This is a genomic window from Hymenobacter sp. IS2118 (assembly GCF_000715495.1).
Lineage (GTDB): Bacteria > Bacteroidota > Bacteroidia > Cytophagales > Hymenobacteraceae > Hymenobacter.
In genome coordinates this window covers 1-56,891 of sequence record NZ_JNLX01000127.1, presented here as the reverse complement: position 1 = coordinate 56,891, position 56,891 = coordinate 1, and the positions used below count along the sequence as shown (strand labels likewise).

The 56,891-nt window shown below is 62.1% G+C and carries 49 protein-coding genes (1 of these 49 running past the window's edge); 22 read left to right on the top strand and 27 right to left on the bottom strand.

Annotated features, from left to right (window positions below):
• Window positions 1–148, bottom strand: the 5' end (the start) of a protein-coding gene (locus GM79_RS11040) for a hypothetical protein (RefSeq protein WP_035563638.1). Its footprint begins 803 nt before the window's first position; 148 of the gene's 951 nt are visible here — the first part of the coding sequence; its start codon is at window positions 146–148; the stop codon falls past the left edge of the window.
• A 127-nt stretch (window positions 149–275) separates the two neighbouring features.
• On the opposite strand from GM79_RS11040, the gene GM79_RS11035 reads away from it, so the two are divergent.
• Window positions 276–884, top strand: coding sequence for a methyltransferase domain-containing protein (locus tag GM79_RS11035; protein WP_035563635.1), 609 nt, complete (start codon window positions 276–278; stop codon window positions 882–884).
• Between the two features lie 89 nt (window positions 885–973).
• Complete coding sequence (gene kdsA, locus GM79_RS11030) at window positions 974–1,798, top strand: 3-deoxy-8-phosphooctulonate synthase (protein WP_035563680.1); 825 nt, start codon at window positions 974–976, stop codon at window positions 1,796–1,798.
• A 128-nt stretch (window positions 1,799–1,926) separates the two neighbouring features.
• On the opposite strand, the gene GM79_RS11025 is transcribed toward kdsA, so the two are convergent.
• Both GM79_RS11025 and apaG read right to left on the bottom strand, forming a co-directional pair.
• Window positions 1,927–2,706 (bottom strand): O-methyltransferase, encoded by a 780-nt coding sequence (locus GM79_RS11025; RefSeq protein WP_035563632.1) that lies wholly within the window; start codon window positions 2,704–2,706, stop codon window positions 1,927–1,929.
• A 94-nt stretch (window positions 2,707–2,800) separates the two neighbouring features.
• Window positions 2,801–3,187 (bottom strand): Co2+/Mg2+ efflux protein ApaG, encoded by a 387-nt coding sequence (gene apaG / locus GM79_RS11020; RefSeq protein ID WP_035563629.1) that lies wholly within the window; start codon window positions 3,185–3,187, stop codon window positions 2,801–2,803.
• 115 nt (window positions 3,188–3,302) lie between these two features.
• On the opposite strand from apaG, the gene GM79_RS11015 reads away from it, so the two are divergent.
• Window positions 3,303–3,965 carry a uracil-DNA glycosylase gene (locus GM79_RS11015; protein WP_035563626.1) on the top strand — a complete coding sequence of 221 codons (663 nt, stop codon included), beginning with the start codon at window positions 3,303–3,305 and terminating at the stop codon, window positions 3,963–3,965.
• Between the two features lie 104 nt (window positions 3,966–4,069).
• On the opposite strand, the gene lepB is transcribed toward GM79_RS11015, so the two are convergent.
• From lepB to GM79_RS10985, 6 genes are all read right to left on the bottom strand, one after another.
• The gene (lepB, locus tag GM79_RS11010) at window positions 4,070–5,218 is read right to left on the bottom strand and encodes a signal peptidase I (RefSeq protein ID WP_035563624.1); all 1,149 of its coding nucleotides are present in this window, start codon (window positions 5,216–5,218) and stop codon (window positions 4,070–4,072) included.
• Between the two features lie 93 nt (window positions 5,219–5,311).
• The gene (gene dapB, locus GM79_RS11005) at window positions 5,312–6,031 is read right to left on the bottom strand and encodes a 4-hydroxy-tetrahydrodipicolinate reductase (RefSeq protein WP_035563621.1); all 720 of its coding nucleotides are present in this window, start codon (window positions 6,029–6,031) and stop codon (window positions 5,312–5,314) included.
• A gap of 118 nt (window positions 6,032–6,149) precedes the next feature.
• Window positions 6,150–6,923, bottom strand: a complete 774-nt coding sequence (locus tag GM79_RS22995; protein WP_051718779.1) for a DUF5683 domain-containing protein — start codon at window positions 6,921–6,923, stop codon at window positions 6,150–6,152.
• 116 nt (window positions 6,924–7,039) lie between these two features.
• A complete protein-coding gene (locus GM79_RS10995; RefSeq protein ID WP_081867692.1) occupies window positions 7,040–8,026 on the bottom strand; it encodes a ParB/RepB/Spo0J family partition protein in 987 nt (328 codons plus the stop codon).
• Window positions 8,027–8,310: 284 nt separating this feature from the next.
• On the bottom strand, window positions 8,311–8,670 hold the full coding sequence (locus GM79_RS10990; RefSeq protein WP_035563618.1) for a hypothetical protein: 360 nt from the start codon (window positions 8,668–8,670) through the stop codon (window positions 8,311–8,313).
• A 21-nt stretch (window positions 8,671–8,691) separates the two neighbouring features.
• Window positions 8,692–9,501 carry a ParA family protein gene (locus GM79_RS10985; protein WP_035563616.1) on the bottom strand — a complete coding sequence of 270 codons (810 nt, stop codon included), beginning with the start codon at window positions 9,499–9,501 and terminating at the stop codon, window positions 8,692–8,694.
• A gap of 180 nt (window positions 9,502–9,681) precedes the next feature.
• Here GM79_RS10985 and GM79_RS10980 point away from each other — a divergent pair, with 180 nt between their 5' ends.
• Both GM79_RS10980 and GM79_RS10975 read left to right on the top strand, forming a co-directional pair.
• Entirely contained in the window at window positions 9,682–11,376 is a 1,695-nt protein-coding gene (locus GM79_RS10980; protein ID WP_072008598.1) for an ABC transporter substrate-binding protein, read from the top strand.
• An 85-nt stretch (window positions 11,377–11,461) separates the two neighbouring features.
• Window positions 11,462–12,322: an alpha/beta hydrolase gene (locus GM79_RS10975; RefSeq protein WP_152559950.1), complete on the top strand. Its 861-nt coding sequence runs from the start codon at window positions 11,462–11,464 to the stop codon at window positions 12,320–12,322.
• 35 nt (window positions 12,323–12,357) lie between these two features.
• On the opposite strand, the gene GM79_RS10970 is transcribed toward GM79_RS10975, so the two are convergent.
• The 3 genes from GM79_RS10970 to GM79_RS10960 form a co-directional block, all read right to left on the bottom strand.
• Window positions 12,358–12,867 (bottom strand): DUF6438 domain-containing protein, encoded by a 510-nt coding sequence (locus tag GM79_RS10970; RefSeq protein ID WP_035563613.1) that lies wholly within the window; start codon window positions 12,865–12,867, stop codon window positions 12,358–12,360.
• A gap of 155 nt (window positions 12,868–13,022) precedes the next feature.
• The gene (gene yidC, locus GM79_RS10965; protein ID WP_035563610.1) at window positions 13,023–14,822 is read right to left on the bottom strand and encodes a membrane protein insertase YidC; all 1,800 of its coding nucleotides are present in this window, start codon (window positions 14,820–14,822) and stop codon (window positions 13,023–13,025) included.
• Window positions 14,823–15,007: 185 nt separating this feature from the next.
• A complete protein-coding gene (locus tag GM79_RS10960; protein WP_035563607.1) occupies window positions 15,008–16,651 on the bottom strand; it encodes a CTP synthase in 1,644 nt (547 codons plus the stop codon).
• Between the two features lie 249 nt (window positions 16,652–16,900).
• Here GM79_RS10960 and GM79_RS10955 point away from each other — a divergent pair, with 249 nt between their 5' ends.
• Both GM79_RS10955 and GM79_RS10950 read left to right on the top strand, forming a co-directional pair.
• Complete coding sequence (locus GM79_RS10955) at window positions 16,901–18,514, top strand: Na+/H+ antiporter (protein ID WP_051718778.1); 1,614 nt, start codon at window positions 16,901–16,903, stop codon at window positions 18,512–18,514.
• Between the two features lie 101 nt (window positions 18,515–18,615).
• Complete coding sequence (locus GM79_RS10950; RefSeq protein WP_152559949.1) at window positions 18,616–20,043, top strand: D-alanyl-D-alanine carboxypeptidase/D-alanyl-D-alanine-endopeptidase; 1,428 nt, start codon at window positions 18,616–18,618, stop codon at window positions 20,041–20,043.
• A 169-nt stretch (window positions 20,044–20,212) separates the two neighbouring features.
• On the opposite strand, the gene GM79_RS10945 is transcribed toward GM79_RS10950, so the two are convergent.
• Together GM79_RS10945 and serA are read right to left on the bottom strand one after the other, a co-directional pair.
• Window positions 20,213–20,758, bottom strand: a complete 546-nt coding sequence (locus GM79_RS10945; RefSeq protein WP_035563604.1) for an REP-associated tyrosine transposase — start codon at window positions 20,756–20,758, stop codon at window positions 20,213–20,215.
• Window positions 20,759–20,900: 142 nt separating this feature from the next.
• Entirely contained in the window at window positions 20,901–22,802 is a 1,902-nt protein-coding gene (gene serA / locus GM79_RS10940) for a phosphoglycerate dehydrogenase (RefSeq protein WP_035563600.1), read from the bottom strand.
• 57 nt (window positions 22,803–22,859) lie between these two features.
• Here serA and GM79_RS10935 point away from each other — a divergent pair, with 57 nt between their 5' ends.
• From GM79_RS10935 to GM79_RS10925, 3 genes are all read left to right on the top strand, one after another.
• Window positions 22,860–24,041, top strand: coding sequence for a serine hydrolase domain-containing protein (locus GM79_RS10935; RefSeq protein WP_035563597.1), 1,182 nt, complete (start codon window positions 22,860–22,862; stop codon window positions 24,039–24,041).
• 191 nt (window positions 24,042–24,232) lie between these two features.
• On the top strand, window positions 24,233–24,598 hold the full coding sequence (locus tag GM79_RS10930; protein WP_035563594.1) for a hypothetical protein: 366 nt from the start codon (window positions 24,233–24,235) through the stop codon (window positions 24,596–24,598).
• Between the two features lie 158 nt (window positions 24,599–24,756).
• Window positions 24,757–26,739: a M1 family metallopeptidase gene (locus tag GM79_RS10925; RefSeq protein ID WP_035563592.1), complete on the top strand. Its 1,983-nt coding sequence runs from the start codon at window positions 24,757–24,759 to the stop codon at window positions 26,737–26,739.
• A gap of 74 nt (window positions 26,740–26,813) precedes the next feature.
• Here GM79_RS10925 and GM79_RS10920 read toward each other — a convergent pair whose 3' ends face one another.
• Complete coding sequence (locus tag GM79_RS10920; RefSeq protein ID WP_035563590.1) at window positions 26,814–27,236, bottom strand: DUF983 domain-containing protein; 423 nt, start codon at window positions 27,234–27,236, stop codon at window positions 26,814–26,816.
• 161 nt (window positions 27,237–27,397) lie between these two features.
• A complete protein-coding gene (locus GM79_RS10915) occupies window positions 27,398–28,258 on the bottom strand; it encodes a helix-turn-helix domain-containing protein (RefSeq protein ID WP_035563589.1) in 861 nt (286 codons plus the stop codon).
• 209 nt (window positions 28,259–28,467) lie between these two features.
• Here GM79_RS10915 and GM79_RS10910 point away from each other — a divergent pair, with 209 nt between their 5' ends.
• On the top strand, window positions 28,468–29,487 hold the full coding sequence (locus GM79_RS10910) for a transglutaminase-like domain-containing protein (RefSeq protein ID WP_235184042.1): 1,020 nt from the start codon (window positions 28,468–28,470) through the stop codon (window positions 29,485–29,487).
• Between the two features lie 80 nt (window positions 29,488–29,567).
• Here the strand turns inward: GM79_RS10910 and GM79_RS10905 are convergent, their stop codons facing one another.
• From GM79_RS10905 to GM79_RS10895, 3 genes are all read right to left on the bottom strand, one after another.
• Window positions 29,568–31,199, bottom strand: coding sequence for a GMC family oxidoreductase (locus GM79_RS10905; RefSeq protein WP_035563586.1), 1,632 nt, complete (start codon window positions 31,197–31,199; stop codon window positions 29,568–29,570).
• Window positions 31,200–31,322: 123 nt separating this feature from the next.
• Entirely contained in the window at window positions 31,323–32,351 is a 1,029-nt protein-coding gene (locus GM79_RS10900; RefSeq protein WP_035563583.1) for an NADP-dependent oxidoreductase, read from the bottom strand.
• An 83-nt stretch (window positions 32,352–32,434) separates the two neighbouring features.
• Window positions 32,435–33,382, bottom strand: a complete 948-nt coding sequence (locus tag GM79_RS10895; protein ID WP_035563580.1) for an aldo/keto reductase — start codon at window positions 33,380–33,382, stop codon at window positions 32,435–32,437.
• Between the two features lie 121 nt (window positions 33,383–33,503).
• Between GM79_RS10895 and GM79_RS10890 the strand changes: the two genes are divergently transcribed.
• On the top strand, window positions 33,504–33,875 hold the full coding sequence (locus GM79_RS10890) for a fluoride efflux transporter FluC (protein ID WP_035563656.1): 372 nt from the start codon (window positions 33,504–33,506) through the stop codon (window positions 33,873–33,875).
• A gap of 250 nt (window positions 33,876–34,125) precedes the next feature.
• Here the strand turns inward: GM79_RS10890 and GM79_RS10885 are convergent, their stop codons facing one another.
• Window positions 34,126–34,845: a DUF421 domain-containing protein gene (locus GM79_RS10885; RefSeq protein ID WP_035563579.1), complete on the bottom strand. Its 720-nt coding sequence runs from the start codon at window positions 34,843–34,845 to the stop codon at window positions 34,126–34,128.
• A 126-nt stretch (window positions 34,846–34,971) separates the two neighbouring features.
• Here GM79_RS10885 and GM79_RS10880 point away from each other — a divergent pair, with 126 nt between their 5' ends.
• Window positions 34,972–36,213, top strand: a complete 1,242-nt coding sequence (locus GM79_RS10880; protein WP_081867691.1) for a helix-turn-helix domain-containing protein — start codon at window positions 34,972–34,974, stop codon at window positions 36,211–36,213.
• 113 nt (window positions 36,214–36,326) lie between these two features.
• Entirely contained in the window at window positions 36,327–37,388 is a 1,062-nt protein-coding gene (locus GM79_RS10875; protein WP_035563572.1) for an aldo/keto reductase, read from the top strand.
• A gap of 193 nt (window positions 37,389–37,581) precedes the next feature.
• On the opposite strand, the gene GM79_RS10870 is transcribed toward GM79_RS10875, so the two are convergent.
• Entirely contained in the window at window positions 37,582–38,496 is a 915-nt protein-coding gene (locus GM79_RS10870) for a helix-turn-helix domain-containing protein (RefSeq protein WP_035563569.1), read from the bottom strand.
• A 224-nt stretch (window positions 38,497–38,720) separates the two neighbouring features.
• Window positions 38,721–39,716 carry an aldo/keto reductase gene (locus GM79_RS10865; protein WP_035563566.1) on the bottom strand — a complete coding sequence of 332 codons (996 nt, stop codon included), beginning with the start codon at window positions 39,714–39,716 and terminating at the stop codon, window positions 38,721–38,723.
• Between the two features lie 220 nt (window positions 39,717–39,936).
• Here GM79_RS10865 and GM79_RS10860 point away from each other — a divergent pair, with 220 nt between their 5' ends.
• A complete protein-coding gene (locus GM79_RS10860; RefSeq protein ID WP_035563563.1) occupies window positions 39,937–40,485 on the top strand; it encodes a hypothetical protein in 549 nt (182 codons plus the stop codon).
• 33 nt (window positions 40,486–40,518) lie between these two features.
• The gene (locus GM79_RS22990) at window positions 40,519–41,070 is read left to right on the top strand and encodes a YceI family protein (RefSeq protein WP_051718775.1); all 552 of its coding nucleotides are present in this window, start codon (window positions 40,519–40,521) and stop codon (window positions 41,068–41,070) included.
• An 8-nt stretch (window positions 41,071–41,078) separates the two neighbouring features.
• On the opposite strand, the gene GM79_RS10850 is transcribed toward GM79_RS22990, so the two are convergent.
• Window positions 41,079–41,615: a GNAT family N-acetyltransferase gene (locus GM79_RS10850; protein ID WP_035563560.1), complete on the bottom strand. Its 537-nt coding sequence runs from the start codon at window positions 41,613–41,615 to the stop codon at window positions 41,079–41,081.
• Window positions 41,616–42,031: 416 nt separating this feature from the next.
• On the opposite strand from GM79_RS10850, the gene GM79_RS10845 reads away from it, so the two are divergent.
• From GM79_RS10845 to GM79_RS10825, 5 genes are all read left to right on the top strand, one after another.
• Window positions 42,032–42,853 carry a DUF6503 family protein gene (locus GM79_RS10845; RefSeq protein ID WP_152559947.1) on the top strand — a complete coding sequence of 274 codons (822 nt, stop codon included), beginning with the start codon at window positions 42,032–42,034 and terminating at the stop codon, window positions 42,851–42,853.
• Window positions 42,854–43,084: 231 nt separating this feature from the next.
• Window positions 43,085–44,122: an NYN domain-containing protein gene (locus tag GM79_RS10840; protein ID WP_035563557.1), complete on the top strand. Its 1,038-nt coding sequence runs from the start codon at window positions 43,085–43,087 to the stop codon at window positions 44,120–44,122.
• An 82-nt stretch (window positions 44,123–44,204) separates the two neighbouring features.
• Window positions 44,205–46,436 (top strand): M3 family metallopeptidase, encoded by a 2,232-nt coding sequence (locus GM79_RS10835; RefSeq protein ID WP_081867689.1) that lies wholly within the window; start codon window positions 44,205–44,207, stop codon window positions 46,434–46,436.
• A 155-nt stretch (window positions 46,437–46,591) separates the two neighbouring features.
• On the top strand, window positions 46,592–46,930 hold the full coding sequence (locus tag GM79_RS10830; RefSeq protein WP_035563554.1) for a hypothetical protein: 339 nt from the start codon (window positions 46,592–46,594) through the stop codon (window positions 46,928–46,930).
• Between the two features lie 247 nt (window positions 46,931–47,177).
• Window positions 47,178–47,543 carry a hypothetical protein gene (locus GM79_RS10825; RefSeq protein WP_035563551.1) on the top strand — a complete coding sequence of 122 codons (366 nt, stop codon included), beginning with the start codon at window positions 47,178–47,180 and terminating at the stop codon, window positions 47,541–47,543.
• Between the two features lie 100 nt (window positions 47,544–47,643).
• On the opposite strand, the gene GM79_RS10820 is transcribed toward GM79_RS10825, so the two are convergent.
• From GM79_RS10820 to ggt, 3 genes are all read right to left on the bottom strand, one after another.
• On the bottom strand, window positions 47,644–48,219 hold the full coding sequence (locus GM79_RS10820) for a DUF4269 domain-containing protein (protein ID WP_035563548.1): 576 nt from the start codon (window positions 48,217–48,219) through the stop codon (window positions 47,644–47,646).
• Window positions 48,220–48,562: 343 nt separating this feature from the next.
• Window positions 48,563–51,784 (bottom strand): carboxypeptidase regulatory-like domain-containing protein, encoded by a 3,222-nt coding sequence (locus tag GM79_RS10815; protein ID WP_035563545.1) that lies wholly within the window; start codon window positions 51,782–51,784, stop codon window positions 48,563–48,565.
• A 351-nt stretch (window positions 51,785–52,135) separates the two neighbouring features.
• Window positions 52,136–53,890, bottom strand: coding sequence for a gamma-glutamyltransferase (gene ggt, locus GM79_RS10810; protein ID WP_235184041.1), 1,755 nt, complete (start codon window positions 53,888–53,890; stop codon window positions 52,136–52,138).
• Between the two features lie 143 nt (window positions 53,891–54,033).
• Here ggt and GM79_RS10805 point away from each other — a divergent pair, with 143 nt between their 5' ends.
• On the top strand, window positions 54,034–56,085 hold the full coding sequence (locus GM79_RS10805; protein WP_051718773.1) for an alpha amylase C-terminal domain-containing protein: 2,052 nt from the start codon (window positions 54,034–54,036) through the stop codon (window positions 56,083–56,085).
• Between the two features lie 110 nt (window positions 56,086–56,195).
• On the opposite strand, the gene GM79_RS10800 is transcribed toward GM79_RS10805, so the two are convergent.
• The coding region (locus GM79_RS10800) for an IS5 family transposase (RefSeq protein WP_035561153.1) at window positions 56,196–56,891 on the bottom strand (696 nt) is incomplete at its 5' end.

Below are 56,891 nucleotides of genomic sequence, written 5' to 3'. Positions count from 1 at the left end.
CGGTCGTCAGCTCCTCATTCAGCTGGCCTTTCTGCTGGTTGAGGTAAAACAGAACGCCGTTGATGCCAAGCAGCACCAGAACCAGGGCTACCCAGAGCAGCACGCGGCTATTGTTGGAACGGGGTTCGGGGGTTTCGTTAGGGTCCATGCGGGAATAGTTAATTCAGAAAAAGCGAACAGTTTTTTGGGGTGCCCGCCGCGGTGCGACGCTTACCTTTGGGTGTAAAAATAGGGGACTTCCGGGCCCTGGCAAGTTTTTGATATACTTTGACGCGATGGAAACGGTTTTACCTGACTTCGATGCCGCCTACTGGCAAGCACGTTACGTGGCCGGACGCGACGGCTGGGACACCCGCGAAGTAACCCCGCCGCTCCGTGCCTACTTCGACCAAATGGCCGTAAGCCGGCAGCCGCGCATCCTCATTCCTGGTGCCGGCCGGGCCTACGAAGCCGAATACCTCCACCACCTCGGCTTCCGGCAAGTATTCGTGGTCGATGTGGCGCCCGAAGCCCTGGCTGCCTTAGCTGCCCGCGTGCCCGACTTTCCGGCGGCCCACCTCCTGCAAGCCGACTTTTTTAAATTGTCCAACGCCCCGCCCTACGATTTAATTGTGGAGCAAACGTTCTTCTGCGCCCTCAACCCGACGCTGCGGCCCGCCTACGCGCAGCAGTGCGGCCGGCTATTGGTCCCCGGCGGCACGCTCATGGGCCTGCTGTTCGATACGGATTTCGGACCGGTGCAGGAGCCGCCGTTTGGCGGCAGCAAAGAGGAGTACCGGAGCTACTTCGCGCCCTACTTCGATTTCCGGCACTTCGCAACGGCCACCAATTCGCTCCGCCCCCGGCAGGACCGGGAGCTGTTCATCTGTTTGAAGAAAAAATAAACCTTCCGTACTCACGGGCGGTAATGCCGGCCGTTGTGTCGCCAAAAGGCGGCCAATGGCCACGCCGCCGCTTTCTAAAAATCAATCCCGTGCTCACTGCCCTCGCCAACACCCTTCCGCATTTCCGCAACACCAATTCCGGTCAGTTTTTCCTCATGGCCGGTCCCTGCGTCATTGAGGGTGAAGACATGGCCCTGCGCATCGCGGAGCGCATCAAGCACATGACGGATAAGCTGCAAATTCCCTTCATTTTCAAAGGCTCGTATCGTAAAGCCAACCGCTCGCGCCTCGATTCCTTTACCGGAATTGGCGATGAAACGGCCCTGCGCATCCTGCAAAAAGTGGGGCGCGAGATTGGCGTGCCTACGGTAACGGACATCCACGAGTCGGGCGAGGCGGCGCTCGCGGCCGAATATGTGGACGTGCTGCAAATTCCCGCTTTCCTGTGTCGCCAGACCGATTTGCTGATTGCCGCCGCCCAAACCGGGAAAGTAGTCAACATCAAAAAAGGCCAGTTTCTGAGCGGTGAGGCCATGAAATGGGCCGTGGACAAGGTGCGCCAGGCCGGCAACGACAACGTGATACTGACCGAGCGCGGTAACTCCTTCGGCTATTCCGACCTCGTGGTGGATTTCCGCAACCTGCCCGCCATGCGCGACTTCCAGGTGCCCGTGGTGATGGATGTGACGCACTCCCTGCAGCGTCCCAACCAAAGCAGCGGCGTAACCGGCGGCCAGCCGGCCCTCATCGAAACCATTGCTAAAGCCGCCATTGCCGTGGGCGCCGATGGCCTGTTCATCGAAACCCACCCTACGCCCGCTACCGCCCTCTCCGACGGCGCCAACATGCTCCCGCTCGACCAGCTCGAAGCATTGCTGGTGAAGCTGACGCGGGTGCGCGAGGCCATTGCATAAGCTTTGGCTTGTGCCGCGCTCACAGTATTCGCACAGCCCCGTGGCCCAAGCTGTAGCATAAGCTTTAGCTTGGGCCGCATTCACAGCATGCATCCGGTTCGTGGCACAAGCTAAAGCTTATGCTACAATCACACTCGTAGGGAAAAGTGCTGTTTGGGCTGGCCCGTGCGAAAGAAAACCAAGCCGATATAGAACAGGTCAACCGTCACCGTCACGTCGGGGTGAGCCTTGATAACTTCCCAGGCCCGTTCCATCTCCTCAGACCAGTGAATATCGTCGAAGACAAAGACGGATTCGGGAGTGCGGTGCGCCAGGCACTGTTCAAAATAGTGCAGCGTGGGTTCGTAACGGTGGTTGCCATCGAAGAAGGCAAACCCCAGAGGCGCACCCAACGCCGACAAGGCCGGGGCAAGGGTGTCGTCGATATTGCCCTCCACAATCTCAATGTTCTGCAGCTGCAGTGCCGCGAAGGTTTCGCGGGCCACGCCGGCTACGTTGGGGCATCCTTCCAGCGTAACGACTTTGGTGCGCGAGTCGGCGGCGGCCAGGTAGGCGGTAGTCAGGCCCAGCGAGGTGCCTAATTCCAGAATGGTAGCCGGGCGGAAGTAGTTGGCCAGCCGAAACAGCAGCTGCGCCAGGTGCGGGGGCTTGGCCGCCGTGCGGGCAATGTCGGCCACGCGGCGCTGCCGACCGGCGCCTGTGTGTGAGCCCGCCCCAAAGTCGGTGACCGTGATGCTGGCAGGGCTGCTCAGCAGCTGTCGCCGGCGTGCCTCAATGGCCTCATAGGCCCCGAAGATGCCCGTGTGGCGCACTACGGAGGTGTATAGGCCAAACACAAACGGGGAGTGCAGCCCGTGAGCATTGCCCGAACGAAGCCAGAAACGAAGGTAAGCGAGGAGTTGAAACAACTTGGATTTAGCTGTTAGCTTTCAGCTGCTAGCCTTTAGCTACTGCTGCTATCAGCAGGACAAAGCTACTAGCTAATGGCTGGCAGCTACCGGCTCAGTTGAGCCGGTACGGCACCATGAGGGTGAACTCGGGGATTTCCACCGAAAACTGCTGGCCGTTGGCTACGCGCTCCATCAGGTAGGTGCCGCGCATCTTGCCCACGCCCGATTTCAGGTTGCAGCCGCTCACGTACTGATGAGACTCGCCGGGCTCCAGCACCGGCTGGCGGCCCACTACGCCTTCGCCCTCTACTTCGCGCACCACGCCATTGGCGTCGTGAATATGCCAGTGCCGCCGCAACAGCTTCACCGTGAACTCGCTGTTGTTTCGAATATCAATCTTATAGGCAAAGACGAAATGCTCCTGGCCGGGGCTGGAATAGTCGGGCAGGTAGTTGGTCGTAACCGAAACGGTGACGCCCTGCGTAGTGGTGGTGGGCATAAGTGTCGGAGCTGATAAGTAACTGCGGGCTTAACAGGGGCCCGCCCAAATTGGTTTTACGCAAAAGTGGCGATAGAACGCCGCAAAAGTTCCGTTATTTTCTTAAAAAACTGCAATGGTAAAGATAGCCGAAAGCTGGCGGCCCGTGGTAGCCGATGAGTTCGAAAAACCATATTTCCAACGGTTAATTGCCTTTGTGAAAGGTGAGTACGCCACAGCAGCCGTTTACCCGCCCGGCCCCCAGATATTCCACGCCTTCGATGCCACGCCCTTCGATAACGTGAAGGTGGTGGTACTGGGCCAGGACCCTTACCACGGCCGAAACCAGGCGCACGGCCTCTCGTTTTCGGTGCAAGAGGGGCAGCGCACGCCGCCCTCGCTCCAGAATATTTTTAAGGAATTGCAGACCGATATTCCCGGCACGCCGCCCGCACCCAACGGCAACCTCGACCGCTGGGCCGAACAAGGCGTGCTGCTGCTCAATGCCACGCTCACGGTGCGGGCCAGCGAGCCCGCCTCGCATCAAAAGAAAGGCTGGGAGGAGTTTACCGATGCCGTAATCCGCAAAGTGTCGCAGGAGAAGGAACACGTGGTATTCATTCTCTGGGGTGCCTACGCGGGCAAAAAATCCGAGCTGATAGACGAGAAAAAGCACCTGATACTGAAATCAGTGCACCCGTCGCCGTTCGCGGCCGACAAGGGTTTTTTCGGCAGCAAGCCCTTCAGCAAAGCCAATGCCTGGCTGCAAAGCAAGGCCCTAGAGCCAATAACCTGGTAAATAGCTGATTACCGCTGATTTATGTGATTTCGCTGATTCAAAAAGCTCTAATTAACGACTTCAAAAACTCAATGAAATCAGTTTAATCAACGGCAATCAGCGATTTAGTGAATGATGTTGAACAGGCGGTTCCAGCGGATTTTGTGCCAGAAATCCCCGAATGGGTCAACTGACAGCCAGATGAGTACGGCCTTGCCCACCACATGGTCTTCGGGCACGAAACCCCAGAAGCGCGAGTCTTCGGAGTTGTGGCGATTGTCGCCCATCATCATGTAATAATTTTGCTTGATGGTGTAGCTGGTGAGCATTTTACCATCTTGGTATATCATACCATCCTTCCAGGTTACGCCGGTATTGTGTTCGTAGCGGGCTATTATCTTGAAGTAGATGGCCGCGTTGCCGGGCGAAAGAGCGATGGTCTGGCCCTTTTTAGGGATGGGCAGCGGGCCGTAGCTGTCCAGGGACCAGCCGCGCGGCGTGGCGCTCACGGCCGGGGAGTTGCGGAAATCGGCTACGTCGGGAAACAGCGCTACCTGCGGCTCAATCACGGTCAGGCCCTTCACGTAGGGCTGCTTGCGGAAGAAATCTGCCGCCGCCGCCGTGCAGCTGATGGCGTAGCCCACTTTGCCGTCGGGCGCGGTAACGGCCTGCGGGCTGCCGCCGGGCTGGTCGTAGTCCACCACACTTTGGGCGCGGAGGTCGGCCAACACCTCGTCGTTGGGGTTGTCGACCTGCATAAAGTAGGTCGTTTCCAGGCCGGGCGGGGTTACGCCGGGCTGGCCGTTGAGAAACACCTTGCCATCCCGGATTTCGAGCGTATCACCGGCCACGGCCACGCAACGCTTGATGTAGTTGGTGCGCAGGTCGGCCGGAAATTGCGACTCGTGGGGCACGTGAAATACCACCACATCGTTGCGCTTGATTTCCGAGAAGCCCGGCAGCCGGTAGGTAGGCAGCTGAATGAGCTCGGAATAGCTTTGCATGGCAGTGCCCCACATTGTTTGGTGGGTGAGGGGGACTTGCAGCGGCGTTTGGGGCGTGATGGGGCCGTAATGCAGCTTGCTCACGAAGAGGTAATCGCCCACCAGCAGGGAGTTTTCCATGCTGGGCGAGGGAATGGTGTAGGCCTCAAACGTGGCCCAACGAATGAGCGTGGCCGCCACAATGGCAAAAATCAGCGAATCGGCCCACTCGCGGGTTTTTGTTTTTGGCGCCTTGGGAGCAGTGGTGCGGTCGGTTTTGAGCAAAGACATGGGGAGCAAGCTTGGGCTTGGCAATGAAATTCAGGTAAAGAAACGCAACAGAATGCCGGCAGGCTGTGCCGTCACCAGCGCGGGTCGGGGAAGTTACAAATCCAGCAGCTCTTTCATGCCGAACACGCCCACCCGGCCGGGCAGCCACTCGGCCGCCAGCAGGGCACCCACCGCAAAGCCTTCGCGGCTGTGGGCTTCGTGCGTGAGTTCCAGCCGGTCCACGGCCGAGGAATAGGTAACGATGTGCGTACCCACCACGTCGCCAGCCCGCTCGCTGATAACGGCCAGCTCGGCGGGCGTTTCGGCGGGTGCGTTGCGCCAGGTGGTTTTGCTGGGGAAGTGCCGGATGATGGCTTCGGCCGCGGTGAGGGCGGTGCCGCTGGGCTGGTCGATTTTTTGGGTGTGGTGAATTTCCCGCACGGCTACGTCGTAGCCACCAAACTGGTGCATCTTGGCCGCCAGGTATTCGTTGAAGTGGAAGAACAGGTTCACGCCCACGCTGTAGTTGGAGGCGTAAAAGAGACTGCCGCCTACTTCTGCGGCCAACTGTTGGGCTTCCTCAAAATGGTGCAGCCAGCCCGTGGAGCCGCACACCACCGGGATGCCCTGGCGCAGGCAGGCCATCACGTTGTCGAAAGCAGAATCGGGGTGCGTAAATTCGATGGCAACATCCACCTGGGCCGGCGTAAAGTCGCCAATGCTCAGCTGCGTGGCGTGCAGGTCCACAATGCCCGCGATTTCGTGGCCACGGGCTGCTGCCAGTGCGGCAATGGTTTGGCCCATTTTACCGTAGCCGATGAGTAGAATTTTCATGAAGTAGACAAGTTCTGGAAGATGAGTTATTGGCCGCCGGGGAGTGGCAGAGGACAGACGCCGACATGGAAACCGGCCCACAAAAGAAGCAGTTTAACCACCCGCCCTGCCCAACGGCTTATTTCACGCGCAGCGCAAAGGTCACGCCGGGGGCGGTGGGCAGGGCCAGGGCCCGGCCCGGTACGGGCAGCAGCGCGGGCTGCCAATGCAGGCTGAGGTCCTCGCTCACGTCGAAATCTTTGAGGTGGGCATCGACCAAGGCATCCACTATTTGCAGCCCGTAGGCAATGCCGATATAAAGAAGAAAGATGTCGCGATTGCCGCGATAAAACTGCACACCATTGTCGATAGCCGCAATGGTACGCTCCTGGCGAACTGGCAAGTCCAGCGCATCGGACCCCGGCCGAAGGCCATCGGGTTTGGACGCTTCGTCCTTAAGCAGGTTGCTGGCGTCAGCGTATTGCCGGTAGCGGGTCTGGTAAAACACTTCCCCATAAATCACGCCGCCCAGCGCGCCGTACACCAGCGGCAATTTCCACCAGCGACGGTTGTAAATCTGGCCTGCGCCGGGCAAGAGGGCGGATAATAGCGCCGCTTTGCCTGGCCGGGTCAGTCGGATGCCGCGAAATTCAATAGCCGGATAGTAAACACCGTCAACGACGACGGGCTTTAGATAAACGTGAAACAGACGCTCGGTGCGCTTGGCCGAGTCGGCGGCAGCTTTGCTGCGCTTGGCTTCGGCCGACACCACCACGTCGCGGCGCTCGGTAGTATCGGCGCGAATTACCTCACCTGCTGGCGGCGCGAAAACCTGCGCCCGTGCACTCAAACCGGCGAGCAAAATGCCCGCCACCAGTAGTAGCACCCGGAAATGAGGACTCAATTTTTTCATAGCAAACCGGCTAACGGCAAACGCCCGATTTTTAGCGTGTTTTGGTTGTCGGTTGTTAGTTATCGGTTGTTAGTAAGCCGATATCGTTTGGTTCTGACAAATAAGGACCAACGGTCTTACGAGGGATGCAGGATGTGCAGGATGCGCTGCATGTCCTCCACCGAGTCGAAGGCGATTTTGATTTCGCCGCTGCCTTTGGGGCCGGGGCGCACCTGCACACGCGAGCCAAACCGGTCGGTGAGGTGGCGTTCGGTGCGGCGCAGCTCGGCGGCGGGCACCACCGGCTGGGCGGGGGCGGCGGGGGCACCGCTGTCCTCGGCGCCGTTGTTGGCAGCGGGCCGGCCGTAGCCGCCGCGCACCAATTCCTCAACCCGGCGCACAGACAGCTCCTCGGCCACAATTTTGCGGAAAAGCTCTATCTGGGCCTTGGGGTCGTCGATGCCGATGAGGGCGCGGGCGTGGCCCATGCTGATTTCGGCGTCGCGCAGGCCGATTTGCACGTCGGGCGGCAGCTTGAGCAGGCGCAGGTAGTTGGTAACGGTGCTGCGGTTTTTGCCCACCCGGTCGCCCAGTTCTTCCTGGCGCAGGTTGCACTCGCTCAGCAGCCGCTGATAGCTGAGGGCAATTTCGATGGCATTCAGGTTTTCGCGCTGAATGTTCTCAATCAGGGCCATTTCCAGCATCTGCTGGTCGTCGGCCTTGCGGATGTAGGCCGGAATGGTTTCCAGGCCCGCCAGCTTGGAAGCCTGCAAACGCCGCTCGCCCGAAATCAGCTGGTAGGAATTGGTGCCAAGCTGCCGCAGGGTCACGGGCTGAATGATGCCCTGAATCTTAATGCTTTCGGCCAGTTCCTGTAGGGCTTGCTGGTCGAAATGGGTGCGGGGCTGGTAGGGGTTGGCCTCGATGTGCTCCACCGAAATAAAGCCAACCGAGTTCACCGGATGCGACACGAGCCGGTCGCTGGAACCGGGCCGCTCGCCTTTCTTATCGTAGCTGCCTTCAATAAGGGCGTTGAGGCCCCGGCCCAGGCCACTCTTGCGTTTCACCGACGCGGCGGCGGCCAGGGCGGCTTGCAGTTTCTCTTCGTTTCTCTCTAAAGCCATAGTTCATCGGCCGGGCCCATAAAAGGCATGCGGCAACGGATGTCAAAATTACGGATTGTTGGGCGAAGGGCAAGCCGGAAGTTTTGGGGGCTCACCTCACCCCCCGGCCCCCTCTCCTTGGAGAGAGGGGGAGCCTGATGGATAGAGCAGTTTAATCTAGCTCCAACGAGGCGGCAGGTCGGTAGAAAAGCAATGACTATGAACGATAAAGCCCCATTGGGGCGGCACTCGTCCAACGAATGCCGCCCCGATGGGGTTTGGAGAATCTGGAGAAACTGGGGTTGCTACTGGTGTGTGGCTCCGTTGGGGTTAGCGTCAAAGTGGATGTCTATCCCAAGCCTGGCAGCGCGTAGTTGTCTGTTGCTGTCATCAAACCCTACAAGCTGTCCACCAATTTCACTGTCTAGTTCTGGGTAGTCATCGGGAAATTTCATGTAGCCTTTGGCGAACTCTGGTACATTCATCAACACCGGGAATCCATGACCTGAATCGAAGAATACACCGAAAGGGGTGCGAACGAAAATCTTTCCAGTCAGGACTGTGCCGAAAGACAAATTCTCTTTCAGCTGCTCCCATACAATGGGATTGCCACGTAATAATACCCCTTCAAAAGGCTGATTTTTGGATAGTTCCCAATTGTTCATAGCCCAGGCTAAGCTCACAAATTAAATCCGCTCGTCCTCGGCCGTTTCCTCGGGGCTGGCTTCCACGCTGTTTTTCTCCACGATTTCGCGGGCCAGGTTGAGGTAGCTGATGGAGCCTTTGCTCTCGGCGTCGTGCAGGATGACGGGGATGCCGAAGCTGGGCGACTCGCTCAGCTTCACGTTGCGCGGGATGATGGTGTCGAAGGCCAGCTGCTGAAAGTGCATGCGCACTTCCTCCACCACCTGGTTGCTCAGGCGCAGGCGCACGTCGTACATCGTGAGCAGGATGCCTTCGATTTCGAGCTCCGTGTTGAGGCGGCTCTGAATGATTTTGATGGTGTTCAGCAGCTTACCCAAACCCTCCAACGCGAAATACTCGCACTGCACCGGGATGATGACGGAGTGCGCGGCCGTGAGGGCGTTGACCGTGATGAGGCCGAGCGAGGGCGAACAGTCGATGATGATGAAGTCGTACTGCTCGGCGAGGGGGCGCAGGGCCTCCTTCATTTTCTCTTCGCGGTTGGGCAGGTTTATCATCTCCACTTCGGCGCCCACCAGGTCGATGTGGGAGGGCATGAGGTCGAGGTGGGGCAGAATGTTGGTGGGCATGATGATGTCCTGGGCGTTGATGCCGTCCACCATGCACTCGTAAATGCTGTTCTGGATGTCCTTGGGGTCGTAGCCCACGCCGGACGTGGCGTTGGCCTGGGGGTCGGCATCGACGAGCAGGGTCCGGTAGTCCAGCGCGGCCAGGGAAGCCGCGAGGTTGATGGAGGTAGTGGTTTTGCCCACCCCGCCTTTCTGATTGGCTACCGCGATGATTTTTCCCATGAGTCTCTAGTTGTCAGTTGTCAGTTGTTCGTTGTCAGTTGCTGGTTGTTTGGGCCTCAGTATTAATTCGGTGGGCCTTCTGAGCCTCACAGCCTAACAACTGATAACGAACAACTGACAACCAAAAGCTAATAACTTTTGCCGTAGCATTGCACAAAGATACATTCTTTCCCTGTTCGCATGGCCCCTTTTTTGGCACGTTGGGCTAGCTTATCGGCTAAACCGTTTGGATTCTGGCTGGGCTTGCTAACGTTGGCCGGCTGCCACAATGCCGCCCGCCCGGCCGCCGACGAGCGCCGCGTGTTCCGCTACAACCAGCCCGAAGCCCTCTCCTCGCTCGACCCCGCTTTCGCCCGCAACCAGGCCAACTCCTGGGCCGTGGGCCAACTCTACAACGGCTTGATGGAGCTGGATTCGGCCCTGTTGCCGGTGCCCGCGCTGGCCCGGCGCTACAGTATTTCGCCCGATGGGCGGCTCTATACCTTCGTGTTGCGCAAGGGCGTACGGTTCCACAGCAGCGAGGTATTTGCCGGCGGCCAGGGCCGTGAAGTGACCGCCGCCGACTTCGTGTATAGCTTCCGCCGCCTGCTCGACGCGGCTACGGCTAGCTCCGGCGGCTGGATTTTCCGGGGCAAGGTGTTGGAAAAACCCGATGGCAGCATCAGCGACACGGCCTTTGTGGCGGCCAACGATTCCACGCTGCGTATTCACCTCAAGGAGCCGTTTATTCCGTTTCTGGGGATTCTGACCATGCCTTATGCCTACGTGGTGCCGCACGAGGCCGTGGCGAAATACGGCAAGGACTTCCGCGAGCATCCGGTGGGCACGGGGCCGTTTCAGTACAAGCTCTGGGACGATGGCAACGTGCTACTCTTTGAGCGTAACTCCCGCTACTGGCGACGCGACGAAAAGGGCCGCGCCCTGCCATATCTGGATGCCGTGGCCGTGAGCTTTCTGCCCGACCGCAAAACCGAATTCCTGACCTTCATGCAGGGCAAGCTGGATTTCCTCTCCGGTATCCGGGCTGGTTCGCGCGACCTGATTATGCACCCCGATGGTACCATTCGGGACGACTTTAAGGGCAAGTTCACGGTGCAGAAAGCGCCCTATCTGAACACGGAATACTTAGGCTTTCAGCTTGATTCGGCCAACCTGAGCGGGGAACAGGCTGAGCAGGGCCGGGCCTTGCGCGACAAGCGTGTACGCCAGGCGCTCAACTACGCCATCAACAAGCCCGAGATGCTAAAGTACCTGCTCAACGGCGTGGGCAACCCCGGCACTTCGGGCTTCGTGCCCACGGCGCTGCCATCGTTTTCCGAAAAGGAAGTGCCCGGCTACACCTACCAGCCGCAGAAGGCGCGCCAGCTGCTGCGCGCGGCCGGCTACGGCCCCCGGCGCCCGCTGAAACTACGCCTGAGCACGGTGCTCGAACGTAAGGAAATCGGGGAGTACCTCCAGAAACAGTGGGCCGACGTGGGCGTGCAGGTCCAGATTGACATCAACCAGAGCGCCGCGCAGCAGGACCTGGTGGATAATGGCCGCGTGGCTTTCTTCGCCAAAAGCTGGCTGGGCGACTACCCCGACGCCGAAAACTACCTGGCCCTGTTCTACAGCCCCAATTTCAGCCCCGCCGGCCCCGATAAAACCCACTTCAAAAGCGAAGCCTACGACAAGCTCTACGACGAGGCCCGCCGTACCCAGGACGTGGCCCGGCGCACGGCGCTCTACCAGGCCATGGACCGCATTGTGGTGGAGGAAAGCCCGGTTATCAGCCTGTATTACGACGAAGTAGTGCGCCTGACCCAGAACAACGTGCGCGGCCTGGCGCCCAACCCCATGAACCAGCTGCTGCTGGAGCGGGTGCGCAAGGACTGAGTGCGCCGGAAAAGTGCGCCCCCTGCTTTGCTCTGCCGGATAAGCTTTACTTTGAGCTTCTTAATAGCAAACCCAAGCTTCGCCCATGTCCCGCCTGCACCTCTCGATACTGCTGCTGCTTTTTGCCTTGCTTGCAGCCGGAGGAGCAATGAAGCATGCCGTCGTGGTGGCCACTGCGGCCGAGCCATTGGTCATCGGCCAGACGTTTACCATCCAGTCAAAAGTCCTGGATGAAACCCGCCGCCTCAACGTGTACCTGCCGCCCGCCTACACCGACTCGGCAACGTTGCGGCTGCCCGTGCTGTACATGCCCGACGGGGGAATGCAGGAGGATTTTCTGCACGTTGCAGGGCTTGTGCAGGTGCTGGTGGGCAACGGCACTATGCGTCCGTTTGTGCTGGTTGGCATTGAGAACACCCAGCGGCGGCGGGACTTGACCGGGCCAACTACCAACGCGAAAGACCGGGAAATTGCCCTCCAGGTGGGCGGTTCGGCTGCTTACCGGCAGTTTATCCGCGAAGAACTCATGCCCGAAGTCCGGCGCCGCTACCGCACTACCGCCGAAACTGCCATCGTGGGCGAGTCCCTGGCCGGGCTGTTTGTGGTCGAAACCCTGTTGCTGGAACCCACTCTGTTCGATACCTGTCTCGCCTTTGACCCCAGCCTGTGGTGGAACAACGGGCAACTGGCCGCCCAGGCCGGCCCCTTGCCCAAGGCCCCGGCCGGAAAAACCCGGCAAGTATATCTGGCCACCAGCAGCCAGGGCGACATCAAGGCCACCCGCCAGCTCGCCAAAGTTCTGAACAGTGGTAGCGCACCCGCCGCCACCTGCCACTACGAGCACCTGCCGCAGGAAACGCACGCCACCATTTATCATCCGGCGGCTCTGAAAGCCTTACGGGTCGTTTTCGGGCCGCGGGCGGAGCAGGCCGGCAGTGGGCAGTAGGGCACCTGCGGCGGGTTGCTTTTCAGGAGGTGGAGTTACTCGGTGGCGCCGCCTACTTTGGCCAGCTGGTCGAGCTGGGTACCGAGGCTAGCCACGAGTTTGTTCACGTTTTCGGGCGCCCCTTCTATTATCACCACCTTTTTGAGTAGGCCATTGGGTTGCTGAATACCGATAATGGTGCTGGGCAAATCGGTGGTGTACGCTGCGTACCGGTCCTCAAACTGGTCGAACTGGGCTTCCTGAGCCTTGCGCAGCATGTCGGCAACGGTAGCGGCGGGCAACTTCAGGTCCCGCTGGCCCATGAGCGGCACGTAGCGGCGGCCCTCGTACATGACGCGGCCGTCGGCATACACTTGCATCGTATAGGTCGGGCACTTGCCCATGCAGGCCGTGCGCTCGAAGGTGAGCACCGGCCCGCCTCCCTGCCGCAGATGATAATCTTTCGTGGCCGGGGCCTGTTGCGCGGCAGAGACGCTTTTTTGAGCACAATTAGGCAGGGCCAGGCCCAGCGTCAGCGAGCAAAGCAGGGTGGTGAAGAAACGCATAAGTGGGGTATTAGTTGCTAGTTGTTGGTTGGCGGTTTCGATACTAGCAACCGCCAACTGGAATTTGCGTGCAAATAGGCCAATAAAAAGCCGGCAGAACGAAAACCGTGCTACGGTTTCGTTCTGCCGGCTTCTCAGACACGCTGAGGCGAAGCTTACGACTGCTTGCGCTTGGCCTGGGCTTCGCGTTCCTGTGCGGCCTTCATGGCTTCGGCGATGCGGTTTTGGATGCCACCGGGCTTCTTGTCCTTGTTTTTGATTTTGTTGGCGTCCAGCTGCGCGCGGATTTTGGTGTCGTCCATGAAGAACTTGGTGATGGCCTGCTGGGCAAACGTCACCACGTTCGATACGAAGTAGTACCAGGTGAGGCCGGCCGCGAAGCTGTTCAGCACGAACAGGAAGATGAGGGGCATCAGGTAGCTGTACGTCTTCATGGGGCCCTGCATGGCCGTGTTGGTCTGGTTGCTCTGCCAGGTCATGAGTAGGGTAGAGGCCGTCATCAGCAGCGTAAACATGCTGATGTGGTCGCCGTACCACTTCACGTAGAAAGGCAGCCGGGCAAATACGTCGTAGCTGCTCAGGTCTTTGGCCCACAAAAAGCTTTCCTGCCGTAGCTCGATGGCGTTGGGGAAGAACTGGAACAAGGCAAACAGAATGGGCATCGTGAGCAGCGTGGGCAGGCAGCCACCCAGCGGGCTCACCCCAAAAGTGGAGTAGAGCTTCATCGTTTCCTGCTGCACCTTAGTGGCGTCGTCGCCGTACTTTTCCTTGAGCGCGTCAATCTCCGGCTTCAGCACTTTCATGCGGGCCTGGCTCTCGTAGCTTTTATAGGTCAGGGGCCACGTTACCAGCTTGATGAGCACCACCAGCAGCAGAATAATAATGCCGTAAGAGCTGATGTACTGCTCCAGGAAGTGGAACACTGGCAGCACCACAAAGCGGTTTACCCAACGAAACAGGCCCCAGCCCAGGTACACGTTGCGGTCGAACTCGGGCGCCACTTCCTTCAGCAGGCTAAAAGAATTGGGGCCGAAAAAGAAGCGGTACTGGCCCCGGCCCTGCGCCACCTCGTCCACGGGCAGGGTGAGGGTGGTGCTCAGGGTTTTGATGGTGGTCGAGTCGGCCAGGTTAACGGTCGAGTTGAAGGCGCCGCCCGTGAAGGGCTGCTGGTCGGCGATGAGGCCGGCCACGAAGAAGTCGTGCTTGTGGGCGGCCCATTTCACGGGGCCCGTGGCCTTGTACTCCTCGGGCGTTTCGCTGGCTTCGGACAGCGAGCCCTGGTCGCCGGCGGCCAGGTAATGGTTGATGGTGGTATGGTTGCGGTTCTGGGCCAGGTCCTGCTCGGTCTGGCGCACGCGGTCCACGAAGGTGAAGGTGAGCGGCTCCTTGGCCACGGTGCGTTCCAGGCCGTTCAGGCGCAGGTCGTACTTCAGCTCGAAGCTGTTGGCGGGCAGGGAGTACGTCTGCACCACGCTGCCGCCGGCCACTGGGGCTGTGAAGGTGAGCACCGACGCGCCACCGGCTGCCTGCGACGTGGCGGACTGAAACACCAGGTCCGAAAACTTAATGACTTTGCCGTCGATGGTGCGGAACTGGGTGTCCATGCGGGCACTTGTCGCATCGAACAAGTCCAGCGGCTTTCCACCGAAGGTCTTGTATTTCTTCAAACGCACGGCCGTCACGCGGCCGCCCCGGGTCGAGAACGTGATGTTGAGGTTCTCGTTGGAGAGGGCTACATCCTGAACCACCGCGCCGCTGGTAGCGGCGGTGTCGAGGGTAGCTTCGGGGGCAAAGGCCAGCGTGGCCGCGGGCGTAGCCGCCGGAGCAGCAGCAGTGGTGGGGGCTGGCGTTTTACCAGTAGCCTTCACATCTTCGGTTTTCGGGCTGAAAAAGAAGAGGTAGATGAGAAGCAAGGCCGAAATCAGGAAAAGGCCGGTTGCTGAATTTTTATCCATTAGTACGTTAAGGTTGCGAAAGGGCAAAGGTACGGGGTGCTGTGCGTATTGAGATACAAAGAATGTATGTCATGCTGAGCGCAGCCGAAGCATCTCTACCGCGATGCTGAAATTGATTGGTTTCGCGGTAGAGATGCTTCGACAAGCTCAGCATGACGTACACTCTTGCTGTTAAGCGCAAATGCCTAGCCTTTGCGGTGCTGAATGGCGGCCCGCACGAAGCGCACGAACAGCGGGTGCGGCTGCTCCACCGTGCTTTTCAGCTCGGGGTGGAACTGGCCGGCCACAAACCAGGGATGGTTGGGCAGCTCAATAACTTCCACCAGGCCGGTTTCGGGGTTGGTGCCGGTCATTTGCATGCCGGCTTCCTCAAAGCGGGCCAGGTAGTCGTTGTTGAACTCGTAGCGGTGGCGGTGGCGCTCGCTGATGTGGTTTTTGGCGTAGGCTTTGGCCGCTTTCGAGCCGCGACGCAGGTCGCAGGCGTAGGCGCCCAGGCGCATGGTGCCGCCCTTCAGGGTAATGTTTTTCTGCTCCTCCATCATGGCCACCACGGGGTTGGGCGTGAGGCCGTCCATCTCCGTGGAGTTGGCATCGAGCAGGCCCAGCACGTTGCGGGCGTATTCTACCACGGCCACCTGCATGCCCAGGCAAATGCCGAAGAACGGAATGTTGTGCTCCCGCACGTAGCGCACAGCAGCAATTTTGCCCTCAAAGCCGCGCTCGCCGAAGCCGGGCGCCACCAGCACGCCATCGCAGCCGTGGAGCAGGCTGGCCACGTTTTCGGGCGTGATGTTGTCGGACTGCACGCTGCGCAGCGTGACTTTGCACTCGTTTTGCGCCCCGGCGTGCACAAATGCCTCGTTGATGGACTTGTAGGCATCGGGCAGCTCCACGTACTTGCCCACCAGGGCAATGGTCACTTCCTCGGTGGGGTTTTTCAGCTTGCCCAGGAAGTCTTTCCAGGCTTCCAAATCGGGCTGCACGGTGCCGCCCGTCAGTTTCAGGCGCTTTATCACCCGCTCGTCCAGCCCTTCCTTGCGCATGAGCAGCGGCACGGAATAGATGCTGTCGGCATCAAGGCTTTCGATAACGGAGTTGATTTTGACGTTGCAGAACAGCGCGATTTTGCGGCGCATCTCCAGCGGAATGGGGTGCTCGGTGCGGCACACCAGAATGTCGGGCTGCAGGCCGGCCTCGCGCAGGTCGCGCACCGAGTGCTGGGTGGGCTTGGTCTTGAGCTCGCCGGCTGCCTTCAAATAAGGCACCAGCGTGAGGTGAATCACGAGCGAGTCGGCGTCGGGCAGCTCCCAGCGGAGCTGGCGCACGGCCTCCACAAAGGGCAGGCTCTCGATGTCGCCGATGCAGCCGCCGATTTCGGTAATCACCACGTCGAACTGGCCGTTCTGGCCCAGCAGCAGCATGCGCCGCTTGATTTCGTCGGTGATGTGGGGCACCACCTGCACCGTTTTGCCGAGGAAGGCGCCTTCGCGCTCGCGCCGAATCACGTGGTCGTAGATGCGGCCGGTGGTGACGTTGTTGGCCTGCGAGGTGGGCGTGTTCAGGAACCGCTCGTAGTGGCCGAGGTCGAGGTCGGTTTCGGCGCCGTCGTCGGTCACGTAGCACTCGCCGTGCTCGTAGGGGTTGAGCGTACCGGGGTCGATGTTGATGTAGGGGTCGAACTTCTGAATGGTGACTCGGAACCCGCGGGCCTGCAAGAGCTTGGCCAGCGAGGCGGAAATTATTCCTTTGCCGAGTGAAGAAGTGACGCCGCCGGTAACGAAAATGTATTTCGCTGCCGACGCGGAGGGGGGATTGGAGCGTTCGGGCATGACGGGAGTCAAAAGTACGGTACCCGAAGTTGGAACGCGGAAAAATTCTGCGCGGGGCCTGCGTTGGGAGGCAGCTTGCCGGCATCGCAACAGGGCGTAATTAGCCCCAAAGCCGTCATGCTGAGTGCCGCAACCCGTAGTTGCAGCGTCACACGGCTCCTTTGCATTTCCTGGAATTAGGTGCGCGGTAAAAATCCCATACGTTGCCTGGCATGACGTTCTTACTTTGCGGGCTCAATTAGCTGTTCCATGCTGCATTCCACGTTGTTGCTCATTTTGGGGCTGCTCTTCGCCGTCTTCCTGCTGGTGATGCTGGGGCAGAAGCTGCGCATATCGTACCCGGTTTTTCTGGTGCTGGGCGGGCTGGTGCTGGGGTTTGTGCCCGGCTTGCCGCGCGTGGCCATCGAGCCCGACCTCATTTTTCTGATATTCCTGCCGCCTTTGCTCTACGAGGCGGCGTGGCACACGTCTTGGAGGGACTTCTGGCGCTGGCGGCGGCCCATCGGCCTGCTGGCCTTCGGGCTGGTGCTGTTCACGTCCGTCATCGTGGCCTATGTGGCGCAGGCCATGATTCCGGGGTTCACGCTGGCGCTGGGTTTTTTGCTGGGCGGCATCATTTCGCCGCCCGATGCCGTGGCCGCCACTTCGGTGCTCAAGGGCATTAAAGTGCCCAAGCGGGTGCTGGCCATTCTGGGCGGCGAGAGCCTGCTCAACGATGCGTCCAGCCTGATTGTATTTCGGTTTGCGCTGGTCGCGGTGGTCTCGGGCACGTTTGTGTGGCAGCAGGCCGCTACCAGCTTCGTGGTGGCAAGCAGCATGGGTATCGCGGTGGGCGTGGGCGTGGCCTACGGCTTTTACCTGTTTCATAAATACCTACCCACTACGCCCAACATCAACACGGCTCTCACCCTAATGGCGCCCTACGTGATGTACCTCGTGGCCGAGGAGTTCCATTTTTCGGGCGTGCTGGCGGTGGTAAGTGGTGGCTTGCTGCTGTCGTATTTTTCGCACACGGTTTTCGATGCCAGCACCCGGTTGCAGGCCAACGGCGTGTGGGCCAGCCTCGGCTTCGTGCTCAATGGCCTAGTATTCATTCTTATTGGCCTGCAACTGCCCATGACGGTGGAGGGAATGGGCGATTATTCGTTGGGGCAGGCCACCGCCTACGGTCTCATCATCACCGCCATCGTTATTCTGATTCGGCTGCTGTGGATATTTCCGGCGGCTTTCCTGCCGCGCCTGCTGAGTGCCCGCATTCGCCGCCGCGAGCCTAGCCCCGGCTGGCAGGGGCCGCTGGTGCTGGGCTGGGCCGGCATGCGGGGCGTGGTATCGCTGGCCGCGGCCTTGTCCATTCCGTTGCTGGCCAACGGCCAGGCGTTTCCGCAACGCAACCTGATACTCTTCATCACCTTCGTGGTCATTCTGGTGACGCTGGTTTTCCAGGGGCTCACTCTGCCGGCGCTCATCCGCTACACCAAACTGAGCGAGCTGGAAGAAGCCGTGCCGCCCGCCGAGCAGGAAGCTGGTGTGCGGCTCCGGCTGCGCAAAGTGGCCCTTGCGCACCTCAAGCAGCAATACGCCCCCGAAATGAGCGGCAACAAGCTGGTGGCCCGCCTGCACCAGCGCATGGAAAGCGAGGTGCAGCTCACGGCCCAGACGTTGGAGTCGATAGAGTTTGACGACTCCCAGCGCCAGGCCCTGCACCACTACCACCGCGTGCTGCTGGACGTGCTGCGCGTGCAGCGCGAAGAGCTGTTTCAGATGCGCCGCCACAACGTGTTTGAGGACGAAGTGCTGCGCCAGCAGGAAGCCCAGCTCGATTTGGACGAAGCCAAAGTGCTGCACATCGAGCACCCCGAATAGCGGCCGTGCCGGTGCCGCCGGCGCATCACGGCAGGCTCCGGCTCCGATTTTATTTCGTGAATTACCTCTGGTTGGACTCAGAAGCTGCGTAATTTCGTCGCGTGCTACGTCCCGTCTACTTTCTATTGTTGCTGGCGCTGGGCGCTACTCAGCTGCCCGCCTGCGCCCAAACCGCCGAGGCGCCGCCGGCTGTGGCGGTGCCGCCGCCGCCCGGCCAGCTGCCCTGGTTCCAAAACCTGGTGGATAGCTCGGCGGTGCTCAGCCAGCACCAAGTGGGCATTAGCATGGCCGACGCCACTACCGGCGAAATCCTGTTTGGCCACAACGACGGCCGCTATTTCACCCCGGCCAGCACCATGAAGCTTTTTAGCTTCTACGCCGGCCTGAAGCTGCTGCCCGACTCGTTGCCCAGCCTGCGCTACTTCTCGCGGGGCGACACCCTGTTTTTTCAGGGCACCGGCGACCCCACCTTCCTGCACGGCGACGTGCCCAGCCGCCGCGCCTACGCCTTCCTGGCCACCCGGCCCGAAAAAATGCTGGCCTACTGCGATATCGCCAGCGTGCCCGCCTACGGCCCCAGCTGGAGCTGGGACGACTACACGTATTATTTCCAACCCGAGCGCACTGCTTTCCCGATTTATGGCAACACGGTGCGTTTCTACGCGGCGGCGCCCTTGCGCCCGGCCCAGCGCGCCGGTGGGGCCGCTGCCAACCGCGGGCTACCGTTGCCGCAGCGGGTGCGGGTGCTGCCCCGCTCGTTTGCGCCACTCACGGAGCTGGCCCCGCCTAACTTTCTGTCGCCCGACATCGACCCCGATACCCACGTGCGCCGCGACCCGCTCACCAACCGCTTCTACACGCTGCCCTCCACCAAAAAGTGGATAGACGAAGTGCCGTTTCGCACCAGCCGCACGCTGTTGCTGCGCATGCTGGGCGATACCTTGCGCCGGGCCATTGTGGCCGTGCCGTGGCGTCCTCGTAAAACGGACGAGGTGCGCACCCTGAGCGGCCTTCCCGTCGATTCGCTCTACCGCCGCATGCTGCGCGTGAGCGATAATTTCCTGGCCGAGCAGCTGCTGCTGATGAGCAGCACCACGCTCGGCCGCGACTCGCTGAGCACCAGCCGTGCCATCCGCGTCACGCTGCGCAAACACCTTACCGTCCTGCCCGACCGGCCCGTTTGGGTGGATGGCTCGGGCCTCTCGCGCCTCAACCTGGTTACGCCGCGCAGCTTCACGGCCCTGCTGCTCAAGCTGCACCAGGAGGTAGAAGAGCCGCGCCTGCTGAGCGTGCTGGCCGCCGGCGGTGGGCAGGGCACCCTGCGCAAGCGTTACCGCGACGCCGCTGGAACCTGGTTTTGGGGCAAAACCGGCACCCTCACCAACACCGTGAACCTGTGCGGCTACGTGCGCACCAAATCCGGCCGTCTGGTAGCCGTCACCTTCTTCAACAACGGCTTCCCGGCCGACGACCAACCCGTACGCAACGAAATGGAGCGCCTGCTGCGCCAGGTGCGGGACAGGCTATAAATAAACTGCGGCCACTGCACGCCCTGGCGGCAGTCTACAGGCAACGCAGTTGCCCAGACTGCCAGCCACGCCCACAAGTGCAGTCTCCAGACTGCCGAATTAAATAATGAGCCACAAGTTTCAAGCGGCAAGCTTCACAGCCTGTTTCCAGACTGCTGAATTTGAAAGCCTAAAACAGCAACGACACCGGCAGCACCGCTTCCAGCCCGGCGTAAAACGAGGCCGAGGAATACACATAGTCCTCAGCGCGGTAGCAGATGCCCGCCCGCACGGGCTTGGCGTGCGTGTAGGCCAGGCGCTGGCGCACCATTTCCTGGCTGCTCAGCTCCACGCCGTGGCTGCGCTGCTGCCAGAGCTGGAAATTAGTATTGTTGGGGTTTCGTTCGCCCTCCTGCGTGAGGAGCCACCGCAGCCAGTTGCGGCGGCTTTCGGTGGGGGAGGCGATGATTTCCGTGAAAAGGCGGGTGGCCGTGAATTTTTTGAAATCCCGCACAATGTGAGAAAGTTCGTGGCCTTCGGCGGCACGGGCGATGAGGTGCAGGTGGTTGGTCATGAGGCAATAGGCGAATAGCTCCAGCCCCTTGTGGGCCTGGCAGTAGCGCAGGCTCTCGATAACGATGTCTTTATAGTGCGGGCGGGTGAAGATGTCGGCCCAGCCCACGGTGGTGAAGGTGAGGAAGTACAGGGCCTGCTGGTCGCGAATTGGATAGCCCATGGTGGCGGTTTTGGGGGCGGGTTTTGCGAGGCTAGCGGGGTGCGGCAGTTGGAGACTGCATTCGTTGGCGCGGCTGGCAGTCTGGGCAACTGCGTTGCCCGTAGACTGCTGCCAGTGCGGCTTGTAGCTTGTGGCTCACTACCTAATACAGCACCCGGAACTTGATGGTGTGCTCCACTTCGCGCAGGGCTTTGATGACTTCCTGGTCGTATTCCTTGTTGATGTCGGTTATCACGTAGCCGATTAGCTCGTTGGTTTTCAGGTACTGGCCCAGGATGTTGACGTGGTGGTCGGCCAGCACGTTGTTGATTTTGGCCAGCACGCCGGGGACGTTGGCGTGGATGTGGATGAGGCGGTGTCCGGGCTGTACCGGCAGCTGGATGTTGGGGAAATTGACCGATTGCTGGGTGTTGCCGGTGTTGATGTAGGCCATGATGCGCTCGGGCACAAATTCGGCAATGTTGCGCTGGGCCTCGGCCGTGCTGCCGCCGATGTGGGGCGTGAGAAGCACGTTGGGCAGGCCGCGCAGCTCGTTTTCGAAGCCCTCGTGATTGGTTTTGGGCTCGTAGGGAAACACGTCGATAGCCGCGCCGCCGAGGTGGCCGGAACGCAGGGCGGCGGCCAGGGCCGGCACGTCCACGACGTGGCCACGGGCGTTGTTGAGGAACAGAGCACCCTTTTTCATCAGCGCAAATTCCTTTTCGCCGAAGAAATCCAGGTTTTCGGGTCGGCCGTCGATGTGCAGCGTCACCACATCGGCCTGCGTGAGCAATTCTGCCAGCGTGCGGCACTTCAAGGCATTGCCGAGCTGTAGTTTTTCGGCAATGTCGAAGTACACCACCTTCATACCCACCGCCTCGGCCACCACCGATAGCTGCGAGCCGATGTTGCCATAGCCCACAATGCCCAGCGTCTTGCCGCGAATCTCAAACGCGCCGTTGGCCGACTTGTCCCACTCGCCGGCGTGCATTTTCGGGTTTTTTTCGGGGATGCGGCGGGCCAGCACGATAATTTCGCCCAGCGCCAGCTCCACCACCGAGCGGGTGTTGCTAAAAGGAGCGTTGAACACGGCTATGCCGCGCTTCATAGCCTCGGCCAGAGCTATCTGGTTGGTGCCGATGCAGAACGCGCCGATGGCAATCAGCCGGTTGGCCGCTTCCAGCACCCGCGGCGTCACCTGGGTTTTGCTGCGGATGCCGAGAATGCTCACGCCCTCAATGCGCTGAATCAGCTCGTCTTCGTCGAGGCCGCCGGGCACGGTTTCTACCTGGTAGCCTTCGGTGCTGAATAGCTCCCGGGCGCGGGCATCGGGGTTTTCGAGCAGCAGGACTTTGATGCGGTTTTTGGGGTACGAAAGAGTCATGGGAAGTTTTAGTTGGTACAAAAACTCGTCGAAGGTGGGAAGCACTTCGTCGGCGTGGGCCACCACGGTGGGGCGGCTAACATTCTCGGTGTAAGCGTAGAAGCGGTGGGCCAGGCCGGCCTCGCGGATTTGGTAGTCGGTGTAGCCATCGCCGAGTACGTATACCGGCCCGTCCAAATCGAGTAGCACCAGCTGGCGAATTTTGCCGCCGTCGCGGCTCAGCACGTTGGTTGGGTCGCAGCCGGTGATGTTGCCGGCCGCGTCGAAGGTAAAGGTGTTGGCCAGCACGTGACTGGGGGCAATGCCATACTCGGCCACCACGGGCTCAATGAACTCGCGAAAGCCGCTGCTCACCACGTAAATGCGGTCGGCGAAGCGCCGAAAAAAGTCGCCGTTGCGCCGGATGCTTTCGCTCACCTTGGTTTGCAGGCGGGCCACCAGTGGCACCAGGTGCCGCTCGTTGGCACCCAGCAGCGCCAGCCGCCGCGCCAGCGACTCCTGAAACCCGATTTCGCCGGCCATTCCCTGGTCGGTGAGGGCGCGGATTTGGGCCACCACCTCGGCTTGGTTGGGCTGGCCGTGCAGGGCAATTTCGGCCAGCTCATCGAGGCCTTCCACTTGCGTGAAGGTGCTGTCGAAATCGAACACGAGGTAGGGCAGGGCGGGGGCGGAGGCAGACATATGCGCAAAGATGCGTCCGGCCGTACCTTACCGCTCTATTTCAGCCCCAATTATTCCATGAAACTTCTGCTGCTTTGGCTGCTTGGTTGCTTCCTGGCAATAGCCCCGCCCGCCCATGCCCAGCAAGCCCCCGTCTTCCATACCCTCGACGGCCGCACCCTGCGCCCGGCCGACATCGACCGCACCGTGCGGGCGCTCATGGATTCGGCCCAGGTGCCGGGGCTGGCCGTGGCGCTCTTCGAAGGCAACAAGGTGCTCTACCTGCAAACCTACGGCGCGCGTAACCTGGCCACCAAGGCCCCGCTAACGCCCCAAACGGCCATGTACGGGGCCTCTTTCAGCAAGGCGGTGTTTGCGTATCTGGTGATGCAGCTGGTGCAGGAAAAGCGCCTCGATTTGGATAAGCCGCTGGCCGGCTACCTGCCCCGGCCGCTGCCCGACTACGACGCCTGGCGCGACCTTGCCGGCGATGCCCGCTGGCCACGCCTCACCGCCCGCATGGCCCTCACCCACACCACCGGCCTCCCCAACTGGCGCTGGCTGGAACCCGACCGCAAGCTGCGCTTCAAATTCGAGCCCGGTGCCCGCTACGGCTACTCCGGCGAGGGCCTGCAGCTGTTGCAGCTGGTGGTCGAAACCATCACCCAACAAAGCCTGGTGGAGCTGAGCGAAGCCCGCGTATTCGGTCCGCTGAAGATGCGCCGCACCAGCTACGTGTGGCAGCCAGCTTTCGAGGAAAACCACGCTCTGGGCTACGATGAGCAGGGCCAGCCGCTGGAGAAAAACCGGCGCAAAAAGGCCCAGGCCGCCGGCTCGCTCGAAACCACGCCGGCCGACTACGCCACCTTCCTGGCCGCCGTGATGCATGGCCGGGGCCTCACGCCGGCCGCCAAGCGCGAAATGACGAGCCTGCAGGTTCGCATTCCCTTCAAAGCGCAGTTTGGGCCGCTGGCCGTGGTGGCCGCGCCCGACAGCAACCGTACCATCCGGCTGGGCTACGGGCTGGGCTGGGGCACGTTTGAGTCGCCCTACGGCCCGGCTTATTTCAAGGAGGGCCACGACGATGGCTGGGAAAATCACAGCGTCGTTTTCGCCGACCGCAAGCTGGGCCTGCTGCTCATGGGCAATAGCTCCAACGCCGATAAAATATTCCGGGCCCTACTGGAACGCCTGCTCGGCGACCAAGCCACGCCCTGGCAGTGGGAAAATTACGTGCCTTACCAAATGGTGGATAAGTAGTGAACTTGTTCCTGCGTAAGTAGCAATCAAAAAAAGACAGGTCATGCTGAGCGCAGTCGAAGCATCTCTACCGAGTCACTAATCCAATCAATTCAACGAAGCGGTAGAGATGCTTCGGCTACGCTCAGCATGACCGTCGATTTTATGCGTTTCTGCTCATTCGAGAATATGCCCCTTCATTAACCCGACCAATGCCCACGCCCCAACGCCTAATTTTCGTGTACAACGCCGACGGCGGCCGGCTGGCCGGGCTGAAGGATATGTTCCACAAAATCCTTTCGCCCGGCACCTACCCGTGCTCGCTGTGCGCCGTGACCTACGGCGCGACCTCGATGCAGCCGGAGTGGCGCGAGTTTATTAAGACGCTGCCGGTGCCGGTGGATTTTCTGCACCGCGACGAGTTTATTCGAGACTACTCGCAATGGCGGCAACACCTATTGCCAGCTGCTTTCGCACTGCCAGATTTGGGGCCCCTGCAGCCCTTCATCGAAGCACCGGAAATGGATGCGGCCGACCTAAACGGACTGATGACGCTGGTGAAGCAACGGCTGGGATAACGGGCCGGCGCTGCCATAAAGAAGCGTCATGCCGAGCGAAGCCGAGGCATCTCGCGTGCTCAAGTAATCCAAACTACCTCACACCAGATTCCTCGGTTCCGCTCGGTATGACGTTCTTTTGTGCGATTCGTTTTTCGCCTTTCTCCCTTTAGTATTCCATGAAACGACACTTTTTGCTGGGCGTGGCCCTGCTCACCACGGCCGGCGCGGCGCGGGCCCAAGCCGTGAATACCGGCCCAGCCTACGACGCCCGCACGCTGTTCAGCCCGCTGTTTATTGAGCAGCTGGCCACGCCCACGCGCACGGCTGGCGGCAAGCCCGGCGCTGCCTATTGGCAAAATGAGGCGGACTACAAAATAGACGCCAGTCTGGACGACAAAACGGCCCGTGTGACGGCTACCGTGGATATTACCTACACTAACAACAGCCCCGACCGCCTGCCCTTCGTGTGGCTGCAGCTCGACCAGAACCTGTTCCGGGCCGACTCGCGCGGGGCCGCCGCCACGCCGGTGGCCGGCGGACGCTTCGGCAATGCCGCGCGGGGCTTCCAGGGCGGCGACTCGCTGCAAACCGTGACCATAGACTTCCACGGCAAGAAGCTGAAAGCCAACTACCGGGTGTACGATACGCGCATGCAAATCCTACTGCCCGAAGACCTGCGGCCGAAAGGCGATAAGCTCGGCATCCGCATTAGCTACGCCTTCAATATTCCCGAGTACGGCGCCGACCGCCTGGGCCGCCTCAAAACCCAGAACGGCGAAATATTTGAGGTGGCGCAGTGGTATCCGCGCATGGCCGTGTACGACGACGTGGAGGGCTGGAACACGCTGCCCTACCTCTCGGCCGAGTTTTACCTGGAATATGGCAACTACGATTACACCATCAACGTGCCCGCCAACTTCATTGTGGGCGGCTCGGGCGAGCTGGTGAACCCGGCCGAAGTGCTGACTGCCACCCAGCAGCGCCGCCTGGCCCAGGCCGCCGGCTCCGACAAAACCGTGCTGGTGCGCTCCGCCGACGAGGTGACGCAGGCCAGCTCGCGCCCGGCTGGCAAAAATGGCCGCCTCACGTGGCGTTTCCGTTGCCAGCAGGCCCGCGATGTGGCGTGGGCGGCCTCGGCGGCTTTCGTTTGGGACGCGGCCAAAATGAACCTGCCGAGCGGCCGCAAGTCGCTGGCCATGTCGCTGTACCCGACGGAGTCGGCGCAGGATACGGCCTGGAATCGCAGCACCGAATACGTGAAGAAAAGCATCGAATTCAATTCGAAGCAGTGGTACGAGTACACGTATCCGGTGGCTACCAACGTGGCCGGCGTGGTGGGCGGCATGGAGTACCCCGGCATCGTGTTTTGCGGCGCCAAAGCCCGGAAGGAAGACCTGTGGGGCGTGACGGACCACGAATTCGGCCACAACTGGTTTCCGATGATTGTGGGCTCGAACGAGCGGAAGTACCCTTGGATGGACGAAGGCTTCAACACCTTCATCAATATTCTAACCACCAACGACTTCAATAACGGCGAGTACAAGTTCCTGAACGACACCGTGCGGCTGGCCCAGGGCCTGGCCCGCGCCATTGCCGACCCCGCCGTGGACCCGCCCTACACCGTGCCCGACGTGACGCAGGCCCGCAACCTGGGCTTCGCGGCTTATGGCAAGATGGGCTACGGCCTGTTTTTGCTGCGCGAGGAAGTGCTCGGCCCCGAGCGGTTTGACTACGCTTTCCGCGCCTACATCAAGCGCTGGGCCTTCAAACACCCGCAGCCCAAGGACTTTTTCCGGACCATGAACGAGGCCAGCGGCGAAGACCTGACCTGGTTTTGGCGCGAATGGGTGTACAACAACTGGACCCTCGACCAGGCCGTGACCACCGTGGCCTACGTGAATCAGGACCCCGCCCAGGGCGCCCTCATCACCATCGAAAATCGAGGACAGGCCGCCATGCCCGTCACGGCCCAGGTCACGGAAACCAGCGGCAAAACCAGCCGCGTGAAGCTGCCGGTGGAAATCTGGCAGCGCGGCGGCACTTGGACGTTCCGCTACCCCTCTACCACGCCGCTCACGCTGGTGCGCCTCAACGCCAGCAAGCTGCTGCCCGACGCCAACCCGCGCAACGACGTGTGGCGGGCGCAGACATTACGCTAAGGCGGAACCGAAACGCGCAAAAAAAGCCCCGGCTGCTCGATTGAGCGGCCGGGGCTTTTGCTTTTCCAGCAACTTCAAAAATCGGTACTGCCGGTCGTGGCGCGGCGGTGTTTTTGCCAGTCGGCATCGTAGCGCGCGCCGCCGAAAAGGTAGAGCATGATGGCGCGGGAATAGCGCAGCACCAGCGGCGTGAGCAGCAGCGACACCACGGTTACAGTTACCACATAAACCCAGGTGTCGGGGTCGCCAAATAGGAAGTAGAGGGGGATGCCCACGGCAAACATGGTGGCCACGTTGAAACCGAAGGTGATGTACATCGAGCCGAAGTAAAACCCCGGCTCGGGCTCAAACGACTGCCCGCACACGGGGCACTGGGCCGGCATTTGGGCAAACTTGGTGATGTTGAGCGCGGAGTGGCTGAAGAGCTTGCCTTCGTGGCAGCGCGGGCAGCGCAGGGCCAGCAGCGCCAGGGAAGAAGATTCGAGGGGAGCATCCATGAGAAGCGGAACGGGAGAAGGGGTAACAACCTATACGCACAAATGGCGGGCAGCAGTGTAAAAACTGCCGCATTTGCAGGGCGCCTTGCTGGTTGCGGACACAAAGTTACCGGTCGCGTGGTCCGGTTTCGCAGCCCGCTTGCCCGCACTTACAGGACAAATCAACGCTGTTGCCGAAACGCCTCCGGCGTGGTGCCCGCGTACTTGCGGAAGTAGCGCACGAAGTACGAGGCGTCTTCAAAACCAAGCTCGTAGGCCACTTGCGCCACGCCCAAGCCTGAGTGGCTCAGCAGGCGCCGGGCCTCCAGCACCACCCGCTCGTGGATGAGGGCGCTGGCCGTTTTGTTGAGCCCGCGGCGGCATAGGGCATTAAGGTGGTTGGCGCTGAGGTGCAGCAGCCCGGCGTAGTCGCTCACGCTGCGCTTGGTGCGGTAGTGCTGGTTGAGCAGGGCGCCAAACTGGCGGATTTGCTGCTGCGCGGGGTTGGCCTCGGCGGGCGGCAGGGCGGGGTAGTGGCGGGCGGCCAACTCCAGGCTCAGGTGCAGGTAGGTGCGGAACACCTCGGCCTGGTTGGCGTGCGGGACCATTCCTTCGACATACAGGCGCTCGAATAGGGGCCGGATTTCAGTTTCGGAAGGCTCCAGGTAAAGCACCGGCGCTTGGGCACTGTCGAAAAACGGGTAGGCATACAGGCCGTTGCCCGGATAGCGGAATAGGTAGAAATCGGTGTCAAAAAACACGACGTAGCCGCGCGCATCGGTCCCGAGCTGCCAATGGTGCACCTGCCCCGGCACCAGAAAAAACACGCTGCCCGGCCGCAACTCATACGTCACCAAATCCACGGTGTGGCGGCCGGTGCCGGCCGTGATGTAGAGCAGCAGGTAAAAATCGTGGGCGTGCGGCACGTTCACGTGCGGAAACCGGACCACGTGGGTTTCCAGCCGCTCGCAGTAGTAGGGCGAGCGGGCCTGCGCCTGCGGAAACGAGGCCAGGGCCAAAACCGGATGACCAGCAGCTTTCATGAGCAGAGAATAGACCGCGAAAGTAGCCCCGCGCCGCCGGGCGTACCTTTGGGGTACTGCTGGGGTCTGGTTGGCCCTGACTGGCGGGCGCCCATTCGGCGCCGCGTCGACGGGCACGGCGCGCTGCCGTGGTCGTTGATTTGGAGCCTTTTGGGGCTTTGAACCAGCTGTGCCGACGCCCGCCAGCAGCGACTTGTTGCCTTGTTGTTGTGACTGATTTGTTGATGAACCGCTCGGCCGTTTGGGCCGGGCTGCTGGGCGCCTGCGCGGTGCTGGCCAGCTTTAGCGCCCCGGCGCCCCGGCCCGTGGCCGCCCGCAGCCGCACCTTTGTGCTCACCACTACGGCTACCGTCCCAGTTCCGCCCGCCGGCACCAAATCCCTTGATGTGTGGCTGCCCGTGCCGCACGCCGACGCCTCGCAGGACGTGCGCGACCTGAAAATCGACTCGCCTGTGCCGTACAAAATCGAAATGGGCGCTTTCGGCAACCAGATGCTGCACCTGCAGCTGGCCGTTGCGCCCACGGCTCCGTTAGTGCTCAAGCTCACGGCCCAAATCACGCGCCGCGAACACCTCAACCTCAGCGCCACCGGCCAGGCTGCCAAACCCGCCAAAAAAGAAAAGGCCGACCCCAACATGGCCCGTTGGCTGGCCCCCGACCGCCTCGTGCCGCTCGATGCTACCATCCGGCAGCAGGCCCAGGAAGTGGTGGCCAAAGCCAACGCCAAAACCGACCTGGAAAAGGCCCGCGCCATCTACGAGCACGTGGTGAGCACCGTGACCTACGACAAAACCGGCCAGGGCTGGGGCCGCGGCGACATTTACTACGCCTGCGACGCCCGCCGCGGCAACTGCACCGATTTCCACGCCATCGTCATTGGCTACTGCCGCAGCCTGGGCATTCCGGCGCGGTTCAGCATCGGATTGCCGCTGCCCACCGAGCGCGGCAAGGGTGAAATAAAAGGCTACCATTGCTGGGCCGAGTTCTACACTACTGAAACCGGCTGGGTGCCGGTGGACGCTTCCGAAGCCGCCAAAAACCCAGACAAGCGCAACTACTTCTTCGGCGCGCACGACGAGAACCGCGTGGAATTTACCCGCGGCCGCGACGTGGAACTGGCCCCTAAGCAAGCCGGCCCGCCGCTCAACTACTTCGTGTACCCCTACGCCGAAGCCGACGGCCAGCCCCTGGATGTAGCCCGGAAGTATGAGTTTGCGGACGCCAGATGAGCATGACCGTTTCTTTTTGGTTACGATTATTCCTAACGTAACAATGCATCGCGCCGCGGGCCGGGCACGGGCGGTTTGCCTTATTCTGCGGCCGCGGTGCCGGCCATGGCCAGGTCCTGGGCCATCCAGGAGGCATCCAACTCCTGCAGTATCATATCGGCGCACTTCTCGCCGATGACCATCGTGGGGATGTTGCTGTTGCCGTTGATGATGATGGGCATGATGGAGGCATCGGCGACGCGCAGCCCGGCCATGCCGCGCACCCGGAGCATATCATCGACCACGGCCAGCGCATCGTGGCCCATTTTGCAGGTGCCCACGGGGTGGTAAATGGTCATCGTGTAGTCGCGGATGAAGTTTTCGAGTGCTTCGGGCGTGGTCACGTCGGGGCCGGGCAGGTGACGCTCGCCGCGGTAGGGGGCGAAGGCGGGCTGCTCGGCGATGGCGAAGGCGACAGCTACGCTCTGCTTCATCAGCTCCATGTCGTGCGGGTCGCCGTAGTAGTTGGGGTCCACTAGGGCTTTGTCGAAGGGGTCTCCCGAATTCAGCGTGACGCTGCCCTTGCTGTGAGGGCGCACCACGCCCGGCAGCAGCGTGTAGCCGTGCCCGGCGGGGTTGCCCGCGCCGTGGTGAATGAACCAGCTGGGCCCGAAGTGAAACTGGATTTCGGGCGAGCCGTCGATGCCCAAATCAATGAAGCCCCCGGCTTCGCCGATGTTGGAGGTGAGCATGCCCATCTGCTCGTTTTGAAAGCGGGCACCCTGCTCGGGCGAGGTGGCATCGGCCAGCGTAATTGGCTGGGTGCAGTGGTAGGCCACGGGCACGAACATGTGGTCCTGCAGGTTCTGGCCCACGCCGGGCAGGTCGAGCTTCACCTCAATGCCGTGCTGGCGCAGGTGCTCGGCCGGCCCAATGCCGGAGAGCATCAGCACCTGTGGCGAGTTGATGGAGCCGCCGCTGAGAATAACTTCCCGGCGGGTCCGCACCTGCTGCGGCTGGCCGTCGTGCACGTAGGCCACGCCCACGCAGCGGCCGTCCTCAATCAGCAGCTCCGTGACGTGGGCGTGGGTGATGGCCGTGAGGTTTTCGCGCGCCAGGGCGGGGTGCAGGTAGCCGCCAGCGGCGCTGCAGCGCAGCCCGTTTTTCTGCGTCACCTGGAAAAGGCCGAAGCCGGTTTGCTCGCCGTTGTTGAAGTCGTCGTTGGGGGCGTAGCCGGCCTGGGTGGCGGCTTCCACGAAGGCCAGGCTCAGGGGGTTGGGGTCGCGCAGGTTGGCGGTGTTGATGGGGCCGTTCACGCCGTGATGGGCGCACTCGCCGCGCTCCTGGTGCTGGGTTTTGCGGAAGTAGGGCAGCAGGTCATTATAGGCCCAGCCCCGGTTGCCCATCTCGGCCCAGCGGTTGTAGTCGTTGGGGTTGCCACGCATAAATATCATGGCGTTCATCGAGCTCGACCCGCCCAGCATCTTGCCCCGGGGGTTGAACTCGCGCCGCCCGTTCAGGCCGGCCTGCGGCACGGTCATGTAGTCCCAATCTAGGGCCGTTTTGAAGAGGTGCGGGAAGGCGGCCGGCACGTGAATTTCCTGTTGGGCATCGGGGCCGCCGGCTTCCAGCACCAGCACCCGCAGCTCGGGCCGCTCGCTGAGCCGGGCCGCTATCGCGCAGCCCGCCGAGCCGGCGCCAATCACAATGTAATCGTATTCCGTTGGGGTCATGGGTGGGAGTTGGTTGGGTTGGTGAAAGCCGCGGGAAGCAGGCCGTAAGATGCCTAAAGCTATGAATAATAGCAGACTATTCCAACCCAGTAACCAGCGTGCCCGCTTGCCCCCGCGCACGTTTCACGGCGCCAGCACCAGCTTGCCGAAGTTCTCGCCCGAAAACAGCTTGAGCAGCGTCGGCAGGAAGTTTTCGATGCCGTGCTCTACCTGCACCTTGGGCGTGTGCAGCTTGCCTTCCTGAATCCAGCCGGCCATTTCGCGGGCGGCGGTGCCGTAGTTGGCCGCGTTGTCGAACACCACGATGCCTTCCATGCGGGCGCGATTCACGAGCAGCGAGAGGTAGTTGCTGGGGCCCTTTACGGGCGTGGTATTGTTGTATTGCGAGATGGCGCCGCAAATCACGATGCGGGCTTTGAGGCGGATTTGCTCCAGCACGAAATCCAGGATTTCGCCGCCCACGTTGTCGAAATACACGTCGATGCCCTGGGGGCAGGCGGCGCGTAGGCCGCTACGCACGTTCTGAGTTTTGTAGTTGATGCAGGCATCGAAGCCCAGTTCGTTTACCACGTAGTCGCACTTTTCCTGGTCGCCGGCAATGCCCACCACGCGGCAGCCTTTGAGCTTGGCAATCTGGCCCACCACGCTGCCCACGGCGCCGGCCGCACCACTCACCACCACGGTTTCGCCGGCCTGGGGCTGGCCGGTGTTCAGCAGGCCGAAGTAGGCCGTCATGCCCGGCATGCCGAGGGTGGCCAGGTAGGCTTCGAGCGGGGCCAGGGCCGTGTCTACTTTCAGCAGGTACTCGGGGCTGGTGGGGTCGGGAGCGCCCGTGCCCACCACGGCGTACTGCTGCGCGCCCAGGTTGCCGGTCACGTAGTCGCCCACCGCAAAGCCGGGGTTCCGCGATTCCACCACCTGCCCGGCCGTGCCCGCCCGAAAAACGTCGCCTATTTTAATGGGCGGAATGTAGGATTTGCCCTCGTTCATCCAACCGCGCATGGCCGGGTCGAGGGAAATAAAGCTGATTTTAACCAGCACCTGGCCTTCGGTGAGGGCGGGTACTTCAGCGGTTTCAAGGCTAAGATTGGCCGGCTGGGGCAGGCCCACCGGCCGCGAAGCCAGCGTAACGCGCGTGTTGGAATAGGGCATGGAAGGATGGTTTTTGAAAGGAGTAATGAGAGTAGAAGAACGGTCATGCTGACCTTACTTGTTGTGCGGCTGGGCAGGCCAGTTTAGTGCCCTTGCGCCAGCGTTTTCAAGTCATCCGCCGTCAGCCGCAGCTCCGTGGCTTCGAGCAGCTCCTTAACCTGGCCCACGCTGGTGGCGCTGGCGATGGGCGCCGTCACGCCGGGGGCCTGCATGAGCCAGGCGAGGGAAACCTGGGCGGGCGTGGCCGAGTGGGTATCGGCCACGGCATCAATGGCGGTGAGCAGGGCGAGGCCCTTTTCGTTGAGGTATTTCTGGCCCACGCCACCGCCGCGGGCGCTTTTCTGGAGGTCGGCCTCGGTGCGGTACTTGCCGGTGAGGAAGCCGGCGGCGAGGCCGTAGTACGGAATCGCGCCAATATTTTCTTGGAGCAGGAGCGGAGCCAGATTCTTTTCAAAATCTTCCCGGTCGTACAAGTTATAGAGATTTTGCAGGGTTTCGTAGCGTGGGAAATCGTGCTTGGCGCTGGCGTCCAGCGACTCCTGCAGGCGCTCAGCCGTGAAGTTGGAGGCGCCGATGACGCGCACTTTACCGGCCTTCACCAGTTGGGCGTAGGCTTCCAGCGTCTCCTCCACGGGCGTGGTGGGGTCGTCTTTGTGCGACTGATAGAGGTCGATGTAGTCGGTTTGCAGGCGCTTGAGCGAGCCTTCCACGGCGCGCAGGATGTAGTCTTTTTTCAGTCCTTTGTTTTCGGCGTTCACTTCCCAGCCCACTTTGGTAGCGATAGCGACGTCATCGCGCCGCCCGCGCCGCCGCAGCCACTTGCCGATGATGGTTTCGGACTCGCCGCCCACGTGGCCGGGCACCCACACCGAGTAGCCGTCGGCGGTATCGATGGCGTTGCCGCCACCGGCCACAAAGGCATCGAGCACGGCAAAGGAAGTAGCTTCGTCGATGGTCCAGCCGAAGACGTTGCCGCCCAGCATGAGGGGTGAAATGGCGAGGCCGGAGCGGCCGAGTTGACGGGTTTGCATAAGGTTTTCGGAAGAAAAAGCAGGAATTACGGGCCGTTGCGGCGCGGGTAGTTTAACCAGGGAACAGGCCATCGGGTTGCGGGTGGGGGAGGGCAAGCCCAGCGCGCGTAAGTTTGCCGGCATGAATTATTCCTGGCTTGTGGTGGGCGCGGGGGGCGGCCTGGGCGCTGTCGCGCGTTATTTCATGCAGCAATACGTGCAGGGGCGCTGGCCGCTGGCCTGGCCCGTGGGCACGGGGGCGGTGAACGCGCTGGGCTGCCTGCTGGCCGGCTTGGCCCTGGGCCTGCTGGAGCGGTACGCGCTGGGCGCGGCCTGGCGGCTGCTGCTCATTACGGGGGTGTGCGGCGGCTTTACCACGTTCTCGGCGTTCGCGCTGGAAAACGTAGGCCTGCTGCGCGAAGGCAACGTGGGCCTGGCGGCGCTGTACGCGGGCGGCAGCGTGGCGCTGGGGGTGCTGCTGGCCGGCGCCGGCTACTGGCTGGCGCGGGGGTGAAGAAATTAAAAATGAAGAATTAAAAATTAAAGAGGATAGAGCGGGTCTTTAATTCTTCATTTTTAATTATAGGACTTACGCACTCAGTTGCTGGCGCGCGTCTCCGACGCGTTGCCCACTGGTTTCGCGTCTCTGACGCGCGCGGCCAACGAGACCAGACGGTGCAAACGGCGGCGTTTGGAAACGCCAAGCCAGCAAGCCACGCGTCAGAGACGCGCGCCAGCAACTGAGTGCGTAAGTCCTGAATTAATTACGTGATGCGCCGCGCCGTGCTGGCCGGCAGCCAGCGTTGGCCACGGCAGGTGGGGCAGGCGAGGGCGGCGGCGGGCTGCAGGTCCTGCACGTGGCCGCAGCTGATGCAGGCGTGGGGGCCGGCCGTGGCAATGGTTTCGGAGGCGCGGTCCAGCTCTTCGGGCAGGATAGACAGGCCGGGGCGCACGTCGGCGTCTTCGTAAAAGAACAGGCTCATCTGGCCGGTGGCTTCGCTGTACACGGCTTTGAGCTGGCCCAGGTGCTCGACCTGCTGCTGCCGCAACTCCCCGAACAGCTCCTTTTGGGTGAGGTTTTGCCGGCTGAACTTGTCCCACTGCAACTCGCCGTGGTGCAGCAGCCGCACTTCCTTGCCCTCCATCCAATCGCTGAATTTGGGCGACACTTCGGTGAAGTAATTGAACAGCCAGTACAGGCCCATCACCGTTCCAAACACGATGACGGCGTGGCTGAGCGGTACTTCGGGGTAAAACATGGTGTCGCCGGCAATGGAGCCCAGGCCGATAACGATGCTGAGCTCAAAGAGCGAGAGCTGCTTCACGCTGCGCCGCCCCGTGATGCGCAGTGCCGCCAGCAGCAGCAGGTAGGTGATAATGCACCGGAACACGACTTCCAGGGCGTAAAGCGGCGTTTGTTCGCCTGGCCACACCAAGCGCTGCCAATCGAAGGGAATAACGGGTTCGGCCAGAAACAGGGGCATGATGCACGTCTAGTGAGCCCGGGCTTACGGCGGGGCAGGGCCGGGCGTTCGGGCGGGGGCCCGCCCGTGCGGACTTTTTAGCGCAGCGGGCCGCACATTTGCAGCGGTCCGGTATTCGCTGAACGTATGCAAGTCGTTGTTTCCTTTATGTCGGTGGCGCTGTTTGCCATCATCGCGCAGGCGCTTTTTGCGGCCGGGCTGCTGGTGGCCGCGCCCGTCAACCGGGTTTCAAACCGGTTTTTGGCCCTGCTCATGGGGGCCATTGCGCTGTGGGTGCTCGATGGGTTTTTCCGGGTGTCGGGGCTGTACGGGCAAAATGCCGGGCTGTACTTCTCGCCCATCTACTACTCGCTGGCGTTTGGGCCGCTGCTGTATTTCTATGTGCGCAGCTTGGTCAACAGCGGGTTTCGGTGGCGGGCTCGGTATTGGATGCACTTTGGACCGGTGCTGGCGCAGGCGGGCCTGTACTGGTGGCTGCGGTTTCAGCCCTACGCCGTGCGCAACGCCTTTTGGGAGCAGGTGCACCGGCCGTTTAGCTACCGGCTGGAGTTCATCGGCACTTGGGTGTCGCTGATGGTGTATTTGTGGCTGAGCCTGCGGGTGCTGCGGGACTACAGCCGCTGGCTCGAAGACAACTTCTCGGAGGTGTCGCGGCTACGGCTGCGCTGGTTGCGCTGGCTGCTGGTGTTGCTGGCCGTGGTGAGCGGGCAGTGGCTGGCGGAGCTGGTGCTGCGCGAGTTTTTTGAGGTGTACTACCGCTACGATTATTCCACCGAGCTGCTGGGCGTCGTGGTGTTTGTGATTGGCATCGTGGGCCTGCGGCAGGCCGACATGCGCGCCGTGCAGTTCGCGCCCGAAGCGGAAGCGCCGGAAGAAACGCCGGCCGCTCCCAGCACGGCGGAACCTACCGTTAAGGCTGGCTCAGCGGTGGATTTCGCCGCGCCAATGGCGCCAGATTCCAGCGCCGCACCGGCTGCCTCAGCCCCGGAATCGGCGCCGGAAACCACTGCCGCAACGCCGCCCGCCGCTGTTTTGCCCGACCCGCTCGTGATGGAGCGCATCCGCCGCGCTTTGGTTGAGGACGGCCTCTACCAAAACCCCACGCTGACCCTGGCCGAGCTGTCGGCCCACACCGGCCTGGCCCCGCGCCTCATTTCCTTCACCGTGAACGCCGGGTTTGGTCGCTCCTTCAACGACCTGGTGAACGGCTACCGAGTGGCCGAGGTGCAGCGCCGCCTCGCCGCGCCCGATGCCCGGCGCTTCACCCTGTTGGGCATTGCCTTCGAAAGCGGCTTCAACTCCAAAACCACGTTCAACCGTATTTTTAAGCAGCTGACTGGGGTGGCCCCGCGCGACTACCAGGCCTGACACTGCAGCAGTAGCCGTCGTTTCGTGTTGCAGAAACCGCGGTTTGTATAGCCGCGTCCCCGGCCGGCCGCAGACCTTTGCAGCGTATTCAAGCACTTCATTTACCTGCGACTATGAGTCTCACCGCCTTCCGCACCTTGGGCCGCTCCGGCTTGGTAGTCAGCCCGCTTGCCCTGGGCACCATGACGTTCGGGACCCCGCGCTGGGGTTCAGCCGATGACGTGTCCGAGGCTATTTTCCACGATTACGTGGACGCCGGGGGTAATTTTATTGACACCGCCGACGTGTACGCGGGCGGGCGCAGCGAAACCCTGCTGGGCGACTACGTGGCCGCCCGCCGCCTGCGCGACCAACTGGTGCTGGCCACCAAGTTCACCTTCAACGCCCAGCCCGGTAACCCCAACGCGGGCGGCAACGGCCGCAAAAACATCCACCGGGCGCTGGAAGGCTCGCTGCGCCGCCTCCAGACCGACTACATCGACTTCTACTGGCTGCACGCCTGGGACATGGTGACGCCCGTGGAAGAAGTGCTGCAAACCCTCGGCGACTTAGTGCGGGCGGGTAAAATCCGCTACTTCGGGGTGTCCGACATGCCGGCCTGGTACGCTACGCAGGCCGCCACCCTGGCCGCGGCGCACGCCGTGCCCGGCCCCATCGCCATGCAGGTCGAATACTCGTTGGTCGAGCGCAGCATCGAGCGGGAGCACGTGCCCGCCGCCCGCGCCTGCGGCCTCGGCATTGTGCCCTGGAGCCCGTTGGCGGCCGGCTTTCTAGCCGGCAAATACGAGCGGGACGGAGCCGGAGCCACTGGCGAGGGCCGTTTGAGCGGCCCCAACCCGTTCGGCAACCAGAAATTTACGGACCGCAACTGGCAGGTGCTCGAAGCACTACGGACCGTGGCCGGGCAGCTCGACCGGCCGCTGGCGCAGGTGGCGCTGGCTTGGGCGGTGGCGCAGCCCGGCGTGGCGGCGCCCATCATCGGGGCCAGCAAGCTAGCGCAGCTGCACGATAACCTGGCCGCGCTCGACGTCCGCCTCAGCCCCGAGCAAATGCGGGTGCTGAACGAGGCCAGCGCCCTGGAAGTGGTGTTTCCCTACGGCATCGCCTCGCCGGCGGTGAATCGGGGCATTTTTGGCGGCCATACCGTGCAAGGCTGGCCCGGCACCCAAGGGTAAAGCGGCACCAAGCAGGTTCCATTCTCAAACAGGAGGCCCAGGAAGCCAGGGTATTTCATTCAGAACGTCATGCTGAGCTTGCCGAAGCCTCTCTACCGCAATACTAAAATTGATTAGTTGTGCGGTAGAGATGCTTCGGCTGCGCTCAGCATGACGTTTCAGGATACAGCTGTGGTACTTGAAACCGCCAAATCTAGTTGGCCGCTACCCGAAAGGCAGCCGGCGTAAGGCCCGTTTTGCTTTTGAAAAGCCGCGTGAAATACTGCGGGTACTCGAAGCCCAGCCGGAACGCGGTTTCGTTGATGGAAAGGTTGGTGGTGAGCAGCAGCTGTTTGGCTCGCTCCAACAAGTGCTGGTGGATGTGCTGCTGGGTGTTTTGGCCCGTGAGGGAGCGCAGCATGTCGCTGAGGTAGGCGGGCGAAACGTGCAGGGCGTCGGCGAAGTGCTGTACGGTGGGCAGCGGCTGGCTTTCGGCCTGGGCGAAGTAGGCGGTGAGCAGTTCCTCAAAGTGGCTCAGCAGGTCGTGCTCGGCCGGCCGCCGCGTCAGGAACTGGCGGTGGTAGAAGCGGTTGGCGTAATTCATCAGCACTTCGAGCTGCGACACCAGCACCTCCTGGCTGAAGGCGTCGATGGGCTGCTCGTGCTCTCGGCGCAGACCTTCGATGAGCCCTTCGAGCTGGCTTTCTTCCTGGCCCGATAGGTGCAGCGCCTCGTGTACCTGGTAGGAAAAAAAGTTGTAGCCGGCCATTTTCTTACCAAGCGGGTACTTGTGCAGTAGGTCGGGGTGGAAGACCAGCATCCAGCCACTCAGCTCCGAAATGTCCATTTCCGGGCTGCCTTCGCACAGCTGGCCGGGGGCGTAAAACGCCAGCACGCCCTCACTGAAATCGTAGGGGCGGTGGCCGTATTCCAGCCGGCCCTTCAGGTTTTTCTTCAGCGAAACAATGTATAATTGCCGCAGCGCCGGCCCCGTCGTTTGCTGAATGTGGCTGATTTTTGACAAGTCAATCAGCGTCAGCAGCGGGTGCGCCGGCGGGGGAAAGCCAAAATGCCGCGTGAAATCCGCAACGGTGGCCAACACCTGAAAATCCTTGGCGCTATTTTTCATGAACAGAGGCAAAAGTGGCGCGGCAGATACTGCGCTGGATTCGATGATGAAATTTAGTTGTGCAGGCGTGCCCAGGCGTGGACCTCACCCCCTAACCCCCTCTCCCCAGGAGAGGGGGGACTAGTATTTAGTCTTAGTGTCTAGTAATCAAATTTTTAGAACTAGTCCCCCCTCTCCGCAGGAGAGGGGGCTAGGGGGTGAGGTTGACGCTTGGGTTTTACGCCCTAAAAACCAGCCGGATACGCCGCGCCGGCCGCGCTGCCCACCGGCATAATGGCGTCGAGCGCAGCCAGCTCGGTGGGGGTGAGGACGATGCTGGCGGCGGCTACGTTGGCTTCCAGGTACTTGCGGCGCTTGGTGCCGGGAATGACCACCACATTCTGCGCCAGCACCCAGGCCAGGGCCAGTTGGGCGGGCGTCACGCCTTTGGCCGTGGCCAGCACTTTAAGTTGTTCCACCAGCGCAATGTTTCGGTAGAAGTTCTCGCCCTGGTAGCGGGGAAAGAAGCGGCGCGAGTCGTTGGCTTCGAAGTCATCGGGGGTTTTGATGTCGCCCGACAAAAAGCCCCGGCCCAGCGGCGAGTAGGCCACAAAGCCAATGCCCAGCTCCCGCGTGGCTTCCAGGATACCTTCTTCCTCCACCTTGCGGTCGAAGAGGGAATACTCGGTTTCGAGGGCGGTGATGGGGTGCACCTGGTGGGCGCGCCGCAGCACGTCGGCCGAGACTTCACTCAGGCCCAGGTAGCGCACTTTGCCTTCTTCCACCAGCCGGCTCATGGCCCCTACGGAGTCTTCGACGGGCGTGGCGGGGTCCACGCGGTGCAGGTAGTAGAGGTCGATGTAGTCGGTGCCCAGGTTGCGCAGGGAGCGTTCTACGGACTTGCGCACGTACTCCGGGCGGCCGTTGTAGCCGCCGGTCCACTGCTCGTCGTCGCCCACTTCAAAGCCGAATTTGGTGGCCACGATGTACTGGTCGCGCCGGCCGGCCAGGGCTTTGCCCACCAGCCGTTCGTTGTGCATGGGGCCGTAGAGGTCGGCGGTGTCGAGCATCGTGACGCCCAGCTCCAGGGCCCGGTGCAAGGTGGCCAGGCTTTCGGCCTCGTCGGCCTCCCCGTACACGCTCATGCCGTTTACGCCGCTGGTCATGCCCATGCAGCCCAGTCCTTCCACGGGTACTTCCAGGCCCTGGCTGCCTAATGCTACTTTTTTGAGGGTGCTCATAGTGGTAATTGGTTTGTAATGAGTTTTTTGATGCGGTACAAAGGTCCGGGCCAGGTCGGCGCCGGGGCCTATACGAACCGCAGTTTCTGCAACACAAAACGGCGCGTGTGCAGCTCGATAGGCCCCATATCCGGTTCTGGCACGTCCCACATCCGGTAGTGGGGCGCTTGGGGGTAGGGGAGAAGGCCACCTTTGGGTCGTACTTCAACCGCCCCTCTTCATGACCCGTTTTCTGCTGCTGGCGCTACTCGCGCTGGCCCTCCACTCGACCCCGAGCCAAGCCCAAACCACCCCGGCCGAAGCCCTGCCGACTAGGGCCTGGACCGACCGCACCCGCGTGCTTCCCGACGAGCTGCGCCGCCTGCCCGTGGGCCTCACGCTCTGGCACTCGCCCGGCGTCGTCTACCCCGAACCCAACCCCGCCGTGCCCGGTGGCTACGTGTGGAAGCACAGCACCGCCGTGCGGGCTGAAGATGCCGACCTGGAAATTGTGGTTTGCGGCAGCTACATCTGGTACAGCGCCGCCGGCTGGCAGCCCAACCTGCGCCACTCGCCCGCCGAATTCGCCGAGCTGTTCGGCTGCCCCGGCGGCCGGCTAAAAAAGGGCATCACCTACACCTTCAAGCGCAACTACCGCTACGCCGCCAGCTCCAAAAGCCTGTATGGCGGCGATGCCCTGTGGTTCATCATCGCCCGAGACGCCCAGGGCCGCCTCTACAAAGGCTACGGCCTGATTGAAACCGAAGCCGACCCGCCGACCTCCAAATAGTCACCTCACCGCCACGTTTTTACCCCCATTGTCATGAAAAAGCTACTCATCACCCTGCTTCCCTTCCTGGCCCTGCTCGCCGCCCGGCCCGCCGCCACCACCTACCGCCTCGACCCCGCCGCCAGCACCCTCACCTGGACGGGCCATGCCGAAGCCGGCACCTGGGCGCCCCAGGGTACCATCCGCCTTCGCGAGGGCCAGGTTTTGGCCGAGGGCCGGACCGTGCGGGCCGCCCGCGTGGTGGTGGAAATGGCCACCCTGAACCACGAGCAGGCGCCACTGGCCGAGCACCTGCGCAATGCCGACTTCTTTGACACCGGTAAATTTCCCACCGCCGTGTTTGAGCTGACCGAATTTAAAGCCGGGCAGGCCGCGGGCACGCTCACCATCAAGGGCGTGACCCGGCCCGTGGCGTTTCCGGTGGCAGTGGTGACCGTGCCCGGCGGCCTGCGCCTGCGCGGCACCGCCACCCTCGACCGTACCCAATTCGGCATCAACTACAACTCCACGGCCTTCTTCCAAAACCTGGGCAGCTACGCCATACGCAACGATTTTCAGGTGGCATTTGACGTGCTGGCGCGGTAGCGGGCAGGCTACAGCAGGCACGGGCTGCGGGCCTCGTACCACACGCAGCGCGTGCCGCCCTCTTCAAATTCATTGCCGGCCTGCAAGCCTACTTTCTCCAGGATGCGGCGCGAACCCGTGTTTTCCACGTCGGCGTAGGCGCAAATACGCGCCAGGCCCAGCGTTTCGAACCCGTGGCGGAGCCAGGCTTGCGCGGCCTCGTAGCCGTAGACCTGTCGCCAGAATGGCGGCCGCAACCGGTAGGCAAGGTCGTAGAACTGCTGCTGATTGTTAATGGGGCCAGCCACCAGCTTCAGGCCGGCCCAGCCCATAAACTCCCCCGTTTCGCGTAGCAGCACCGCCCAGCGCCCGATGCCGTTGGCCGCGTACTGGGCCCGAATAAAGCGAATAACCGACTGGCTCTGGGTTAGGTCGGTGGCCAGCGGCCCGCCCATGCCGCCCAGGTAGCGGCGCACCGCCGGGTCAGAATCGAGGGCCAGCATGCCGGCCGCATCGGCATCGGTAAAAGGCCGGAAGTGCAGGCGGGCGGTATCGAAAGGCTGCATAAAGGGAGGGCACCCGGCCATTGAACTGATGCGCAGCAGCTGCAGCGGAAACCGGGCGGCGGCAAGTTACTGCCCGTTGCGAAACGAGCAGGCCGGCTGGCGCGCCTGCCGGCCTGCTCGTTTCGCGTCAACTCCTTTAGCTCCCTTAAACCAACCTGCAGCCAATCCGAAACCTGGCCGCGCACTAGCCGTTGCGTAAGGCCGGGCAATGCAGGCAGTATGATGCGCGCCCGTAAGGTTTGGGGCTGGCCCGCGTCAGCCGCAGAGGCAACCAAGCTACTGTCGTTCGGCCCCGTGCTCCCGCGCCAGCGAACTATACCGGCGGTAGCATTTCCCATCAGCCAGGAACGCTGCAATGGCCTGCGTCCTTCGTTGGCCTTATTGCTGCTTCTCAATACCTTTTCCTTATGAATGCCATGAAGAAAGTACTTTGCCTCAGTCTCCTTGCGTTGGCAACGGCCTGCTCCTCCAACCCCGAGCAGCAGTCCCAGGCCACCGCTGCCGCGCCGGCCAAAACCGCTACCCCGCCCCGCGAGCTGCCCGTAGTGTTGAAGCAAGCCCTGGCGGCCCACGGAGGCCTGGCCGCCTGGCAGCAGTTCGCGGCCCTGGAGTTTCAGCTGAAAACTACGTTGGGAACGCCGCGTAATGAAAAACACCTCATCGACCTGCGCAACCGGCAGGTGCGCATCGAGGCGGCAAACTACCAAGTGGGCATGGACGGCCAACGGGTTTGGGTGAGCCCGTCGAAGGCGGCCTTTGGCGAAATGCCCGCCCGCTTCTACCACAACCTGTTTTTCTACTTCTTCGCCATCCCGTTTGTGCTGGCCGACGACGGTACGATGTACGAGGACCTGGGCACCCGCACCGTGGCGGGCAAAGCCTACCGCGCGCTGAAAGTAGGCTACGAGAATGGCCGCGGCGACTCTTCGGGCGACGAGTACATCGCCCACTTCAACCCCACCACCCACCGCCTGGAGCTACTGCTTTACACGGTTACGTACTTCGAACCGGGCAAAGCGGCCACCTACAACGCCCTGCTCTATACCGATTGGCAGGAAGTGAACGGGCTGCTGCTGCCGCAGAAGATGGAAGGACACCAATTTGCCGACGACAAAATTGGCGCCCTGAGGTACACGGCCGAATTCAGCAACGTGCGCCTCAGCCGCGCCCAACCCGCCGCCAGCCGGTTTGCCATGCCCCAAGGCGCCGTGGTAGATTCGGTAGCCAAACCGAAGTAAGTGACTGACCTTGAGTGCCTCAGGTGCAAACCTCAGTAAGTGAGTGCCTGCGCGGCAACATAGCATTTGGTGCGGTTGACGGCCCCACTCAGGAGCAGCAGGCGCACTTTACCGATTATTACGCAGCCCAGATTCCGGGCCACCGAGAGGCTTCCAAGCAGCAGCAGGTTCGCCGCCGCTTGGAAGCCTTCCGGTGGCCAGGCTCCGGTCCGGCCGCCTTACCTTAGCAATATGACGCCAAAACCAACCACGTCCTCTTACGCCGCCATTTTCATCGATTTTGAGAATATTTATTACTTCCTGAAAAACCACTTTCAGGACCCGCCCGAAATCAACGACTACGTGCTCGACATCGTGCGTACACTTCGGGCGCAGCTGCAGGCCAAGGGCCTGGATTCGCTCATCAGCTACGCTTACGCCGACTTTGAGCGCCTGGCTACCGCACCCCAGGGTGCCCTTTACCTCATGGGCGTGAGCACGCGCAACGTGTTGGGTACCGACCACAAAAACGCCGCCGACATGCAGCTCTGCATCGACGCGCTGGAGGTGATGTACACCCGGCCCGACATCGGCACGTTCGTGCTCGTGGCCGGCGACCGCGACTACATTCCGCTGCTGCAACACCTGCGCCGCCAGGCCCGGCAGGTACTGGTGGCGGGCTTCCGCGAGTCCGTTTCCGGCGATTTGCTCCAGAACATCGGGGCCGAAAACTTCCTTAATGCCCGCGACCTGCTGGCGCCCGAGAGCGTGACGCAGCTGGAAACGCGCCGCGCCGACCGCCTGCGCCGGGCCGACGACGCCCGCCGTTTGCGCGATTCCGCCGCCCCGCCTGTCGAGCTTGCCGATGCGGACCGCCCCAAACCCACCGTGCCTGGGCCAGTTCCCGAAGCCGTGCGCCCGAGCGCCCCGGTTTTGCCCCGTCCGTTGCCTGCCCGCCTGCCCGACGACGTGTCGGAATTTGCGTCCATTCAGCCGTTGGGTACGAGCAGTTCGGTTCGCACGCTGGCCTTCATGCTCCGCGAGTTTCAGAAGCTGGAGGCCAAGCAGCAGCGCCGGGTGCGCGAGCTGTGGCTGGGCCCGTTTATGCGCCTGCTGGCCGATGAGCTGCCCGAATTGCCCGACTATGAGCGCCGCGACCAGCTCAACAAGCTGCGCGATGCCGGCGCCATCCGCATCGAGAAGCGCGAGGGCGAGCCGCACCCGTTTTCGGTGATTGTGGTGAACTACAACCACCCCGATGTGCAGGCCCTGCACCCAGGGGAAGAGTAGCGGCCGCCCGGCTGGCCGCGCCAGCCCATTCTATAACGTCACTAACAACCAGCAACTAAAACTGACAACTAAACCATCGCCTATGAATCAGCGTCCTTTCCCCAATCCTAAAACCCTGATTGCCGGCACTTGCCTCGCGCTCACCTTCATTAGCCCCATGCTGCCCACTTCCAGCCTCGCCCAATCCGCTCCCGTTTCCGCTGCCGCCGCTGCCAACCCGCTGCTGGCGGACTGGGCAGGCCCCTACGGCGGGGTGCCGGCTTTTGATAAGGTGAAAGTCGAGCATTTCAAGCCGGCGCTGGAGGCGGCGATGGCCGAGAACCTGCGCGAAATCGATGCCATTGCCACTAATAAGCAGGCCGCTACCTTCGAAAATACCATTGCCGCCCTGGAGCAAGCCGGCCAGCGGCTCGACGAGGTGCAAACCGTGTACGGCATTTGGTCGGGAACGCTGAGCAGCCCGGAAGTACAGGCCATTCAGCGCGAGATGGCGCCCCGCATGGCGGCTTTCTCTGACCAGATTAATCAGAACGAGGCCCTGTTTCGGCGCGTGGCGGCGGTGTATGATTCGCCCGAAAAAAGCAAGCTCACGCCCGAGCAACAGCGCCTTTCGTGGGTGTACTACAACAACCTGGTGCGGGCCGGCGCCAAGCTCGACGCCCCCGCCAAAGCACGCCTTTCGGCCATCAACCAGCAGCTGGCGGGCCTGTTCACCAAGTTCAGCCAGAACGTGCTGGCCGATGAAACGGACTCCGTGCTGGTGCTGAAAACGCCCGCCGACCTGGCCGGTCTGCCCACTTCGCTGCAAGCCGATGCCGCTGCCGCGGCCACCGCCCGCAAGCTGACCGGCGCCGGTGCCATCACCAACACCCGCTCCAGCATTGAGCCGTTCCTGACCTATTCCGACCAGCGCCAGCTGCGCGAAAAGGCCTGGCGCATGTTCTACAACCGCGGCGACAACGGCGGCGCGCACGACAACAACGCCATTATCAGCGAAATACTCCAGCTGCGGGCCGAGCGCGCCAAGCTGCTGGGCTACCAAACCCACGCCCACTGGCGCCTCGACAACACGATGGCCAAAACCCCGGAAGCAGCCATGCAGCTGATGGAGCAGGTGTGGACGCCCGCCGTGGCTCGTGCCAAGGAAGAGGTAGCTGACATGCAGGCCCTGGCCCGGAAGGAAGGCGCTGGCACCACCTTCAAAATTGAGCCCTGGGACTACCGCTACTACGCCGAAAAGGTGCGCAAAGCCCGCTACGACCTCGACCAGAACGAGGTGAAGCAGTACCTGCAGCTCGATAAAATGCGCGAAGGCATGTTTTGGGTAGCCGGCGAGCTGTTCAACTTCACCTTTAGCCCCGTGGCCAATGTGCCCGTGTACCACCCCGACGTGAAGGTGTGGGAGGTGAAGGACAAAACCACCGGCCAGCACGTGGGCCTGTGGTATTTCGACCCCTACGCCCGGCCCGGCAAGCGCTCCGGCGCCTGGATGAATGCCTACCGCAACCAGCAGCGCCTGGATGGCCAGCCCGTGACAACCATCGTTTCTAACAACTCCAACTTCGTGAAAGGCAAGGACGGCGAGCCCACGCTCATTTCCTGGACCGACGCCACCACGCTGTTTCACGAATTCGGCCATGCCCTGCACGGCCTGTCGTCGAACGTGACGTACCCCTCGCTGGCGGGCACCAGCGTGGTGCGCGACTACGTGGAATTTCCCTCGCAGGTGCTCGAAAACTGGCTGCCTACGCCGCAGGTCCTCCAGCGCTTCGCGGTGCATTACCAAACCGGCAAGCCCATTCCGCAGGCATTGGTAGACCGCATTGAGAAGGCGGCCACCTTCAACCAGGGCTTCGAAACCACCGAATTCCTGGCCAGCGCCCTCATCGATATGAAGCTGCACCTGGCCGGCAGCCAGAAAATTGATGCCGACAAGTTTGAGCGCGAAACTTTGGCCGAGCTGGGCATGCCCCGCGAAATTGTGATGCGCCACCGCACGCCGCAGTTCTCGCACGTCTTTTCGTCCGATGGCTACTCGGCCGGCTACTACAGCTACCTGTGGTCGGTGGTGCTGGCGGCCGATGCCTACGGGGCCTTCACCGAGGCCGGTGGCCCTTACGACAAGGCCGTGGGCCAGCGCCTGACCAAGAACATCTTCTCCATCGGCAACACCGTGGACCCGGCCCAGGCCTACCGCAACTTCCGCGGCCGCGACCCGAAAATTGACGCGCTGATGAAGGAGCGGGGCTTCCCGATGACGACTGGCAAGGCCAGCGCCGCGCCAGCGAAAAAAGCCGCTGGGAAGAAAAAGTAGCCAGCAGGCGGCGCGCTGTAAAACCCATCGCAGCCAGAAAAGTTATGTCAAACTTTTGCTTTTTGGAAAGGCCAAAATATTGTACGTTTGAGTGTTAACAAGCGGGCCGGGGACGGGTTGATAAGCCGTACACACACCTTTCTAACCCCAATAACATGTCAGATACCCAATCACCAACCAGCCAACTCGACGACACCCTCAACGCCCTCAAGGGTGGTTTGGCAGCTGCTGCTGGCGTTGCCGGCGACAACATCGCCGGTTGGATTAAGACCCTGTCGGCTGTACCCCAGCTCTCGGGCATCAGCGCCGAGCTGCAGAACCTGCACGACGCCCTGAGCAGCGGTGCTTCCGACACCGGTGCGCTGGCCACCAGCCTGAGCACGCTGGGCGAGCACACCACCAAGGCAGCCGAGTCGGCCACGGCCGATTCGCAGGAGAAGCTGCGTGAGCTGGGCCAGACGCTGACCGCCGCCGGTGGTCAGCTGCGCGGCTAGTTGCCCCGGTTACCCTGAAAACAGAGAAAGCCGCTTTGCTGCCCGTCAGCGAAGCGGCTTTTTTGGCTGGTTTGGTGCCGGAACCGGGGGCGCGTTTTGTCAACGGGCGGCGCGGTTGCCGGGGGTAAAATTGGCATTTTGCCTGTGCGCCTGCGTACCTTCGCGGCTGCAAGCCCAGGCTTAGCGGCCCCGCCTGCCGGGGTTGCGGCACGGATGGGCCGAATTTTCAACTCCCTCCATTCCTCCCATGAGCTTTATTTCCGAGATAGAATCCAGCGTTCAAGCCATTTTTGCCGCCATCGGCAGCGGTTTTCAGAACGACCCCGCCGCCGGCTACGGCCAGATTGATAATTGGATTCAGCACCTGAACTCCATCAACGAGCCCGCCCTGCGCCCCATCGTGCAGGAGCTGCAGGCCCTGCGCGGCTTCATCGACAACAACAACGCCGCCGGCATGGCGGAGGCCTTTCAGAACCTTGGCGAGATGACGGCCCAGTCGGCCCTGTCGGTGCACAACTTCAGCGGCAACGGCGATAAGGCCCGCGAAATCAGCCAGAAGATGACGGCCGCCGCCGGCAACCTGCGCCACCTGGCCAACGCGCCCCGCGCCTAGTCAAAATAGCTACTCAGCTACCAAGTGATACTCCTTTGCGTTGGAGATTATAAAACGGCCGGCTGCGGAAACGCAGCCGGCCGTTTGCGTAGGTGCGAGTTTAAGCATGGCGCTGACGCAGCAGGTCGTGCAGTTCTTCTTCGGCGTACTTTTCCAGGGCCAGCAATTCGGTGTAGGGGTCGGGGCTGGTCCAGCCCAGAGCGGCGGCGAAGGCGGGCTCGGTTTTCAGGCCCGCGGCCCGCAACGCCCGTATTTCGGCCCGCAACGCGGCCCCGCCCACTTGCAGCAGCCGGTGCTCGATGCACAGGTGCCGGTAACCGTGTTGCCGCTCGCTCGGCAACGCCTGGCCAAATATTTCTACCGGCATGCTCAAGGTCGAAAACGCCGTGAAGCTGCTCGTGAGCCCTTGGCGCACGGTGCGGCGCTGCGAAAACCCCACCTGCGGCCCGTAGTGGGCCGCCAGCAAAGCCTCAAACGGGGCGAAGTCGTGCACCTCGCACACCAGGTCCAGGTCGCTGCCGGGCTGTTGCAGGTTCAGCGGAAATGTGCCCACCAGTAGCGGCGAATACGACCGCAACACCTCGGGCAGCCCCAGCGCCCGCAGCACGCGGTAGGCACGGCGCTGCCCGGCCGAGCCGTGCCGCAAATAGGAAAGGTCCTGAAAGGGAAAGGGCATTGGCGTGGATTTTGGGTTGGATTTCTGCCGGGCCCGCTAACTTAACAAAGGCATGACCGAACTGAAACATCGGGGTAACCGGCGCGGCGGACCTTTGTCAAAAGAAATATCCAACCCCTATTCGTTATGAAAAAGTTATTGAATAAGTGGATGCGGCGGCTGGCCGCTTCCGTCCGCCCCGGCGGGCCCGGCTCCGATATCATGCTGTTCATCTAAGCCGCCCACCGGATTATCGTCCTCTATCGACGTGAGTTATGGTTAGGTATTATTCAGTTCGGGCATAAAAAAACGCCCACTGCGCGTCGCGGTGGGCGTTTTTATGCAAATTATCGAGGCCTTGCGGTTAGTCGAAAATGTAGCGCAGGCCAAGCTGGGCGCGCCAGCGGCTGTTCAGGTCGGTGTTGTTGATAAAGGTCTGGTTGCCGCCGCGGAACTGGTAAACCGGCGTGTTGGGCGCGCTGGGCAGGTAGGCGGTTTCGATGAAGCGGTTGTTGGCAAATACGCGCCGCACGCCCCAATCGGAGCTGAGCAGGTTGCCCAGGTTCTGCACGTCAAGGCTTAGCTGCAGGCTGTGCTTGCGCTCACCGGCCGTAACGGTGAAGTCCTGTAGCAGCTTGGCGTCGAGTTGGGTGTACCAGGGGCTGATGGCTCCGTTGCGCTCGGTGTAGTTGCCGCGGCGCGAGTTCAGGTAGTCGTCCTGCCGGATGTAGGCTTCGAGCTGCTGGTACTGCTGGTCGGCCGAAACGAGCACTACCGGGTTGGGGCCGGTCGACATGATGTCGACCAGGTTAATCTGGTCGCGCGAGGTGGGAACCTTCAGCAGGTCGTTGCCGGCAATGCCGTCGCGGTTCAGGTCGCCGGCGTAGGTGTAGGAAAAGCGGTTGCCCTGAGCAGCTTCAAAGAAAAAGCTCAGTGTGGTGGCCAGCTTGTTATCGGCGTAAGCGAAGCGCTTGCCGGCCGCCCCAATGATGCGGTGCTGCAAGCCAAAGTCGCTGAAGGCCAGCTGTGGGCTGTTGGCGTTGCCCACTACGGGGTTGCGCTGGAAGGCGTCGGCGGCAATCTCGCCGGGGTTCGAGGTTACGTCCTTGGCCTGCGAGTAGGTGTAGGCCGCGTTCAGGTACAGGCCGTTGGCGAAGTCCTTTTTCAGCTGGCCGGTGAGGCTGAACTGGTAGCCTTTGTTGGTGTTTTCGAGCACGATGACGCCCGCGTCGAGAAAGCTGAACTGGCCGTTGGGGCCATTGAAACCGGGCGTGATGCGCGGGCCGGCAGCCGGGTAAATCAGGCGGTTATCGAAGCCGGCGAGGCGCTCGGTGGGCGTCACCAGGTTGTAGTTGCGGTGAATGGCCGCGTTGCGGTCCTTCGAGTAAATGGCTTCCAGCGTGGCCACTACGCCGCCGGGCAGCTGCTGGTCCACAGCCAGGTTGGAACGCCACACCTGCGGAAACTTAAAGTCGCGGGCCGTGCCGTTAATCTGGAAGGTGTAGAAGTTGTCGAACTGCGCGTTCGAGGCTTGGTTCGAAATCCACACGAACGGAATGCGGCCCGTGAAAATGCCCGTGCCGCCGCGTACCTGCGTGGTGTAGGTGGCTTGGTTGAGGGCGTAGTTGAAGCCCAGGCGCGGCGAAAACAGCGGCGTGGCTTTCGGAAACACCGTCACGTCCACCCGCGCCGGCTGGCCGCTGCCATCGAGCAGGGGCGCGTTCAGAATCTGCGGGTTCTGCGGCACGTCGGTGTTGTAGATGGGCAGGTCGGCGCGCAGGCCCAGCGTCAGCTTGAAGTCGGGCGTCACGTTCCACTCGTCCTGGCCGTAGAAACCCACCTGGGCCACGTCCACGTCCACGCCCTTCACCGGGCGCTGGCCGCCGGCGGTGGCAATGGCGTTCAAATCCACGAAGTCGGGGTTGTTGCGGTCCGTCACCTGGAAGAAGCGGTTCACGTCGAGGCCGCCGAAGAAGGGGTAGCCGTAGCGCTGCAGGTTGAAGGAGTTGAAGAAGTTGAACCGCTCGTAGGTGAGGCCCACCGTTAGCACGTGCGCTCCGGCAAAGTAGCTCAGGTTGTCGGTAAACTGGGTAATGTTCTGGTCCAGCACGTTGTTGGCCGAAAACTGCTCCGTGCCCACGCTCACGTAGGTCGTGCCGTTGCGGGTGATGTCAATCTGGGGAAACAGCTTGGCGCCCTGGGGCAGCTCGCGGAAGTCGCGGAATGCCGAGAAGCTCAGCTGGGCCTTGTTGCTGAATTTCTCGCCGAAGCGCGAGTTCAGCTCGCCCACCACCGAGTTCAGGTTGTTGTTGATGGTGTAGCCCGAATTGGAATATTGCAGCGTGTTTACGCCCTGCACCCGCGACGAGGGCGCGATGGCAATCGGGTGCGGCCCCTGCTCGCGGAAGCTGTTGAGGTAGTTGTAGCGCAGCGAAAACGTGTTCTTATCGTTAATGTTCCAGTCCAGCTTGGCCAGAAACTTGTCGCTCGACGTGCGGTAGGTAAAGTCGCGGAAGCTGCCAGGGTCGTAGCCGTACACGGTGCGCAGCCGCTCCTGAATGGCGAGCAAGTCGCTTTCGAGCACCCGGCTCACGCCGTCGGCCCGGCCGTCGAGGGCGGCCTGGGCTTCGGCGGCGCTGCTGGCGGGCCGGAACGTCAGGCCGGGGTCGTCGCGCCGCGTGATTTCGGCGTTGGTGAAAAAGAACAGCTTGTTTTTCAGAATGGGGCCGCCCAGCGAAAACCCGGTTTGGTTGAACTTGAGGTCGGGGTTGCGCACGGTCACATCGGCCACCTTCTCGCCAATGAAGCTTTCGTTGCGGAAATACGTGTAGGCCGTGCCCCGGAAAGCGTTGGTACCGCTCTTGGTCACGGCGTTCACGCCGGCCCCCGTGAAGCCGCCCTGCCGCACGTCGAACGGCGCCAGGCTCACCTCCAGCTGCTCGATGGCGTCGATGGACACCGGCTGCGAGTTGGTTTGGCCGCCGGGCGTAGGCGCGTCGAGGCCAAACGAGTTGTTGAAGATGGAGCCGTCGAGCGAGAAGTTGTTGTAGAGCGTGTTGCGGCCCCCAAAGCTCAGGCCGCTGCTCTGCGGCGTGAGGCGCGTGAAGTCTTCCTGCGAGCGGCTGATGCTGGGCAGCGTGCGGATGGCCGCGTTGTTGATGCTGGTCGAAGCGCCGGTGCGGTCTTTGTTGATGATGCCGTCGCGGTTGCCGCGCACTACCACTTCGTCCAGGGCGCGGCCCTCTTCGGCCAGCTTCGTGTTCACCTCGTAGGTTTTGCCCAGCGCCAGCTGAATGCCGCCCTGCGCGTAAGTGGCATAACCCACAAACGAAACCGTTACTTCATAAGGCCCGCCCACCCGCATGTTCAGCAGGTCGAACTGTCCGTTTTCGCGGGTGGCCGTGCCGTAGCGCGTGCCGGTGGGCAAGTGGGTGGCCAGCACCGTAGCGCCGGGCAGCGGCTGGCCTTCGCCATCCAGAATTACGCCCTTCATGGCGGCTGTGGTCACGCCCTGGGCGGCGGCGGAGTGGCTGTTGACCAGCAAAATCCAGCCCAGCAGCAGAAGTAAGTAGTGGTTTAATTTCATGAGAACGGCGTTTATTTTTATTTTCAGAAACGAGGCTTTCCAAATCCGGCCGCAAAAGTAGGGTCTTAATTTAGTGATGCAAGCATAACATATTTGATGCTGGCAAATGATAACACAAAGGTGAAATAAAATTAATGTAAATCAGCTATATTCAAGAAGCGATGTGCTTATAATTCCCGCGAACTAGCAGGGCAGCGTCGACCTCGGTGGGTGCCGCTACGGGCTTACCGGGTCTTGGGCCGGTGGTCTGGCCGAGGTATTTCCTGTCCATAAAACAGTCAGCTAACTACATAAAAAAAAGAGCGGCCCCACCGGAGCCGCCCTGTTGTAAAACTCCTCCTAACGGCCAGCCTAATACCCCACGGCCTTGTCGTCGCCGCGGGGGTCGGCGCCGCCTTCCAGCTTACCGTCCGGCCGCACGTAGATGATGTCGAGGCGGCCCCAGGGCAGGCGTGGGTTGATGGAGTAGCCGCGGGCGCGCAGGGAATCCTGGGCAGCGGGAAGCAGGGCGCCGGATTCCACGTCGAGCACGTCGGGCTGCCACTGATGGTGCAGGCGGGGCGCCGTTACGGCCTGTTGGGCGTTGAAGCCGTAATCGACCACGCCCAAAATCGTTTGCAGCACGCTGGTAATAATAGTGCTGCCGCCGGGCGAGCCCACTACCAGCGCCAGCTTGCCGTTGCGGGTGAGGATGGTGGGCGTCATGCTGCTGAGCATGCGCTTGCCAGGGGCAATGGCGTTGGCCGTACCGCCCAGCAGCCCATAGGCATTGGGCATGCCGGGCTTGGCGCTAAAATCATCCATCTCATTATTAAGCAGAAAGCCCGCGCCCGGCACCACCACTTTGCTGCCGTACCCCCCATTGAGCGTAGTGGTGCAGCTCACGGCGTTGCCGAAAGCATCGACGATGCTGTAGTGCGTGGTTTCGGCGCTTTCGTAGGCGGGCAGGCCCTTGCCGGCGGCCAATTCGCTGCTGGGCGTTGCCCGGCCGCGCGTGCGTCGGGTAGCGGCGCGCTGGCGGTTGTAGTCGGTATCGAGCAGCTTTTGCACGGGCACGGTGCCAAAGTCGGGGTCGCCGAGGTAGGTGGCGCGGTCAGCGTACACCCGGCGCTCGGCCTCGGTCACGAGATGGACGGCCAGGGGCGTGTGGTAGCCGGCCTGGGCCAGGTCGAGGGGCTCCAGCATTTGCAGCATCTGCAGCAGGGCCACGCCGCCGCTGCTGGGTGGCGGCATGGTTATCACGTCGTAGTCGCGGTAGTGGCCGCGCAGGGGCTCGCGCCATTTGGCCTGGTAGCCGTCCAGGTCCTTCTGGCTGATGAGGCCGCCGCTGCGCTTCATTTCGGCCAGGAGCAGGCGGGCGGTTTCGCCGCGGTAGAAGCCGGCGCGGCCCTGGTCGCGCACGCGGGCCAGGGTGCGGGCCAGCTCGGGCAGGCGAAGGGTGTCACCAGCCTGCCACTCGCCGCCACCGGCGCGCAGGTAGGCTGGGGTGCTGCCGGGGTTATACTTCAGGAAGTCGGCCCGGCCGCGGTTCAGGCCCGCCGCTTCTTTAGCGGTGAGGGGAAAGCCCTGGGTGGCCAGGGCCACGGCCGGCTGCACCAGCGAGGGCCACGAGAGCTTGCAGAGCTGCTTGTGCAGCGTGGTCATGCCGGCCACGGTGCCGGGCGTGCCCACGGCCAGCGGGCCGGCGGCGCTCAAGCCCGCTACCACGCTGCCCTGCTGGTTGAGGTACATATCGCGGGTGGCGCTGGCCGGGGCGGTTTCGCGGAAATCGAGGCTGCCGGCCGAGCCGTTGCGGTCGCGGTAGAGCAGGAAGCCACCACCGCCGATGTTGCCGGCCGCCGGCAGCACCACGGCCAGGGCAAACTGCACGGCCACGGCCGCATCGTAGGCATTGCCGCCGCGCTGCAGCACCAGGGTGCCAATTTTGGATGCTTCGGGATGAGCCGAAACCACCATGGCGTAGTTGGCCAGCCGGGGCGCGGCGGCGGTGGGTACTGGTGTGGCCAACGAGCCCTCAAAAGCCCGCGAGGTGGACGTGACCGGCCGCTCGGCCGAGCAGGCAAACACCAGGGCCAGTGGCAGGGCCAGATAACGGGTTTTCATCATGGGACAAAATAACGCCATGTTTCCTTGGTTTGCTACCATTGGGCTGCAAACAGAACCTGATACATAAGAAATTGCGGTCCAATGGCCGGTCATGCTAAACCGGTGGCTTCAGCGCCTTACTTTTGGCCTAAACCTTCTGCATCATGGCCAAGACCAAACCTGCCGCTTCCACCGCGCCCAAAACCCGCCGCCCGGCCCCGCTGGCCCTGGTGAAAAACGACGCCTGGCTGGCGCCCTACGAGCCCGTGCTGCGCCAGCGTCAGGTGCGGCTGCAAGCCCGAATCGAGGAGATTGAGCAGCATCACGGCTCGCTGGCCCAGTACGCTACCGCGCACCAGCAGCTGGGCCTGAACCACGACGCGGCCCGCGGCGGCTACGTGTACCGGGAGTGGGCGCCCGGCGCCGAAGCCCTGTTTCTGATTGGCGACTTCAACGGCTGGGACCGGCAGGCCAACCCGCTGCAACGGTTGGATTTTGGCGTGTGGGAGGTGTTTTTGCCCGATGCTGAATACGGCCAGCGCCTCGCCCACGGCAGCCGCTACAAGGTGCACGTGGTGGCCAATGGCCAAGGCAAAGACCGGCTGCCCGCGACGCTGCGCCGCGCCGTGCAGGACGAAGAAACCAAGGATTTCGCCGGCCAAATCTGGCGCCCCGAAACCGAATTTGCCTGGACCGACCAGAAGTTTAAAGTTGCGGCCGCCGTGCCCGAGCTGCTCATTTACGAGGCCCATGTGGGCATGGCTACCGAGGAAGGCCGGGTGGGCACCTACCGCGAATTTGCCGAGAGCGTGCTGCCCCGCATCGCGGCCGGCGGCTACAACGTGGTGCAGCTAATGGCCGTGCAGGAGCACCCGTACTACGGCTCTTTTGGCTACCATGTGGCTAATTTGTTTGCCGCCAGCTCGCGTTTCGGCACGCCCGAGGACCTGAAGTTTCTCATCAACGAAGCGCACCGCCTCGGCATTGCCGTGCTGCTCGACATCGTGCACTCGCACGCCGTGAAAAACGAGGCCGAGGGGCTGGCCGATTTCGACGGCTCCGGCAACCTCTACTTTCACAAAGGGGAGCGCGGCAACCACCCCGGCTGGGACAGCAAACTTTTCGACTACGGCCGCGACGAAGTACAGCGCCTGCTCCTCAGCAACCTCCGCTTCTGGCTCGAAGAATTTCATTTCGACGGCTTCCGCTTCGATGGTGTGACGAGCATGCTTTACCACCACCACGGCGAGGGCGTAAACTTCGTGGGCTACGATGATTATTTCGGCCCCGGCGCCGATGAGGACGCCATTTTGTACCTGCAGCTGGCCACCACGCTGGCTCACCAATTCAAAAAAGGCAGCCTGCTGGTGGCCGAGGACATGAGCGGCCTGCCCGGTCTGTGCCGCCCCATCAAGGAAGGCGGCGTGGGCTTCGACTATCGGTTGGCCATGGGCATTCCCGATTTCTGGATAAAGCTCCTCAAGCACACACCCGACGAAAACTGGCCCCTCGGCGAGTTGTGGCACACGCTCAGCAATCGCCGCTTGGGCGAAAAAACCGTGGCCTACGCGGAGAGCCACGACCAGGCGTTGGTGGGCGACAAAACGCTGGCTCACTGGCTGTTCGATGCCGGTATTTACGCCCACATGCAGGCCGCCGACCCCGATTCCGGTGCGGCGCGGGCCCTGGCGCTGCACAAGCTCATCCGGCTGCTCACGCTCTCGGTGGGCGGCGAGGCCTACCTCACCTTCATCGGCAACGAATTTGGCCACCCCGAATGGGTGGACTTCCCGCGCGAAGGCAACGACTGGAGCTACCAGTTTGCCCGCCGCCAATGGAGCCTGGGCGACAACTCCGACCTGAAATTCCACCAAATGGGCGCCTTCGACAAAGCCCTGGTGCAGCTGGCGCGCGAGCAGCACCTGCTGGCCGCTGGCCCCGCCACCCTGCTCAAGCACGATGAGGAAAACAAGGTGCTGGCGTACGAGCGCGGCGGCCTGGTATTCGTCGTGAACCTGAACGTCAAAGAAAGCTTCACCGACTACCGCTTCTGGGTAACGACCGAAGGCGCGTACCACGTGCTGCTCTCCTCCGACAACAGCCGTTTCGGCGGCTTCAACCGCCCGGACGAGGCGTTTGAGTACGAGACCTTTGAGCACCAGCTGAGCCTGTACGTACCCAGCCGGGTGGCGCTGGTGCTGAAACTGGTTGGGTAGCAGCATTGGTGTTAAGCTTTGGCCCTCCCGTTCTATCGGGCATCAAAGTCCTCTCACCTCACGCTCGTAGAAAACATACCCGAGCTTCCGCCTGGATGGAGACTTAGAGCCTATCCGAAAAATAGGAGGGAGTGTCGCCAGACGGTGTTTGCGCAAGCCAGGTGGAGGAGGGCTTCGTAGTTGGCGACTTTCTTTTCCCAGCGGATGAGCAGGCGGCGGAAACGGTGGAACCAGGCGTGGGTGCGCTCGACGACCCAGCGACGGGCGCGGTAGCCGGGGGTGCGGCATTTGTCGGCTTCCTCTCCCCGGCTCAGGATGTGCACCCGGTAGCCCCACTGGGCCAGTAGGCGCCGAATGGCCTCGGCGTCGTAGCCCTTGTCGGCGCAGAAACCGGGGGCGAAATCGCCTTCGGCCGGTGGGGGCAGCACGGGCATCGAATCGAGTACGGCCTGTACTTGCGTCACTTCGTGGACGTTGGCTCCGGTCACGGCCACGCCGACGGGCAAGCCCTGAGCCTCGGTCAGCACGTGGCGTTTGACGCCGCCCTTGCCCCGGTCCGTCGGGTTGGGGCCGACGGCCTCGCCGCCAAGCGGGGCCTTGGTCTGGCAGGCATCCAGACACTGCCAGTCCCAATCCAGGCGGCCTTCGGCCTGTAACTGCACCAAGCCGCTGGTCCAAAGCCGCTTAAAAACGCCAGCCTGGGCCCACTGCTGGAACCGGTCATGGACCGTGGAGGTTGCCCCCAAGCACCGCGGCAAGGCCTTCCACTGCATCCCCGTAACCAAAATATAGTAGATGGCAAAAAA

Bases quoted from the DNA above. Each gene is read 5' to 3' on its own strand.
- GM79_RS11035 (WP_035563635.1), top strand. From the start codon at position 276: ATGGAAACGGTTTTACCTGACTTCGATGCCGCCTACTGGCAAGCACGT.
- apaG (WP_035563629.1), bottom strand. From the start codon at position 3,187: ATGCCCACCACCACTACGCAGGGCGTCACCGTTTCGGTTACGACCAAC.
- GM79_RS11015 (WP_035563626.1), top strand. From the start codon at position 3,303: ATGGTAAAGATAGCCGAAAGCTGGCGGCCCGTGGTAGCCGATGAGTTC.
- lepB (WP_035563624.1), bottom strand. From the start codon at position 5,218: ATGTCTTTGCTCAAAACCGACCGCACCACTGCTCCCAAGGCGCCAAAA.
- dapB (WP_035563621.1), bottom strand. From the start codon at position 6,031: ATGAAAATTCTACTCATCGGCTACGGTAAAATGGGCCAAACCATTGCC.
- GM79_RS22995 (WP_051718779.1), bottom strand. From the start codon at position 6,923: ATGAAAAAATTGAGTCCTCATTTCCGGGTGCTACTACTGGTGGCGGGC.
- GM79_RS10995 (WP_081867692.1), bottom strand. From the start codon at position 8,026: ATGGCTTTAGAGAGAAACGAAGAGAAACTGCAAGCCGCCCTGGCCGCC.
- GM79_RS10990 (WP_035563618.1), bottom strand. From the start codon at position 8,670: ATGAACAATTGGGAACTATCCAAAAATCAGCCTTTTGAAGGGGTATTA.
- GM79_RS10985 (WP_035563616.1), bottom strand. From the start codon at position 9,501: ATGGGAAAAATCATCGCGGTAGCCAATCAGAAAGGCGGGGTGGGCAAA.
- GM79_RS10980 (WP_072008598.1), top strand. From the start codon at position 9,682: ATGGCCCCTTTTTTGGCACGTTGGGCTAGCTTATCGGCTAAACCGTTT.
- GM79_RS10975 (WP_152559950.1), top strand. From the start codon at position 11,462: ATGTCCCGCCTGCACCTCTCGATACTGCTGCTGCTTTTTGCCTTGCTT.
- GM79_RS10970 (WP_035563613.1), bottom strand. From the start codon at position 12,867: ATGCGTTTCTTCACCACCCTGCTTTGCTCGCTGACGCTGGGCCTGGCC.
- yidC (WP_035563610.1), bottom strand. From the start codon at position 14,822: ATGGATAAAAATTCAGCAACCGGCCTTTTCCTGATTTCGGCCTTGCTT.
- GM79_RS10960 (WP_035563607.1), bottom strand. From the start codon at position 16,651: ATGCCCGAACGCTCCAATCCCCCCTCCGCGTCGGCAGCGAAATACATT.
- GM79_RS10955 (WP_051718778.1), top strand. From the start codon at position 16,901: ATGCTGCATTCCACGTTGTTGCTCATTTTGGGGCTGCTCTTCGCCGTC.
- GM79_RS10945 (WP_035563604.1), bottom strand. From the start codon at position 20,758: ATGGGCTATCCAATTCGCGACCAGCAGGCCCTGTACTTCCTCACCTTC.
- serA (WP_035563600.1), bottom strand. From the start codon at position 22,802: ATGTCTGCCTCCGCCCCCGCCCTGCCCTACCTCGTGTTCGATTTCGAC.
- GM79_RS10935 (WP_035563597.1), top strand. From the start codon at position 22,860: ATGAAACTTCTGCTGCTTTGGCTGCTTGGTTGCTTCCTGGCAATAGCC.
- GM79_RS10930 (WP_035563594.1), top strand. From the start codon at position 24,233: ATGCCCACGCCCCAACGCCTAATTTTCGTGTACAACGCCGACGGCGGC.
- GM79_RS10925 (WP_035563592.1), top strand. From the start codon at position 24,757: ATGAAACGACACTTTTTGCTGGGCGTGGCCCTGCTCACCACGGCCGGC.
- GM79_RS10920 (WP_035563590.1), bottom strand. From the start codon at position 27,236: ATGGATGCTCCCCTCGAATCTTCTTCCCTGGCGCTGCTGGCCCTGCGC.
- GM79_RS10915 (WP_035563589.1), bottom strand. From the start codon at position 28,258: ATGAAAGCTGCTGGTCATCCGGTTTTGGCCCTGGCCTCGTTTCCGCAG.
- GM79_RS10905 (WP_035563586.1), bottom strand. From the start codon at position 31,199: ATGACCCCAACGGAATACGATTACATTGTGATTGGCGCCGGCTCGGCG.
- GM79_RS10900 (WP_035563583.1), bottom strand. From the start codon at position 32,351: ATGCCCTATTCCAACACGCGCGTTACGCTGGCTTCGCGGCCGGTGGGC.
- GM79_RS10895 (WP_035563580.1), bottom strand. From the start codon at position 33,382: ATGCAAACCCGTCAACTCGGCCGCTCCGGCCTCGCCATTTCACCCCTC.
- GM79_RS10890 (WP_035563656.1), top strand. From the start codon at position 33,504: ATGAATTATTCCTGGCTTGTGGTGGGCGCGGGGGGCGGCCTGGGCGCT.
- GM79_RS10885 (WP_035563579.1), bottom strand. From the start codon at position 34,845: ATGCCCCTGTTTCTGGCCGAACCCGTTATTCCCTTCGATTGGCAGCGC.
- GM79_RS10880 (WP_081867691.1), top strand. From the start codon at position 34,972: ATGCAAGTCGTTGTTTCCTTTATGTCGGTGGCGCTGTTTGCCATCATC.
- GM79_RS10875 (WP_035563572.1), top strand. From the start codon at position 36,327: ATGAGTCTCACCGCCTTCCGCACCTTGGGCCGCTCCGGCTTGGTAGTC.
- GM79_RS10870 (WP_035563569.1), bottom strand. From the start codon at position 38,496: ATGAAAAATAGCGCCAAGGATTTTCAGGTGTTGGCCACCGTTGCGGAT.
- GM79_RS10865 (WP_035563566.1), bottom strand. From the start codon at position 39,716: ATGAGCACCCTCAAAAAAGTAGCATTAGGCAGCCAGGGCCTGGAAGTA.
- GM79_RS10860 (WP_035563563.1), top strand. From the start codon at position 39,937: ATGACCCGTTTTCTGCTGCTGGCGCTACTCGCGCTGGCCCTCCACTCG.
- GM79_RS22990 (WP_051718775.1), top strand. From the start codon at position 40,519: ATGAAAAAGCTACTCATCACCCTGCTTCCCTTCCTGGCCCTGCTCGCC.
- GM79_RS10850 (WP_035563560.1), bottom strand. From the start codon at position 41,615: ATGCAGCCTTTCGATACCGCCCGCCTGCACTTCCGGCCTTTTACCGAT.
- GM79_RS10845 (WP_152559947.1), top strand. From the start codon at position 42,032: ATGAAGAAAGTACTTTGCCTCAGTCTCCTTGCGTTGGCAACGGCCTGC.
- GM79_RS10840 (WP_035563557.1), top strand. From the start codon at position 43,085: ATGACGCCAAAACCAACCACGTCCTCTTACGCCGCCATTTTCATCGAT.
- GM79_RS10835 (WP_081867689.1), top strand. From the start codon at position 44,205: ATGAATCAGCGTCCTTTCCCCAATCCTAAAACCCTGATTGCCGGCACT.
- GM79_RS10830 (WP_035563554.1), top strand. From the start codon at position 46,592: ATGTCAGATACCCAATCACCAACCAGCCAACTCGACGACACCCTCAAC.
- GM79_RS10825 (WP_035563551.1), top strand. From the start codon at position 47,178: ATGAGCTTTATTTCCGAGATAGAATCCAGCGTTCAAGCCATTTTTGCC.
- GM79_RS10820 (WP_035563548.1), bottom strand. From the start codon at position 48,219: ATGCCCTTTCCCTTTCAGGACCTTTCCTATTTGCGGCACGGCTCGGCC.
- GM79_RS10815 (WP_035563545.1), bottom strand. From the start codon at position 51,784: ATGAAATTAAACCACTACTTACTTCTGCTGCTGGGCTGGATTTTGCTG.
- ggt (WP_235184041.1), bottom strand. From the start codon at position 53,890: ATGATGAAAACCCGTTATCTGGCCCTGCCACTGGCCCTGGTGTTTGCC.
- GM79_RS10805 (WP_051718773.1), top strand. From the start codon at position 54,034: ATGGCCAAGACCAAACCTGCCGCTTCCACCGCGCCCAAAACCCGCCGC.